This is a genomic window from Candidatus Thioglobus sp. (assembly GCF_028599055.1).
Classification (GTDB): domain Bacteria; phylum Pseudomonadota; class Gammaproteobacteria; order PS1; family Pseudothioglobaceae; genus Thioglobus_A.
In genome coordinates this window covers 1-40,963 of record NZ_JAQRMS010000002.1, presented here as the reverse complement: position 1 = coordinate 40,963, position 40,963 = coordinate 1, and the positions used below count along the sequence as shown (strand labels likewise).

Annotated in this window: 41 protein-coding genes; 17 read left to right on the top strand and 24 right to left on the bottom strand. The window is 39.6% G+C overall.

The window, feature by feature from the left end; all coding sequences use genetic code 11:
* Positions 1 to 107 precede the first annotated feature (107 nt).
* The 8 genes from PSN35_RS00555 to PSN35_RS00520 form a co-directional block, all read right to left on the bottom strand.
* Positions 108 to 710, bottom strand: a complete 603-nt coding sequence (locus PSN35_RS00555; protein ID WP_300028239.1) for a tetratricopeptide repeat protein — start codon at positions 708 to 710, stop codon at positions 108 to 110.
* Positions 707 to 1,657 carry a VWA domain-containing protein gene (locus PSN35_RS00550; RefSeq protein WP_300028238.1) on the bottom strand — a complete coding sequence of 317 codons (951 nt, stop codon included), beginning with the start codon at positions 1,655 to 1,657 and terminating at the stop codon, positions 707 to 709. Before PSN35_RS00550 ends, PSN35_RS00555 begins: the two co-directional genes overlap by 4 nt.
* Positions 1,639 to 2,532, bottom strand: coding sequence for a VWA domain-containing protein (locus PSN35_RS00545; RefSeq protein WP_300028237.1), 894 nt, complete (start codon positions 2,530 to 2,532; stop codon positions 1,639 to 1,641). Before PSN35_RS00545 ends, PSN35_RS00550 begins: the two co-directional genes overlap by 19 nt.
* Positions 2,525 to 2,884, bottom strand: coding sequence for a hypothetical protein (locus PSN35_RS00540; RefSeq protein ID WP_300028235.1), 360 nt, complete (start codon positions 2,882 to 2,884; stop codon positions 2,525 to 2,527). Before PSN35_RS00540 ends, PSN35_RS00545 begins: the two co-directional genes overlap by 8 nt.
* Positions 2,884 to 3,696: a DUF58 domain-containing protein gene (locus tag PSN35_RS00535; RefSeq protein ID WP_300028233.1), complete on the bottom strand. Its 813-nt coding sequence runs from the start codon at positions 3,694 to 3,696 to the stop codon at positions 2,884 to 2,886. The genes PSN35_RS00540 and PSN35_RS00535 overlap by 1 nt, the downstream gene beginning before the upstream one ends.
* Before the next feature lie 9 nt (positions 3,697 to 3,705).
* Positions 3,706 to 4,653, bottom strand: a complete 948-nt coding sequence (locus PSN35_RS00530; RefSeq protein WP_300028231.1) for a MoxR family ATPase — start codon at positions 4,651 to 4,653, stop codon at positions 3,706 to 3,708.
* A gap of 6 nt (positions 4,654 to 4,659) precedes the next feature.
* A complete protein-coding gene (locus PSN35_RS00525) occupies positions 4,660 to 5,310 on the bottom strand; it encodes a dUTP diphosphatase (protein WP_300028230.1) in 651 nt (216 codons plus the stop codon).
* A gap of 61 nt (positions 5,311 to 5,371) precedes the next feature.
* The gene (locus PSN35_RS00520; RefSeq protein ID WP_300028229.1) at positions 5,372 to 6,289 is read right to left on the bottom strand and encodes a DUF808 domain-containing protein; all 918 of its coding nucleotides are present in this window, start codon (positions 6,287 to 6,289) and stop codon (positions 5,372 to 5,374) included.
* A gap of 40 nt (positions 6,290 to 6,329) precedes the next feature.
* On the opposite strand from PSN35_RS00520, the gene PSN35_RS00515 reads away from it, so the two are divergent.
* From PSN35_RS00515 to PSN35_RS00505, 3 genes are read left to right on the top strand one after another with little or no spacing between them, the layout of a single operon-like run.
* Entirely contained in the window at positions 6,330 to 7,004 is a 675-nt protein-coding gene (locus PSN35_RS00515) for a 5-oxoprolinase subunit PxpA (RefSeq protein ID WP_300028209.1), read from the top strand.
* Positions 6,997 to 7,680: a 5-oxoprolinase subunit PxpB gene (gene pxpB / locus PSN35_RS00510; RefSeq protein WP_300028207.1), complete on the top strand. Its 684-nt coding sequence runs from the start codon at positions 6,997 to 6,999 to the stop codon at positions 7,678 to 7,680. Before PSN35_RS00515 ends, pxpB begins: the two co-directional genes overlap by 8 nt.
* Positions 7,677 to 8,588: a biotin-dependent carboxyltransferase family protein gene (locus PSN35_RS00505; RefSeq protein WP_300028205.1), complete on the top strand. Its 912-nt coding sequence runs from the start codon at positions 7,677 to 7,679 to the stop codon at positions 8,586 to 8,588. The genes pxpB and PSN35_RS00505 overlap by 4 nt, the downstream gene beginning before the upstream one ends.
* On the opposite strand, the gene rnt is transcribed toward PSN35_RS00505, so the two are convergent.
* Together rnt and PSN35_RS00495 are read right to left on the bottom strand one after the other, a co-directional pair.
* Positions 8,570 to 9,166 (bottom strand): ribonuclease T, encoded by a 597-nt coding sequence (rnt, locus tag PSN35_RS00500; protein WP_300028203.1) that lies wholly within the window; start codon positions 9,164 to 9,166, stop codon positions 8,570 to 8,572. The two genes, PSN35_RS00505 and rnt, sit on opposite strands and share 19 nt — an antisense overlap.
* Entirely contained in the window at positions 9,166 to 9,606 is a 441-nt protein-coding gene (locus tag PSN35_RS00495) for a GNAT family N-acetyltransferase (RefSeq protein WP_300028201.1), read from the bottom strand. Before PSN35_RS00495 ends, rnt begins: the two co-directional genes overlap by 1 nt.
* 64 nt (positions 9,607 to 9,670) lie before the next feature.
* On the opposite strand from PSN35_RS00495, the gene ilvD reads away from it, so the two are divergent.
* Positions 9,671 to 11,365 carry a dihydroxy-acid dehydratase gene (gene ilvD / locus PSN35_RS00490; RefSeq protein WP_300028200.1) on the top strand — a complete coding sequence of 565 codons (1,695 nt, stop codon included), beginning with the start codon at positions 9,671 to 9,673 and terminating at the stop codon, positions 11,363 to 11,365.
* Positions 11,366 to 11,420: 55 nt separating this feature from the next.
* Here ilvD and nhaA read toward each other — a convergent pair whose 3' ends face one another.
* The 6 genes from nhaA to hflK are packed head-to-tail and all read right to left on the bottom strand — an operon-like array spanning position 11,421 to position 19,286.
* Positions 11,421 to 12,752: a Na+/H+ antiporter NhaA gene (nhaA, locus tag PSN35_RS00485; RefSeq protein ID WP_300028198.1), complete on the bottom strand. Its 1,332-nt coding sequence runs from the start codon at positions 12,750 to 12,752 to the stop codon at positions 11,421 to 11,423.
* On the bottom strand, positions 12,753 to 14,945 hold the full coding sequence (rnr, locus tag PSN35_RS00480; RefSeq protein ID WP_300028195.1) for a ribonuclease R: 2,193 nt from the start codon (positions 14,943 to 14,945) through the stop codon (positions 12,753 to 12,755).
* A 3-nt stretch (positions 14,946 to 14,948) separates the two neighbouring features.
* On the bottom strand, positions 14,949 to 16,268 hold the full coding sequence (locus PSN35_RS00475; protein WP_300028193.1) for an adenylosuccinate synthase: 1,320 nt from the start codon (positions 16,266 to 16,268) through the stop codon (positions 14,949 to 14,951).
* Between the two features lie 37 nt (positions 16,269 to 16,305).
* The gene (locus PSN35_RS00470; RefSeq protein WP_300028191.1) at positions 16,306 to 17,259 is read right to left on the bottom strand and encodes an ATP phosphoribosyltransferase regulatory subunit; all 954 of its coding nucleotides are present in this window, start codon (positions 17,257 to 17,259) and stop codon (positions 16,306 to 16,308) included.
* Between the two features lie 6 nt (positions 17,260 to 17,265).
* The gene (hflC, locus tag PSN35_RS00465; RefSeq protein WP_300028189.1) at positions 17,266 to 18,123 is read right to left on the bottom strand and encodes a protease modulator HflC; all 858 of its coding nucleotides are present in this window, start codon (positions 18,121 to 18,123) and stop codon (positions 17,266 to 17,268) included.
* Positions 18,123 to 19,286: an FtsH protease activity modulator HflK gene (gene hflK / locus PSN35_RS00460; RefSeq protein WP_300028187.1), complete on the bottom strand. Its 1,164-nt coding sequence runs from the start codon at positions 19,284 to 19,286 to the stop codon at positions 18,123 to 18,125. Before hflK ends, hflC begins: the two co-directional genes overlap by 1 nt.
* A 71-nt stretch (positions 19,287 to 19,357) precedes the next feature.
* On the opposite strand from hflK, the gene PSN35_RS00455 reads away from it, so the two are divergent.
* From PSN35_RS00455 to rlmB, 3 genes are read left to right on the top strand one after another with little or no spacing between them, the layout of a single operon-like run.
* On the top strand, positions 19,358 to 21,604 hold the full coding sequence (locus tag PSN35_RS00455) for an LPS assembly protein LptD (protein ID WP_300028185.1): 2,247 nt from the start codon (positions 19,358 to 19,360) through the stop codon (positions 21,602 to 21,604).
* A 1-nt stretch (position 21,605) separates the two neighbouring features.
* Positions 21,606 to 22,493 (top strand): peptidylprolyl isomerase, encoded by an 888-nt coding sequence (locus PSN35_RS00450; RefSeq protein WP_300028183.1) that lies wholly within the window; start codon positions 21,606 to 21,608, stop codon positions 22,491 to 22,493.
* A 2-nt stretch (positions 22,494 to 22,495) separates the two neighbouring features.
* Positions 22,496 to 23,239: a 23S rRNA (guanosine(2251)-2'-O)-methyltransferase RlmB gene (gene rlmB / locus PSN35_RS00445; RefSeq protein ID WP_300028182.1), complete on the top strand. Its 744-nt coding sequence runs from the start codon at positions 22,496 to 22,498 to the stop codon at positions 23,237 to 23,239.
* Here the strand turns inward: rlmB and PSN35_RS00440 are convergent.
* Genes PSN35_RS00440 through PSN35_RS00420 form a run of 5 tightly spaced genes read right to left on the bottom strand, consistent with a single transcriptional unit; the run spans position 23,231 to position 27,546 of the window.
* Positions 23,231 to 23,545, bottom strand: a complete 315-nt coding sequence (locus PSN35_RS00440) for a rhodanese-like domain-containing protein (protein ID WP_300028181.1) — start codon at positions 23,543 to 23,545, stop codon at positions 23,231 to 23,233. The two genes, rlmB and PSN35_RS00440, sit on opposite strands and share 9 nt — an antisense overlap.
* Before the next feature lie 2 nt (positions 23,546 to 23,547).
* The gene (locus PSN35_RS00435) at positions 23,548 to 24,891 is read right to left on the bottom strand and encodes a VWA-like domain-containing protein (RefSeq protein WP_300028179.1); all 1,344 of its coding nucleotides are present in this window, start codon (positions 24,889 to 24,891) and stop codon (positions 23,548 to 23,550) included.
* A complete protein-coding gene (locus PSN35_RS00430; protein ID WP_300028177.1) occupies positions 24,888 to 25,319 on the bottom strand; it encodes a hemerythrin domain-containing protein in 432 nt (143 codons plus the stop codon). Before PSN35_RS00430 ends, PSN35_RS00435 begins: the two co-directional genes overlap by 4 nt.
* Positions 25,319 to 26,500 carry an NnrS family protein gene (locus PSN35_RS00425; RefSeq protein ID WP_300028175.1) on the bottom strand — a complete coding sequence of 394 codons (1,182 nt, stop codon included), beginning with the start codon at positions 26,498 to 26,500 and terminating at the stop codon, positions 25,319 to 25,321. Before PSN35_RS00425 ends, PSN35_RS00430 begins: the two co-directional genes overlap by 1 nt.
* A 5-nt stretch (positions 26,501 to 26,505) precedes the next feature.
* The gene (locus tag PSN35_RS00420) at positions 26,506 to 27,546 is read right to left on the bottom strand and encodes a MoxR family ATPase (RefSeq protein ID WP_300028173.1); all 1,041 of its coding nucleotides are present in this window, start codon (positions 27,544 to 27,546) and stop codon (positions 26,506 to 26,508) included.
* 63 nt (positions 27,547 to 27,609) lie between these two features.
* On the opposite strand from PSN35_RS00420, the gene PSN35_RS00415 reads away from it, so the two are divergent.
* Genes PSN35_RS00415 through lipA form a run of 3 tightly spaced genes read left to right on the top strand, consistent with a single transcriptional unit; the run spans position 27,610 to position 29,461 of the window.
* A complete protein-coding gene (locus tag PSN35_RS00415; protein ID WP_300028171.1) occupies positions 27,610 to 27,888 on the top strand; it encodes a DUF493 domain-containing protein in 279 nt (92 codons plus the stop codon).
* A 6-nt stretch (positions 27,889 to 27,894) separates the two neighbouring features.
* The gene (gene lipB / locus PSN35_RS00410) at positions 27,895 to 28,509 is read left to right on the top strand and encodes a lipoyl(octanoyl) transferase LipB (RefSeq protein ID WP_300028169.1); all 615 of its coding nucleotides are present in this window, start codon (positions 27,895 to 27,897) and stop codon (positions 28,507 to 28,509) included.
* Entirely contained in the window at positions 28,499 to 29,461 is a 963-nt protein-coding gene (lipA, locus tag PSN35_RS00405) for a lipoyl synthase (RefSeq protein ID WP_300028167.1), read from the top strand. Before lipB ends, lipA begins: the two co-directional genes overlap by 11 nt.
* Positions 29,462 to 29,556: 95 nt before the next feature.
* Here lipA and PSN35_RS00400 read toward each other — a convergent pair whose 3' ends face one another.
* Both PSN35_RS00400 and PSN35_RS00395 read right to left on the bottom strand, forming a co-directional pair.
* The gene (locus tag PSN35_RS00400) at positions 29,557 to 33,006 is read right to left on the bottom strand and encodes an efflux RND transporter permease subunit (protein ID WP_300028165.1); all 3,450 of its coding nucleotides are present in this window, start codon (positions 33,004 to 33,006) and stop codon (positions 29,557 to 29,559) included.
* Positions 33,007 to 33,016: 10 nt separating this feature from the next.
* Entirely contained in the window at positions 33,017 to 34,165 is a 1,149-nt protein-coding gene (locus PSN35_RS00395) for an efflux RND transporter periplasmic adaptor subunit (RefSeq protein ID WP_300028163.1), read from the bottom strand.
* Between the two features lie 229 nt (positions 34,166 to 34,394).
* Here PSN35_RS00395 and pdxA point away from each other — a divergent pair, with 229 nt between their 5' ends.
* Genes pdxA through PSN35_RS00375 form a run of 4 tightly spaced genes read left to right on the top strand, consistent with a single transcriptional unit; the run spans position 34,395 to position 37,276 of the window.
* Positions 34,395 to 35,357, top strand: coding sequence for a 4-hydroxythreonine-4-phosphate dehydrogenase PdxA (pdxA, locus tag PSN35_RS00390; RefSeq protein ID WP_300028162.1), 963 nt, complete (start codon positions 34,395 to 34,397; stop codon positions 35,355 to 35,357).
* On the top strand, positions 35,357 to 36,124 hold the full coding sequence (rsmA, locus tag PSN35_RS00385) for a 16S rRNA (adenine(1518)-N(6)/adenine(1519)-N(6))-dimethyltransferase RsmA (protein WP_300028161.1): 768 nt from the start codon (positions 35,357 to 35,359) through the stop codon (positions 36,122 to 36,124). Before pdxA ends, rsmA begins: the two co-directional genes overlap by 1 nt.
* Positions 36,108 to 36,479, top strand: coding sequence for a Co2+/Mg2+ efflux protein ApaG (gene apaG, locus PSN35_RS00380; RefSeq protein WP_300028160.1), 372 nt, complete (start codon positions 36,108 to 36,110; stop codon positions 36,477 to 36,479). Before rsmA ends, apaG begins: the two co-directional genes overlap by 17 nt.
* Positions 36,479 to 37,276 carry a symmetrical bis(5'-nucleosyl)-tetraphosphatase gene (locus PSN35_RS00375; RefSeq protein WP_300028158.1) on the top strand — a complete coding sequence of 266 codons (798 nt, stop codon included), beginning with the start codon at positions 36,479 to 36,481 and terminating at the stop codon, positions 37,274 to 37,276. Before apaG ends, PSN35_RS00375 begins: the two co-directional genes overlap by 1 nt.
* Here the strand turns inward: PSN35_RS00375 and dapF are convergent.
* The gene (gene dapF, locus PSN35_RS00370) at positions 37,273 to 38,088 is read right to left on the bottom strand and encodes a diaminopimelate epimerase (protein WP_300028241.1); all 816 of its coding nucleotides are present in this window, start codon (positions 38,086 to 38,088) and stop codon (positions 37,273 to 37,275) included. The two genes, PSN35_RS00375 and dapF, sit on opposite strands and share 4 nt — an antisense overlap.
* A gap of 90 nt (positions 38,089 to 38,178) precedes the next feature.
* Between dapF and PSN35_RS00365 the strand changes: the two genes are divergently transcribed.
* The 3 genes from PSN35_RS00365 to PSN35_RS00355 all read left to right on the top strand — a co-directional run.
* Positions 38,179 to 38,532 (top strand): DUF971 domain-containing protein, encoded by a 354-nt coding sequence (locus tag PSN35_RS00365; RefSeq protein WP_300028156.1) that lies wholly within the window; start codon positions 38,179 to 38,181, stop codon positions 38,530 to 38,532.
* 6 nt (positions 38,533 to 38,538) lie between these two features.
* Positions 38,539 to 39,876: an RIP metalloprotease RseP gene (gene rseP, locus PSN35_RS00360; protein ID WP_300028154.1), complete on the top strand. Its 1,338-nt coding sequence runs from the start codon at positions 38,539 to 38,541 to the stop codon at positions 39,874 to 39,876.
* A gap of 13 nt (positions 39,877 to 39,889) precedes the next feature.
* The coding region (locus PSN35_RS00355; protein ID WP_300028152.1) for a POTRA domain-containing protein at positions 39,890 to 40,963 on the top strand (1,074 nt) is incomplete at its 3' end.

The window sequence follows — 40,963 nt, the reverse complement described above, 5'->3', positions numbered from 1 at the left end:
CGTTAGCACTTAATGTCAAAACAACTTCATCGCCTGGGTAAAACCAAGATTGGTTGACACTGGATTTGCTAATGGCTAGTGCGGGAATGCTGAGTAATAGTAAACAACTACCAAGGATTTTGTTCATGATTGTCTGTTGGTTGGTTTAGTGGAATCATTAGTGTTCTTAGTTTTTTGTTTAGTGCTTTTTCCCATCGTTGCTGTTTGATGGTGCTTAGCTTTTGTTTTTGCTGTTGTTTATTGTTAGATTTACCTTTCTTTGGTTTTTTTTGAGGCGACTTTTCTTTCTTGTTATTTTTTTTGTCTTTACTTTTTTTTGATTTTTTTCTTTTTTGTTTTTTGAGTAATGCTAGATTAAATTCAGCATCTTTATCTTTGCGTATTTTTAATGCTGCCTCGTAACTTTCAATCGCCTCATTGATTTTGCCTGATTTAGCAAAAGCATTGCCTGAATTATACAAACGATCAAAATCTAATGACTTGTGTTTGATGAGCTGATACTTATCTAGGGATTGTTGATACAAGCCTTGTTTGTATAAGCTGTTAGCCTGATTGAGTCGCGCAAAATCATTGTCAACGGCGGCGAATTTTTCACCAGCAAGTTTAAAATCTTTTTGTTCGTAGGCTGTATTTGCTTGATAAATATTAAGAAAATCAAGCAAGCCAGCTTGAGCATTAATAGGCAATAGTAATAAAAAAATAAGCTTCATGATTTTTTCGGCAGCGAGAAAAATGCCATGAATAACAATAGCAGTGCCAATATCAGCGGATAGTAAAACAGCTGACGTTTTTGGATAATGGTAGTATTTTTTTGGCTTGAAAGGGTTTTAAATTTGTTGATGAAGTTTGACAAATCGTCATTATTCAATGAGAATTTTAAATATTTACCATTAGTCTTTTTGCTCAATTGTTTAATAGCTAGATTTTCTTTTACAATAACTAAATTGCCATTAATATCCTCCAAAATTCCAGTTTCAGTATGGATGCTACTACCCTGTTGAGTTGATACATCATAAATAAACACTTGAATATCATGCTCGTTGGCAAAGTCAATTTCATTGCTGAAATCCTCACCTTCACCCCCATCTGTTAATAATAGCAATTGCTTGGTTGAGTTTGCATCAAATAAGCCGTTGGCTGATTTTAAAATGCTACCAATGCTAGTGCCTGTTAGACTAATGCTATCTAGGCGTAGATTTTTAATGAGAAACTTTAAACTTGACAGATCATCTGTTAACGGTGAAATTAAGAATGACTGATTGGCAAAGCCTAAAATTGCAACGCGAGAATCAAGCACCTTGTCTAAATTGGTTAGTAGTTTATTTTTCGAAAATTCAAACCGATTAGGATAGATATCATTAGCCAACATGGACTTGGACATATCTATGGCCACAACAATATCACTCAAATGTTTATTAAGCTTGATTTCTCCCTCTTTAAGGGTGGGTTGGCTTAATGCCAATAATAGCAGCATTAAGCTTATTAGCAGCAGCTTAAGTCGTGTTTTGGTGGTGGTTTTATGACGATTTAAGCTAATTTTTTCTAGCACTTCAGCAGAAAAAAGATCTTCAATGTGGCTGCCTTTGCTATGGATAAAAAACCAAAGCAAGGCGGTTGGTATTAGCAGGTATAGCGGTATTATTTGTTCAAAATCCATGTGTTTTTCCGCCAGAAATAAATCAATAATAATAACAATGCTAAGCCAATTGGATATTGAAAGTAATAGGTTTTTTTCTCATATTTATTGAGATTAATATCACTTTTTTCAAGTTGGTTAATTTGTTGGTAGATTGCCTCAATAGCCTGTTTATTGTTTGCTGTAAAAAACTTTGCTTGTGTGCTTTGAGCAATGTAATTCAATACGTCGCCATTGTAATCTCTTGGGTCGCCAACGGCGACCGTATAAACCTTGATTTGATTTTCTTTGGCGCGTTCAATCGCCATTTCTAAAGGGACGCTGTCGGTATTGTCTCGCCCGTCGGTGAGTAAAACAGCAATCCGCTCTTTTGACTTGGATTTGTTGAACAATTTAACACTTAAAAATAGCGCCTCATATAAGGCGGTTTTGCGCTTACCAGCGACACCTATGTCGATATTGTTAAGCATTTTAATCACGCTTTTTTTGTCATAAGTGAGTGGTACAACGGTGTAGGCAAAATCAGCAAAAACGCTTAATGCTAATTTATCAGTAGTTCGCTTGGCAATAAAATCAGCAATAATTTCTTTAACAATGGTAAATTTGTTATGACTGGCCATTGAACCCGAGGCATCCAAGATAATGGATATTTCATGACCCTGGGTATTGTCTAATATAATTTGTTCGGTTTTAATTGGGCTAGCGAGACCAATGATGATTAAGCTAAGAATACAGAGTCTTAAGCTATTAAGCAGTATTTGCTTGGATCTGGCCAAGCTACTCACCAGAGCGACATTTGGAAAATAAATAGCGCGTTTTTTCTCTTTGCACAAAAACAGGCAGGCTGCACTAGGCAAGATAATCAACAATACATAAGGGTATTCAAAGCTAAACATGAATAAATGCCTTAATTTTTTGCACCAGGGCTGGGTCAAGTTCAGCCACCTGTGGTTTGTATTTATACTGGGCTAATTCGTGGTTAATTTGATTAAGCTGATTGGTGTTATCTGCATTAGATACAACGTGTGCATAACGCTTAAACGTATAAGCAGTTTCCTTGCTATTAGAAAAATCAAGGTTGTGTAATTTCTCTAAAGCTACTGCGATGCGCCTGTCTTGCGTTGATTTAAAAAACTTCCAATAGCTAAAGCCAATAATTAATAGCAATGCTAGTATTAAGCTGGCAGTAACAAACAGTGAGCCATCCTCAATATTAACTAACGGTTTAATGTCTTTTAAGCCTTTCATTAATGTAGCAACTGACTGAGCCTTATAAAGGCATCATCATGCGTATAAAGTTTGCCAATATTTATGCCATGTATCATGCACTGATTAATAAGCTGATCATCAAGTTGTTGTAGTTTTTGGTTAAATTTCAAGGCTAATTGTTTATTCATATTGGCCTCAATACTAACGTTATCTGAGGCGCTTACCAAATCTAACTCTGCTGCAAACCTAGGGCTTTCCTCAAGTTTGTCACGAACCATTAGCGCGTTAGCTTGATGTTTATGAGCGATGCGAGAAAAATCAAACTGCTGATAAAAATCGCCAATAATAAATACCATTGATTTCGCTTGCTGCAATAAGTAATCATCCAATGATTTAAAATTAGATTGAATGGTTAACAAATCCCAGGCAAGTATTTTTTCAATCATATTTAGCACATCGCCAGTGTGTTTAAGCTGGTATTCGTATTGTTGTTTTTGATTAAAAAACACTAATTTTGTTTGATTGTGCTGGCGTATAGAAGAGCAACTCAGCAAGGCAATTATTTCAGCAATCAGTTCGCTTTTTAAGCGCTGAGAGCCAAAATGCAAGCTACCGGAAAGCATGATGCAGATCACCACGTTAATTTGTTTGTTTTCGTTAAAAATATTGGTTTGCAGTTCGCCAGTTTTGCCACTGGCACTAAAGTTTATTTTGCGAATGTCATCGCCTGCTTCATAAGGTCGAATTTCACAGAAATCTAGGCCGTCACCGCGTATTTTGGATAACGCTCCTGCTGATTTATTGGTAAAAACACATTTTTTAGCACGCAGTAGAATCTCTTGAGCTAACATAATGGCAAGTTAAGGCGTTTTGATTGCCTTGAGTATTTTCTGGATAATTGATTGTGCATCAACCCCTTGAGCTTGCGCCTGATAGCTAAGCACAATTCGATGTTGTAATACTTCGATTACCACACTGGCAATATCAAGCGGGGTGACAAAATCATTGCCGCGTATAAGCGCCTTGGCGCAGCTGGCCTTAAATAAATCAATACTGGCTCTTGGACTGGCACCAAACTCAATCAGTTCTTTAATGTCAGATAAACCGTAATTTTCTGGATAGCGCGTTGCAAACACAATTTCAATAATGTATTGCTTAACCGCTTCATCCATATGCACTTGATTAAATGCTAAACGTAGCTCGTTGATATCTTCAATATTGGCCACTTGATTAACCGTTTCAAATCCGTTAACTGCCACTCGGTTAACAACCTCCAGCTCTTCTTCTGGTGTATTGTAGTCCAGAGTTGTTTTGAGCATAAAACGATCAAGCTGAGCTTCAGGCAACTGATAAGTGCCCTCTTGTTCAACAGGGTTTTGTGTAGCCATCACTAAAAACGGTTCATCAATTTTAAAGCTCTCATTGGCAATGGTCACTTGCTTTTCAGCCATAACTTCTAGCAGTGCCGATTGCACTTTAGCAGGCGAACGGTTAATTTCATCAGCCAGTAATAAGTTAGTAAAAATTGGCCCTTGCTTAATGCTAAATTCGCCACTTTTTGGATTGTATATTTGCGAACCCGTTAAATCACTAGGTAATAAATCAGGAGTAAACTGTATGCGCTTAAAGTCAATGCCCAGTGCTTTTGCCAGTGTGTTGATTGCTGTAGTTTTTGCCAGTCCTGGTACACTTTCTACCAAGATATGCCCACCAGAAATCAGCCCAATCAATAAATTATCAACTAAGCTTTCTTGACCGATAATAACTTTTTGAATCTCGGATTTTATGGCTTCGATCATGACGGACATCTGGGACTACTTAGCCGGATAGGCTGATTCTAGTTGTTCGTAAAGCTGTTCGGATGTGAATTCTGGATTATCATCCATGATATTAAAGGCAATTACGTTATCTTCAACCTCGCCCCACATCTTCACATAAGAGCCATCTTTATAGCCGTGATCTTGTCTGAATGTATTAAGCTGGTTTTTAACCAAATAGCGCCTGTAAAGCTCAGGTACATCCATTTCCATGTGTGCAATGGCCTGGAAAAACAAGGCAAATAATTGGTATAAAGAATTTTGTGATTGGTCAACATTAGCACTTGCTGCAGTGGCAATCATTTTTTCTAAAATTTCCACCAATTTTTCAGGATCAGTGTCACGCTCAGGCTGCATATCGTTATAAATTTCTGCAAAGCCCGCATCACCAAAATGAATGGCTTCAGACATCAGAAAATGCCAAATATCAACCAACTCTACTTTGGCATTATCAAGATCAGGTTTGGCTTCAATATCCTTCCAGTGCTTCCAGTTGAATGAGTCAATGGCTTCAGCGGCTTCCATATAAATACAACGTAACCATGAAATCTGACGCCCTTCTTTGGTAGCGCCTTCAGTCCAAATTGTGCCGTTCGTAGCATCGTTAAGTTGCTGTTGCAACTCAAACATTTGTTTAATGTAATTCATAAAATTAGTTGGTGTTTTAAATCAATCGTTGCTCATCATTATATAGTGACAGTCTTGCAATTTAAGCTTGAAATGGTGTGAGTTTTATAAAGCCTGTAATTAGTATTCCGATCAATAAAGCAATGCAAATTGGCACAATAATAAGTGTGATGGCTATTTGCGGTATTATTGTTAATTGGGCACCTAAATTAGCCAGAAAATGCAATTGCTCAACATTATGAATGATGATTGAGCCACCCACCATAAGCATTGCAATCATGCCAATCCAGCCTAGAGATTTCAATACTTTTGGCATGGCTTTAATCAGTAGGCTTCCCAGTGTTCTATACAGGTTGTTTTGTTTTTCTATTAGATAAAAACCCACGTCATCCATTTTGATAATCATGCCAACAATGCCGTATACGGCAAAAGTAGCGATTAGGCTAACAATAACTAATACACCTAGTTGTGTTGTAAGGGGTTCAGTTGCAACCGAGGCAATGGTTAAAGCGATAATTTCAATTGAAAGGATGGTGTCAGTTCTAACGGCTGAATTAACAGTTTGATCTTCAGCAGCACTTAGATCTTGCGTGTCGGGCATAGAGTGCTCATGAGTGAGTTTGTGGGCTTTGATTAATCCTAATTTTTCACCCAAAGATTCAGTGCCTTCGTAAGCTAAATAGGAACCGCCCAGTATCAATATTGGCGCCATAATCCAAGGTGCAAAGTAAGTGATCAATATAGCGATCGGAATCATTAGCGCCTTATTGCGTAATGATTTTTTGGTAATTTTCCAAATAACCGGTAGTTCACGCTTAGCTGCTGTATTGCTGACGTATTGAGGAATGGTGGCTGTATCGTCAATCAAAATACCAGCTGTTTTAGATAGTGATTTGGCAGTTTGGTTGGCAATGTCATCAATTGCACCTGCTGACACCTTAGTGGCAACCGCTGATAAGTCATCAGCAAGTGCACCAATATAGCTAATTAATCCGGGCATTTTTCCAATCTTGATTGCTTTATAATTTATCCATATGTTAATGATTAATTGCGATCTTGGGGAATGTTTGTCGCCCAATCCTGATGCAGATGTTATGCCACTGATTGGCATGGCTAATATTGCTTGTGGTGGGCATGTGGGTGATGATAAAAGTATGGTTAACACCATTCAACTTGCGAAACAGAATAATGTCAAAATTGGCGCTCATCCAAGCTATGCTGATAAGGAAAATTTTGGTCGAATTAGTCATGATTTAAGTGCTGAGGATTTGTACAATTTGATTCATGATCAGGTGGTTTATTTTCAAACGCTTTGTCATCAGCAAGGCGTTAAGCTTGAATATATTAAGCCACATGGTGCTTTGTATCATGATATGACGCATAATCAATTGGTGCTTGAGGTGATGTGCCGTGTAATTGCTGAGACTGATCCAAATTTGGCTTTGATAGTGCAAGCAGGCAATGAGGCGCATTTTAAAAATTTCGAAAATTTTAACAATGGCGGATTTTTGCACGAAGTATTTGCCGATCGGGGCTATAAAGGCATGTATATGATTGCCAGAGGTGAGCCAGGGGCGGTTTTGGATAATCCGCAAGCCATTATTGAGCAATATCAGCGATTTTCAGCCGATACAAATCTAAAAATTGATACAATTTGCTTTCATAGTGACAATCCAGCCTCTGTTGAGGCATTAAAGGTGCTTAAACATGGTTAAAGTTACACTAGCAGGTGAAAACTCAATCCTTATTTATTTTGGCGATAAGATTGATGCGCGCTTGCCTAAAAATATCGCAAATTTTGCAAATGCCTTAAAAATCGAGTTTTCTGAGTTAATTATTGATTTAACACCGGCCTATACTTCATTGCTGGTGAGTTACGATCTTGGCAAAACTAATTATCTTAAGTTTGCGGCTGATATTGAGCGCCTGTTGAGTGGGTTTGATTTTTCTAGTGCTGTTGAGCGCTCTGAGCTGATTCACATCCCGGTTTATTATGGATTTGAAACTGGGCTTGATTTGGAGCGACTACTGGCTGAAAAAGAGTTAACACTAGAAGCGTTTATTGACATTCACAGTTCGCAAGAATATTTAGTGCATGCGATTGGTTTTAGCCCGGTGTTTGCTTTTTTGGCCGAGGTTGATTCACGCATTCAGGCGCCACGTTTAGCTACACCGAGAATTAAGATACCTGCAGGTAGTGTTGGTATTGCTGATTCGCAGACCGCCATCTACCCGACTGATTCTTCAGGTGGCTGGAATATTATTGGGCGAACTTTGTTGGATTTGTCGCTTAATAATCCAGACAACTTAAACAAGTTTAAAACCGGTGATCGGGTTAAGTTCTACCCTATTACTCGTGACGAATATATTAAGTATGGTGGTGGGTTATGAGTTTTAAGGTTATTAAGCCAGGGTTTCTAACCACTGTTCAAGATTATGGGCGAACAACGCATGGTGCGCATGGCATGAGTCAATCAGGGGTGATGGACGAGCATGCTTTTTGCTGGGCCAATCATTTGCTTGAGAATGATTTTAATGATGCGGTTTTAGAGATAACCTTTGGTGGTGTTGAACTTGAGGCACTTGATGATGCGGTGATTAGTGTATGTGGCGCTGATCTTGATTTTAAAATTAATGACCAAGCTGCACTAATTTGGCATAGTGTAAAAGTTAATCAGGGTGATGTACTGAGCTGGGCGTTGCCAAAGCGTGGCATACGTACTTATTTAGCCGTTAAAGGTGGGTTCAAAACCCCTATTTTGTTTGATTCTAGATCGGTTAATCTACGTGAAAATATTGGCTCAAAGTTAGCAGAAAATGACATTTTAGACTGTGAAAGCTCTTCGCTTGAGTTGGATCATTTTGTTGCACCTCAATACATTCCGAATTACAACCAAGACATTGTATTAAGATTATTGCCTAGTTATCAGTATGCTGAGTTTAGTGAGGCTCAAAGGGCTTTGTTTTTTAATCAAAGCTATCAAATTACCAATGCTAATGATCGTACTGGGTGTCGACTAGATGGTGCGCCTATTGCGCTCGAGCAAGAGAAAATGATTTCTGAAGGGATGAGTTATGGCAGTGTGGAAATTGCCACGAACGGCTTGCCAATTATTTTATTAAAAGATGCGCCAACCATTGGTGGCTATCCTAAGATCGGCACGGTGTTTTCATTAGACTTAGCGAAGCTTGCACAAAAACAGCCACAGACAAAACTTAAGTTTGAGTTAATGGACATTCATCAAGCGCAGAAACAGCGCTTAAAGTTTAATCAATTTTTTCAGATTTCGCCAAACTGATAATTATTAAAAATTTGACAAAACAATTCAGCCGTTTTAACTGTGTCGTAAAGTGCTGAATGCGCTTGTGCATTATCAAACTCAATGCCAGCTTTAGCAATGGCTTTTGCCAGTACCGTTTCACCATAAGCCAGTGCTGATAAGCTAACCGTATCAATGGTTGAGAATTGATGAAAAGGGTTTTTAAGCTTGGATCTGTCACTGGCTGCGTATAAAAAGTTTAGATCAAAAAATGCGTTATGCCCGATTAGAATTGAGCGCGTGCAATCCTGCGTTTTCATTTCACTGCGAATGGTTTTAAACATATCGTTTAACGCGAGTTTTTCATCAATTGCGCCACGTAGTGGATTATTCACATCAATGCCGTTAAATTTTAATGCTGCCGGCTCTAGATTAGCACCCTTAAACGGGTTGATGTGAAAATGCTGCGGCTCTTTTGAATAGAATTTACCAGTGTCGTCAATACCAATAATTACTGCGCAGATTTCAAGCATGGCATCGGTTTGATGGTTAAAACCTGCGGTTTCAATATCAATTACAACCGGTAGATAGCCACGAATGCGCTCGTTAATTTGCATCAGTTAACCTCTTTGAAAAAAATAGAAGAATTGCGCTCATGATTGAAATATTGTTGACGTTTGCTTGGAAGATCGGCTATTTGCATTTGAGTAAAGCCATGTTTGATAAACCAATCTGTGCCAAACTTGGTGAGTGCGAAAATTTTTGAAAATTGACGCTGTTTGGCTTGAGCTAGTATCTTGGTTAGTAACTGACTAGAAAGCCCGGTATTTTGCAAATTCTGCGCCACAGCAAGTGAATAAATCTCACCCATAGCGCCCTCTTGACAATCTTTAAGGCCAGCGCAAGCGATGAGCTGGTTGTTGTCAAAGAGCAAAACAAAGTCATCAATATGTTGCTCAATCTCATGCTTATCTCTGGGCAAAATCTTACCCTCGTCAACAAAGGGCTGGATTAATGTTAGAATTTGACTGGCCTTATCCACAATATGTGCATTCAAAACTTTAATGAGAGACGCCCATTTTAGTCTAAAATTTAAATTTTATTTATTCGAAAACAAGAAAATGAGAAGTGATACAGTAAAAAAAGGTTATGACAAAACGCCACACCGTTCATTGTTGCGTGCAACTGGGCTAAAAGACGAGGATTTTGATAAGCCTTTTATCGGTGTTGCCAACTCATTTATTGAAATTATTCCAGGGCATTATTTCTTAGATAAGGTGGCAGCTATCATTAAAGATGAGATTCGTGCTGCGGGTTGTGTGCCGTTTGAATTCAACACCATTGGTGTGGATGATGGTATCGCCATGGGCCATGACGGCATGTTGTTTTCATTGCCTTCACGAGAGTTGATTGCTAACTCAATTGAAACTGTGATGAATGCGCATAAGTTAGACGCCATGATCGCCATCCCAAATTGTGACAAAATCGTTCCCGGCATGATTATGGGTGCGCAACGTGTTAACGTGCCAACCGTATTTGTATCAGGTGGACCGATGAAAAAAGGCTTTACCAAAGATGGCACTGCCATTGATTTGGCCACTGCTTTTGAGGCGGTTGGCAAGCACGAAACTGGAAAAATTTCCGACGAAGAATTAAAAGATATTGAGTGTAACGCTTGCCCTAGTGGCGGTAGCTGCTCAGGTATGTTTACTGCTAATTCAATGAACACACTAATGGAGGCAATGGGTATTGCTCTGCCGGGTAATGGCACAATTTTGGCACTAACGCCTGAGCGTGAGGTGTTGTATCGTCAAGCAGCGCGCCGTGTTTGTGAAATTGCCTTAATGGAAAACAAAGCAGATCGCGATCAATTCAACATGCAAAACATCTTAAATGATAATGCAGTTCGAAATGCTTTTGCGGTGGATATGGCGATGGGTGGCAGCTCTAATACAGTGCTACATATGTTGGCGATTGCACAAGAGGCTAACTCTGACTTCCAGCTGAGTGATATTAACAAAATTAGCAAAAAAGTCTCACACATTGCTAAGATCTCGCCATCACTTTCAACCGTGCACATGGAAGATATTAATACTGCAGGTGGTGTGAATGCGGTGATGCATGAAATGAACAAACGTGGTGAGGTGTTGATTGACAACCCAACCATTAGTGGTGAAACCTTATATGAAAAAATATCTGGTGCTGAAATTAAAGACACTAATATTATTCATACCATTGACAACCCGTATTCTAAAGTGGGTGGTTTGGCGATTTTGTATGGTAATTTGGCAGAGCAAGGTGCGGTCATTAAAACAGCAGGTATTACAGGCGATCGAGTCTTTACCGGAACAGCTGTGTGTTTTGATTCTCAAGATGATGCGATTGACGGCATTAAATCTGGCAAGGTTGAGGCGGGCAATGTGGTGGTCATTCGCTATGAGGGCCCTAAAGGTGGTCCAGGCATGCAAGAAATGCTTGCCCCTACTTCACTGATTATGGGTATGGGTTTGGGTGATAAAGTTGCACTTATTACCGACGGACGCTTTTCAGGCGCGACGCGTGGTGCTTCAATTGGTCATGTGTCACCAGAAGCGGCTGAAGGCGGCATGATTGGCCTACTTAAAGATGGTGATGAAATTCATATTGATGTGGACGAATACATCTTGAGTGTTAACTTATCTGATGCAGAGATTGCCGAGCGTCAAGCTAACTTTAAACCAATTAAAAAAACTTTAAGCTCTAAATGGTTACAACAGTATCGACTCCTGGTTAGGAACGCTAGTAATGGCGCCATGCTTAGAACTGAGTTGGATTAAACATTAAAAAGGAGGCGAAATCCTCCTTTTTTTATGTCATTTATTAAGAGGATTTTTAATTCTTTTTAGCGACATATTTAAGCCATAGAAATCCAAAGATTCCCGCAAATAGCGAGGCTGATAAAATACCTATTTTTGCTTGAAAAATAAGCTCAGGCGTATTTAAAAATGCTAGATCTGCTATAAATATAGACATGGTAAAGCCAATGCCGCCCAAAAGTGCAACGCCAAAAATTTGACTCATACTGCTTTGATCGGGCAATTTGGCAATTTTTAACTTGATGGCCAGCCAAGAGACTCCAAATATTCCAATTACCTTTCCCAGGATGAGGCCGGCAATAATACCCATTGATATTGGCTCAATAATAACACCACCAATAGAATTAAAGTCTATTGCAATACCAGCATTAGCCAGTGCAAATAAAGGGATAACAATTAAAGCTACCGGCAGATGTAGGCCATGCTCTAATCGGGCAGCTGGAGAGCCTACGGCATTAATTCTATCTTGTATATTGGTTAAAATGGCTTTTTGATTTTCATGCAACATATGGCTTTCGCACATCGGGTATTTGTCGTAATCATCTAGTAGTTTTTTAGTGTCTTTAGAAAAATTTAAAGAGGTTTGTTTTGGCTTTAAGGGTATTGCCATAGCAGCAATAACACCAGCAATAGTGGCATGAACACCTGATTCAAGCACAAAGAACCACATAAATGCACCCACTATAAAGTAAGGCAAAATCATGTGTATGCCAAAACGATTAAATACAATTAAAATTAAAAAAGTAACACCGGATAAAACCAGTGGCAACATATGAATTTGATCAGTATAAAAAATGGCAATCACCAAAACAGCGCCAAGGTCATCAACAATAGCAAGCGCCACTAGAAAGGCTACCAGCGCGGTAGACACTCGCTTACCTAATAGCACCAATACACTAATTGCAAATGCAATGTCTGTTGCCATGGGTATCCCCCAGCCGCCAGCCCCTACTTCATTTGCATTAATACCTAAATATATTAATGCAGGAAAAACCATGCCGCCAATAGCGGCTAAAATAGGCAAAATAGCAACTTTTATGTTTGAAAGTTCACCCACCAAAATTTCTCTTTTTATTTCCAGTCCGATAATAAAAAAGAATAAAGTCATTAGCCCATCATTTATCCAATGATGGATGGTATGTGATAATTTCCATGAGCCGACATTAAAATCTACTTTTGTATGGAATAGATCTGCGTAATTTTCTGATAAGGGAGTATTGGCTAAAATTAATGCCAATATCGTCATAAACATTAAAATCTTGCCCGTTGTGGTTTGGGCATGAATAAAATGCTCAAAAGGTGTTGAAATCCTTTTAAAGGCTTTTTCCCATGGAGCGTATAACTTCATCTATTCAGCTTCTTTTGCATCTGGAGCGGGGATGAATACCATTTGTCTATCGTCCAAATTAACCGAGGCAATTTGGATTTTAATGGTGTCACCTAGGGTGAATACCTTGCCGGTACGATCGCCCTTGAGTTGATGATGAATATCATCAAAATTGTAATAATCGTCTTTTAGGTCACGAATGGAAATCATGCCTTCGACAAATACTTCAGTAAGCTCGATAAAGATACCGAAGCCGGCAACGCCCGAGATAACCCCGTTAAAAGTCTCACCGACTTTGTCACGCATGTATTCACATTTAAGCCACTGCTCAACATCGCGTGAAGCCTCGTCAGCACGACGCTCGGTCACTGATAAATTTGTGCCTAGCTCAATCATCTTCTTGGATGGTTTTTTCTCTTTTCCACCTAGGACTTTGTTAACTAGCTTGCCTACAAATGATGGCTTTTTCTTATTCAGCACACGATTAATGGCGCGATGAACAAGAAGGTCTGGGTATCTTCTAATTGGTGAAGTGAAGTGTGTGTAATCTTCAAATGCTAAACCAAAGTGGCCTTCGTTAGCTGGCGTATATACCGCTTGTTTCATGGTGCGAAGTACCACGGTCTTAATGATGTTTTCATCATCACGGCCTTTGGCATCTTCTAATACTTTAGCAAAGTGTTTGGAATCTGGCTGATCGCCACCCTCTAGAGTTAGGCCAACAGCAGTTAAGAACTGACGGGTTACCTCTACTTTTTCAGCCGTTGGTTTCGGGTGAATTCGGTACAAGAAGTCTTCCTTGTTTTCGCCTAAGAATTTAGCGGTTGCTTGGTTGGCCATTAGCATGCATTCTTCAATTAGCTTGTGTGCATCGTTTCTAGATCGGGCAATAATGTTGTCAATCTTGCCATTGTCATTAAATAGAATTTGCGACTCAATACGATCAAAATCCATTACGCCACGCTTGGTTCTAGCAGCTTTTAAGACTTTGTATAAATCGTATAAGTCGTTAAGGTTATCAAGTACTGGTGCATATTCTGCTTTTAAGGCTTGATCGTCATGTTCTAAAATTTGACTTACTTTGGTGTAAGTCAAGCGTGCATGTGAAAACATTACTGCTGGATAGAACGTGTAATCAAGCAAATTTCCCTCTTTATCGATGTTCATTTCACAGGTCATACATAGGCGCTCAACACCCGGATTAATCGAACATAGGCCATTTGACAAAGCCTCAGGCAGCATTGGCACCACACGGCGCGGGAAGTATACTGAATTGCCTCGTTCAATCGCATCATTATCCAGTGCAGTGCCTTCTGCAACATAGTGAGATACGTCAGCAATGGCCACTACTAATTTCCAACCGTTATCTGTAGACTCAGCAAATACTGCGTCATCAAAGTCTTTAGAATCTTCACCGTCAATAGTAACTAACTTCATGTCAGTAATATCTTTGCGACCTTGCTTGTCAGCAGTAGTAACTTCGGCAGGGATTTTGGCAGTTTGCGCCAACGCTTCTTCTGAAAAATCTACAGGAATGCCGTTGCGATAAAGTGCGGCATCAGTCTCAACACCTTCATCCATGTACGAGCCTAAGATTTGAATAATTCTACCTTCTGCTAATGATTTGAATGTTGGTGATTTGGTAATTTCAACAATAACAATTTGTTCGTTAGTGTTTTCATTGGTAATTTTTGGGATGTTAATGTTGTTGCGAATGCGTTTGTCATCAACAACAGCGTAAGCGCTGCTATCTTCATTAATATGTAGACGTGCCACCACGGTTTTAACGCTTTCTAGCACTTCAACAATTTTGGCATCACCACGCTTGCTAATTAAGCGAGCCTTGACTTTATCACCGTGAAATACCAGCTGCATTTGGCGTGAATTTAAGCGCAAATCGCGACCGCCCTCTTCCAGTTTTAAAAAGCCAAAACCCTTAGGATTGGCAACAACTGTACCAATTTTAATGCCCGCATTTGGATCAAAAATTACAAAATCACCGTCTTTGTTATAATCTAGTTGTTCGTCACGCACCATTGCCTTAAGGCGATGTGTTAGTGGTTTTTTCTGCTTACCTTCAACTTCTAGAAGATCAAATAAATCATATTTTGATAATGATTTATTTTTTTTGAAAAAAGAGAGGATGTGCTCTCTTGATGGAATGGGATTGTCGTACTTTTTAGCTTCTCTTTTTTGGTGCGGGTCGCGACTCATAAATTACTCTTCAAATGGATTGTTTAGGATCAGAGTTTCGTTTCGATCTGGTCCGGTTGATAAAATATCGATTGGCAAGCCTGAGAGTTCTTCAATTTTGCGAATGTAGTTTTGTGCTTCAATTGGTAGTGAATCAAAAGAATCGGTACCAATGGTTGATGTGTTCCAACCTGGCATTTCAGTATAAATTGGCTGCGCATCGGCGTAACCTTGTGCATCATATGGTGGTGTTGTGGTTAGCTTGCCATTTAGGGTATAGCCAGTACAAATTTTAATGCTATCTAATGAATCAAGCACGTCTAGCTTGGTTAGACAAATACCTGTTACTGCATTTAGTTTTAATGAGCGATTAAGGGTAACCATATCTAACCAGCCACAACGACGCTGACGACCAGTGGTTGCACCAAACTCATGACCTACCGTGCCTAACACCTTGCCAATGGCGTCACCTTCGTCAATGGCAACATCATAAACCAACTCTGTTGGGAATGGGCCGCCACCAACACGAGTGGTGTAGGCTTTAACAATACCGCATACATAGTCGATGTCTGTGACACCCACACCTGAGCCTGTGACTGCGCCACCTGACGTGGTGTTTGATGAGGTTACGAATGGATAAGTACCTTGGTCAATATCTAATAACGCACCTTGTGCGCCTTCAAATAAAATATTTTCATTGTTAGCGATGTGTTGATGGATTTGTTCAGTGACATCAGTAATCATTGGAATAACAGTTTTGGCTTGTTCTAAGGCTTCAGCTAACACTGCGTCAAATTCTAGTGCTGGTGCATTGTAGTAGTTAGTGAGTGCAAAGTTATGATATTCCATCACATCTTTTAACTTGTCAGCAAAAGTCTCAAGATCAAGTAAGTCACCCACGCGTAGCCCGCGTCGTGCAACTTTATCTTCGTAGGCTGGCCCAATACCGTTACCAGTTGTGCCAATAGCAGCCTTGCCACGCTTAGCTTCACGAGCATTGTCAAGCGCTACGTGATACGGCATAATTAGTGGACAGCCTGGGGCGATTTTTAAGCGTGACTGTGCGTCAACGCTTGCTTCATCCAGTTCGCCTAATTCTTTAATTAAGGCCGACATAGATAGCACAACACCATGTCCAATTAAACACTCAACATTATCACGCAAGATGCCTGATGGAATTAAATGTAGTACTGTTTTTTGACCATCGATTACCAAGGTGTGGCCTGCGTTATGTCCGCCTTGAAAGCGTACAACGCTAGATACTTTGTCGGTAATTAAATCAACAATTTTTCCTTTTCCTTCATCGCCCCATTGTGTACCGATGATTACTACATTTTTTGACATACTAATTCCTAACTATTTAATGTGTTTTTAATAATGGTTATTTTGATTGAGATAAAAATTTCAAATCAAATGAAAATCCTGTGGCTGCTCTTGATTGGCCGAATGATTCACCAATGCCGTTATAACGACCACCTTGAGCGAGTGCCTTAGAGTAGTTCTCGTTATAAGCTGAGAATACCACGCCTGTATGATATTCATAGGTTTGTAGTTCAGCTAAATCATAATGAAGCTGAACGCCTTGATCTTGAAGTTGTTGATCAATGGCTTGCAAGTCTTTAATCGCTGCTTGTGCTGCTGGAAAAGCGTTAAACAAATCCATTGCTTGATTAAGTACATTAGCATCACCCTCAAGCGCCATAAGCGCTTTGAATAAATCGGCGTTAACCAAGGTTGTGTTAGCAACAAAGACGTCCAAATCAGGCGTTGAACGATGTGCAAAAATCTGTCGCAACTCGTTAGCCTGAGCCTCTGTCATATTTTCACTTTCAATTAAAGCGTCAAAAATAGCAACATTGCCCAGGCTAATCACAACTTGATCAATTGACAATAACTTTAAACTTTCAAGCATTAAGCTAATCACTTCAACATCAGCGCTAATATCGTGCGAGCCGTACAACTCTGCACCCGCCTGAATGGGCGAGCGAGAATCGTAAAAATCCGTTGCACTGGTTTGCAAAATGGCATTGATGTAGCAATATTTCTCAATATTGTTACTGGCACGCTTTGCGTCAATTCGGGCAATTTGCGGGGTAATATCCGCATGAACACCCAACATTTTGCCACTGGCCGGATCTAAAAATTTAAAGGTTTTTTCATTAACCGCATCACTGGTTAATAGTAACGAATCAACATGCTCCACCATTGGTGGAATAACTAGTCCATAGCCTTTATCAGTATATAGATCGATCAATGAGCGACGCAATAGTTCAAACGTTAATGCTTGATCATGCGTTAGTTCATCAATGCCTTCAGGTAGCTGCCAGGTGTTCATAATGCTTTATTTAACGGCTGGATTGAAGTGACGGAAAAACTCCGTATTTGGGTTTAACACCATAATGTCATTTTGATTAGAAAATGATTTTTTGTACGATTCTAATGAACGGTGGAATGAATAAAAATCAGCATTTTTACTATACGCTTTAGCGTAATTGCTTGCTGATATTGCATCACCTTCACCTCGAATAATCTCTGAATCACGGTAAGCATCCGCTAGAATAATGGTTCTTTCTTTGTCAGCTGCTGCGCGAATAACTTCGGCCTCTTCTGCACCTTTTGATCTAAACTCTTTAGCCACACGCTGTCGTTCTGCTTGCATACGACGATAAACAGAGTTTGATACTTCTTGAGACAAGTCAATACGCTTAATACGCACATCAACAATTTCAATACCAAATTCACTAATGTCTTTTTTGGCTAGTGTGGCAATGTTGCTCATGATTTCGCTACGCTCACCGGAGACAACGTCAGCAATGGTGCGTTTTGAAAACTCACTCTTAAGGCCGGTTTTAATGATCTGAGCTAGACGATTGTTAGTACGGGCTAAATTACCACCGGTTGACTTATAAAACTGCTCTGCATCAACAATGCGCCATTTGACATACGAGTCAACAATAACGTTTTTCTTTTCGCCGGTTAAAAAACGCTCTGAAGGCGCATCTAATGTTTGTACACGATCATCAAACTTAACCACGTTATTAACAAATGGCATTTTAAATTTAAGACCCGGTTCTTTTTCAACACTAACAATTTCACCTAGGCGTAATTTGATGGCTGTTTGAGTTTCGTCTACGGTATAAAGCGCTGAACTTAAAACAAAGAACGCTGCTGCAACAATAATTAATCCTAATTTTTGCATTATCTTACTCCTCTGTTACGGAAAACATTTCTAACATTATTCGGGTTTTCTGCCTGTCCGGCTGATTCTTGAATAGTAATTTGAGTGTTAGATTGTTTGGCGCTAATTAATTTATCAATGGGTAAATACATCATTGAATTGGCGCTTGAATCAACTACTACTTTACTGGTAGCAGCTAATACACCCTCCATGGTTTCACGATATAGACGCTCTCTAGTAACTTCTGGCGCTTTTTCATATTCTGCTAAGATTTGATTAAATCGAGCTGATTCACCTTCAGATTTTGACACAACTTCTGATTTGTAAGCTCTAGATTCTTCTAATAGTCTTGCTGCCAAACCACGAGATTTTGGCAAAATATCGTTGGCATAAGTTTGCGCTTCGTTAATTAAACGTTGCTTATCTTCACGCGCTTTAACTGCATCAGAAAATGCTGCTTGCACCTGTTCAGGTGGTTGTGCATCTTGCATATTAACGGTGGTAATAAATAAACCAGTTTTGTATAAATCAAGCAATTCTTGAGAGCGCTCTTTAATGCTATCAGCAATATTAACACGACCTTCAGTTAGAATGTAATCCATGGTATTTTTACCAACAACCTGGCGAATCGCACTTTCAGCCACCTGGCGAAGTGTTGTGTCTGGATTGGCCACATTAAATAAATAGGCTTGTGCATCATTGACTTTATATTGAACTGCAAACTTTGCATCAATCATGTTTTCGTCTTTGGTTAGCATGATTGATTCCGAAGAAACATTACCACCCATACGACGACTGCCTTTAACTACATTACGATAGCCAATTTCTGCGGTTCTAATTTGCTCTACGTTAATGCGATTAACGGTTTCAATCGGAAACGGCAGGTGCCAATGAGGACCTTGACCAGTTTCTTCTTGAAAGGCACCAAAGCGCAATACAATACCTTTTTCGGCTGGATCGATAATATAGATGCCTGATAACATCCAAACCAGCACGGCAACCATTACAATAAATTTAACACTTCCCTTGGGTGCTTGCGGGGTGGTGTTATCGCCAGATTTCTTTGAGCCGAATGCACCGTTAAATTTATTTTTAAATTCTTTAATCACCTCGTCCAATTCAGGTGGTGTTTGGTTATCGCCACCCCAAGGATTTTGATTGTTACTATTGTCGTTCCAAGCCATTTATATGCTTCCATTATTATTAAAACCTGAGTTATTTTACCCAAATAAACACAGCGCTATGTAACTAATATATGCTGGCTATTTATTCACTGGTTGGTGTTAAAATAAATGAATTTGAAAAACCGATTGCTCGTATGAAAAAGCCACTTGCCCTGTGTTCATTGATTTTGTTTTCTGCCGGTGTTAGTGCTCAAGACTATGGGGTTAACTGCCAAGACTCCCGCCTACTCTTTCCTAAACAAGTTTTAAGTAATTCTGATGCATTAGACGTCTTGGCTGAGCGCAGCGAGATCACTAAAAGCGATACTTACTTATTGACAGGCAATGTATCGCTTAATTCGCGTGATTATTATTTAGCAGCCGATGAAGTGGTAATTAAAAAATCTGATAAAACTTCTACAGCCAAAGGTCAGGTGAGCTATCAAGATCATGAGTTAATGTTTGTGGGTGATCGTGCAGTCGTTAAAAAGCAAGGTGACAGAACTTACACAACTTTAGAGCAGGTTAAATTCCACTACCCCGAGAGTAAAATAAACGGCCAGGCCGGACAAGTTAGTAATGATGGTACAGAGCAAGTGTTTGATTCTGTTGCGTATTCTTTATGCCCACTAGGCAATACTGATTGGCAAATGAAGGCGGATCAAATTACGCTTAACTCTGATACCAATCGCGGTGTTGCTAGCGATGTGGTGGTTGAATTTTTAGGCGTTCCAGTGTTTTATGCGCCACACCATGAATGGGTACTTGAAGGTCGTGGATCTGGCTTTTTAGCACCTGGATTTGGTAGCTATGATGAGTCAGTTGCTGGCAATGATAATAACTACCAAGTTAGAATTCCTTATTATTTTAATATCGCCCCAGATCGTGATTTCTTGTTAACGCTTAATCAGTTGTCTAGTCGCGGTAGTGTTGTAGAGGGTAAGTATCGTCAACTAATCGCTGCTAATCAATATACCGATGAGGGTCGTTTTGAAATTGAAGGTCACTACTTAAATGAGGATGATATTACTAATAATAAGCGCTGGTTGTTAAATTCACAAGTAGATCTTGCATTAAACGCCAATACTGACTTAAGTATTAGCACTAAGCGTGTCTCTGATCAAAATTATTTTAAAGATATTGCACATACTAATACATCTGCATCAGCACTTAACTCACACATTGATTTAACTTACAGTGACGATGAAAATAATTTGAACGCTGCTGTATTTGCCGAGAGTGAGCAATTGATTAATGGTGGTAGCGCGAAGTACACCAGAGCACCTGAGTTATCAATTTCAAAAGGCTTTGCAGGGCTAGACGGTCGCCAAATGGATTTATCATTGGCAAGTACCAAGTTTAAGCATAAAGACGGCAACACATCTGACAAAAAAACAGGCGTTAGAACTCATGCACAGGCTGACTTTAGCCGATCTATTGCCACCAACGCTTACTCGCTAACACCAAAGTTAAGTGTATCAACAACGGATTATGCACTTGATAATGCTGCTGATGAGTCACGTTCAATTTATAGCGCCGGTCTTGATTCTAAATTATTCTTAGAGCGAGAGATTAATTTATTTGGTACAGATTTGATTCAAACTCTAACCCCAAGATTGGCTTACAATTACACACCAAGTAAAGCTGATCCAAGTGTTAATTTTGACTCCGAAAGTAAAAGTAATTCGTATGAGGGCTTGTTCTCAGGCAAGAAATATACTGGTATTGATCGAATTGGAAAAGCCAACGATTTAACCGCCGGTTTGGAATCAGACTTCATTGATGAAGAAACCGGTGAAACTTACTTAAGCTTAAAGTCTGCACAAACTTTTTATGGTGATGCTATAACCACTAATGGTGGTACGAGAAAATATTCAGATATAGCCCTATCGGCCAATGCAAGCTTTGATAACTTTAGCTTTAATAATTCTTTAGAGTACGATCCAGAAACCAACAAAATTGACAAGCGTGACAGCTCAATGAGCTATATTCTTAATCCAAGAAAATTCTTAACTTTGGCGCATCATTACGACGGAACCAATAAAACGGCCGAAATATATGGTGCATACCCTGTTACGCAAAATATCCATGTATTTGCAGGTGTTAACAGGTCTGTCACTGATTCAATCACTAATAAAGAAACCACCGGTATTGCTTATGAATCTTGCTGCTGGGCACTGCGTTTAGCGCACTTTAAGAAGTACATGGGCAATAATGACTATGATTACGTCACTAACTTTGAGTTAGTGCTTAAAGGCTTGGCAACCACATCACCGAGTTTAGCCAGACGTCTTGAAGATGAAGTGCCAAATTATTTAGCAGATTTAGACAATTTATAATATGAAAAAACTTCCTTTATTGGCATTAGTCATTTCTTTAAATGTTGTGGCGGCGCCCAATAGTATTGTTGCGATTGTGAATGATGAATTGATCACTTATGATGCGATTACTGTAAAAGCTAATTCTAAAGCGGCAAAATTAGCAGCGGTTAACCATCAAATAGATACAGTGCTGCAAATGGATAAAGTAACGCAACTGGGCATTAAGCCAAACCCTTTGGCTATTAACAATATGTTAAAGCGTGTTGCCCAGCAAAATTCATTAAGCCTTAAACAGCTTCAGGCTAGTTCAGCCTTTGGCCGCGTGATGAAAGATATTAAGCAAAAGCTGTCGCTAAACGCCCTGAAAGAATTGATTAACAGCAAGGCAAAGTTATCACTCACTCAAGTGGAAATTGATCAAGCGTTAACGGATAATCCAGCTAGTGAAAATGACTTAGTTAAGCAAATTCGCATTGCGCAAATTGCCATTAGCAGTATTGATAAAACTGACTCTTTGTTACAATCTGAAGATGAATTGATAAAAGATTTTTTAACTGATTTGGCCAATAAAATTGAGCAAGGTGAGTCATTCTCTGCGATGGCTAAGCTACATTCTCAGGATGAATCTTACAAAAATGGGGGTGAGTCAGGCTGGCTGGTCAGCAGTCGCCTTCCCAAAGAATTTACCAATGTTATTGACAGTTTGGCGCTTAATGAGGCCTCTAAGCCGTTTAAGGTTGGCAATGGCTGGCGTTTGATTAAGGTTATTGAAAGCCGTGAAGTGGATCAGCATTTACGCAATATCAAGGCGGCACTCATGCGTCAAAAAGAAAATGTTTATTTTAAGAGTTGGATTAATAAACTCAGACAAGATGCCTATATTGAAATCTTTGACCATAAGCTTTAATCATGTCTAAAACCATTACTATTTTTGGCTTTCATGCCATACAAGCTCAGCTTGAGGCGGCGCCCGAAGGTTTTGTTAAAGTATTTACCTTGGATAATCGTAATGATAAGCGCATTGGACAAATTAACGCACAGTTAAGCCAACTGGGCATTCGAGTAGAGAAATCCAACAAGCAACAGCTTGATAAATTAACTAAAAACCAAACTCACCAGGGTGTGGCGGCAGAAATACTACTACCCACCCTGCCCAATCAAGATGAGCTGATTACCTATGTTTCCAAACTGGATCATGCAGGGCTTATTTTGATTTTAGATTCTATTCAAGACCCTAGAAACCTGGGCGCTTGTTTGCGCAGTGCTAATGCTGCTGGTGTTGATTGTGTGGTGATTAATAAAGATGGCTCAGCACCGATTAACGCCTTAGTGCACAAAACCTCAGCAGGCGCACTAAATCAGTTAAAAATCTTCCAGGTAACTAACTTAGCTAGAACCATTAAAGCCTTACAGCAAGAAGATATCTGGGTGGTTGGTTTGGATGGCTCCACCCAAACCTCAATTTATCAAATTGATCTAACCACACCTACTGCACTGATTATGGGCACTGAAGGCAAGGGTTTACGTAAGTTAACCAAGCAATCTTGTGATCAATTGGCACTGATTCCCATGCAAGGTAATGTGGAAAGTTTAAATGTATCAGTTGCCACAGGTATTAGCTTATTTGAGGCTAGTCGTCAGCGGTTAGTATAAGCTCATTGAATCGTCAATCGTTTTAGCCCAAGCGTCAATACCACCTTTTAAATTAATCACCTTTTCAAACCCTAGCATTTCAAAATAACGCGCCACTTGCATAGAGCGAATGCCGTGGTGGCAAAAAACTACTACTTCTGCTGTTTTATCAAGACTATCAACATTTGCCATAATTTGCCCCATGGGTAATAATCGCGCTGTATCAAAATGGCATTTATCCCATTCCCACTGTTCTCTTACATCCAATAATAGAGGAGAATGATTTTTTAGATGGGCCTGAAGCGCTATTGGGGTTAAATCTTGCATGATTAATTTAACTGGATTCTTGAGCCCCAAGGAATGGGTTCTTTGCCTTTAACCAGCCACATAACTGGGTAACTAGGCTCAAACTCAGGGAACTTGCCTTTGGCATCGGTAAAGTAGATAAGTACACTAGAGTTAGAGTCTTGCTGCTCTAGGTAATCAAACACCGGGTTAAAGTTAGTGCCTTTGCCGCCACCTAAAGACGCTGGAAATGTTAACTCGTCCCAAGCCTCAAATCGCCAAATTAACTCAGGGCTGATCTTTTCATCACAAGCGATTAAAGTAATTGAGGCGCGCATGTTGCTTTTAATGGCATTAATTTCTGAAACAAACTCATCGATCTCCTCTTGAGAAATAGAGCCTGAAGTGTCAATAGCCACAGTGATGTCAATTTGGCTTGACCTGAGCGAGGGTAGAATTGCCGTACCACTTCTTCTAGAGGGTCTAGCATAAGAGAAATCGTCTCGCGCTAAGCTTGACATGTATTGCGCTAATAATGATTGCCAAGACAGCTGAGGCTGTAAGAAAAAATCAATTAATTTGGCAAACTCTCCGTCTAATTTTCCTGCTTGTTGAGCTAATTGCGCTGATGAAGCGAGATTTTTTTGCCACTCTGCACTTAAATTCTGCATTTCATCCGGCGTTAATGGCGACGGTTGTTGTGCCAAATCACCGGAGTTGGTGTTGCCTTGAGTGGGGTTATTTTTGCCACTAGCGGATTCTGACTGATCTTCTCGACCCTCTAAAGAATCTTCACGCATACCACCATCTGATTTATCAGCGTCGTCTTTAGGGTTGTCATCATACAGGTGCTGATCCATCGGCTCAGTGTCGATACTATCATCAATCATTGGATAGATTTCTTCCGCAATCATGCTGTCGTATTTATTAAAAATTGGCACATCCAGTGGCGGCCTAAAACCTTCTTTGACTAATAATGGATTAATGGCAAAATCACAGGCCAAATCCCACTTGTGCTTATCACGAGTGCCGCGCCGAGCAAAGTGTGTGAGTGCACAGTGCAATGCCTCATGAATTAAAACAAATTTAGTTTGGTGATTGTCTAGTTTTTCAATAAAGCTGGGGTTGTAATAAAAGCTTTTAGCGTCAGTCGCACTGGTCTGGCACCATGATCCTGCCGCTTTTAAGGGTAGTCTTAAAACTAAATTGCCCAAAAAAGGCTTGTCCAAAATAAGCTGCGTTCGTGCTTTGGTTAATTTGGCTTCAACCGCTTCTAAATCAACATCATCTTCATTATTATCAATAATAACGTCTTCGCCAATCACCTCGATTTTTGCCTCAGGTGTTAGAGAAGACTCTTGCCAATAAGGATAGTCAGAATCGCTCATGACGAATGCTTAAGGCTAGATTCTAAAATGCACTGTCGTTCAGCGGCTGACAGTAGATCAATATTGGGAAATAATTGTCGATTTTCCAATCTAGCGTGTGATTTTAATAATTTGCCAAATTTTTCTAAGGTTTGCGGATTTTTGACTAAATCATTAGCCAAATCGTACAATTGTTGATGTTCTTGGGTTAATTGGGCGCATAACTGGTCTAAATCAGCTGATTTTTCACTCAAAAAGGCAAAGATTGTCGATTCTTCAGTCTCAAAATGCTGATGAAAGTCCATTTTGAAATTTTGTGAAATTTTTAAGCATAATTCGCTAATCAAATTAGTATCTTGAGCTTTGAGCGCATTCACACATTTGTTACCCAAAGATAATGCTGTGTGATGTTCTCGGGTTAAAGTGAGTAATTCATCTGCTATTTTCATTAGCCAAATTGCCCATCAACTCTTGCTTTAAAAAACATCGGTGTATAAATTACCACAAACCAACTAAAGGCTGAAATCCACAATAGTTGTGAAATGAAAATCAAGTTAGCATAGTGTTGAGGGAAAGCTGAAACTAGCAACACTCGACTAACAAATGCAAGCGTTAATAAGCCGAACATAACATGCAGTTGTTTAGGCGGTTGGAACACATTACGCCCTGTGTGTCCAAGTGACACACGTGCCATCATACTAAGGGTCATCAGCGCCATACCAAAAGCAAAACTATGGGTTGCGATGTTAGGCATCATGTTGAAAAAATATGAAATTACATGCAGCGCAAAACCCAAGGTTAATAACCCATATGCCAGGTAGATACTCCACAATAGTGATTTTGTCCAAATTTTTGGGTGATACCAATTCACCATTCTGATTGCATGAATAACAAACAATAATCCGGCAAGTGTAGTTGAGACAAGACTTTGAAAAAACACCTCAACAATCATAAAGGCTAAAAATAAAAATAAAGACGCCAAATCAAGTAATTTAGAATTTTTAAGTTCGGTTTGCAAGCCTAATCCACGCTCAATAAAAAAAGGCAATAAACGTCTAGACATCATAAATAGCAGGCTGATGATTAGATAAAAGCCTAGATAAATACCAATATAGACCCCTTTTGAAATCATCCCTAACAAGCCTAAATAAAATACAACATGAGCTGCAGCGAGTAGTAATAATTTAGCGACAATACTAACATTGTTCCAGTTTTTGGCTTTGATAATTGGCCAAGCAACAGCAAGGGTTGATAGAATTAAAAAACTGGTATCAACGATTGCCTGATAAATTAAATACTCATTGGCAATAAAAGGCAGAAAGCGCCCTGCAATCCACACCGTTAACAAGGCTAACAACGGCTTGTTGTAGATGGTTTGTACGCCAGTCCAGTTTTTACTGGCTGTGAGTAAAAACCCAATACTAACTGCTGAGGCGTAGGCAAAGATCATCTCATGTGCATGCCAATCAATCGGATTAGCATTGTTAATTAAAATTAATGAGGGATAAAATACCATCCACATTAGCATGGCTAACACGGCAATTACGCCTGAGGCAAAGAAAAAAGGCCTAAAGCCCAATCTTAATATGGGCTTGGTTGTGTATTCAGTATTTTGGTTTAAATTTATCATAATTGTTAGTCAAACAAGGTATCGGCAATTTTCCCTGCCCAATCGCTAAATTCAGGAATGCTGAATAACTCACCACCAATGGCTCTTTGCATGTCTGATACCAGCATTACACCCAATTCTTTTTGCGGGAAATCTTTGGCAAAATTTAAAATATTCCCCCAGACTTGGTGTGCGTTATCACTATCTTTGGCAGCAATTGCACGCCCTGCTAAAGCGGCGCAAATGGCATACTGAAGATCTAGTGCTTTAGGGATGCTAACATTTTCACCTTTAATAATTGCGTCCAAATCAGGCAGATCAGCCATGTGCTCAACAAACGTGGTGATTTCTACCCCTGCTACTTCACCCACACAAGCATTGGCAGCTTGTCTAAATAAGGCTAGATTATCGTCGAACTTATTTAAAGCGCGATGCACAAATTCCCAAGTTCTTGGCGATGGGAACGCCACAGGGTTGTGCGCGGGATCAAATTCAAATAAATGCTCGGGACGATAACGCAAGAAACCAATAATACGTTCATCGATGTTATTTTTATAAGCCCAGGCCACCCAATCATCTAAATTAACGTCCAATTCATAATGTGAAAATCGATTAGCGAGTGGCGCTGGCATAGAGTAAGTTACGCCTCGATCGCCCTGACGGTTACCAGCGGCAAAAATAACCCAACCATCAGGTACTTTATAATCACCCAGACGTCTATCTAGGATTAACTGATAAGCAGCAGCAGAAACGGTTGGTGGTGCTGAGGTGATTTCATCTAAAAACAAAACCCCCTGTTTGCCATGGCGCTTTTCATCGGGTAATAATGATGGAATAGACCAGTCAACCAATTCGCCATTTTTAAAAGGGATGCCTCGAAGATCACTCGGCTCCATTTGCGACAAGCGAATATCAATCATTTCAACCTGGTGTGCTTTAGCCACTTGAGCAATGATTTGAGACTTGCCAATTCCGGGCGCACCCCATAACATAACAGGCGTGTGATGACCTTCAAATACCGATTCAAACTCTTGAGTAAGGATTTTACTAACTTGTTCTGGGCGCATAATAACTTGAAAAAATGAAAACTGGCCATATTCTACCGTAATAGAAGATAAAATCCCCTGACTATGACTACCAATATTACCTCTACTGATGAACTATGGAATTTTCCTTGTGATTATTCCGTTAAAGTGTTTGGCAAGACTTGTGATGAATTGCACACAACGGTTTGCACGATTGTTGAACAGCACACCGATAAAATTCACCCGGATAGTATTACCATTAAGCAAAGCTCAAAAGGTGGCTACGTGTCCATTACCCTTAAAATTATTGCTACTAGCAGAGTGCAATTAGACTGTATTAATCAAGATTTACAAGATTGTAAACTGGTTGCCTACGTTTTATAATTTTTTATGAACATTGTTAAGCTGGGTCTAAAAGACTACTCTGACACCTGGCAAGCAATGAAAGATTTTACTGATGCCCGGACCTCTACCACTGAAGACGAGTTGTGGATTGTAGAGCACCCCAGTGTCTTTACCCAAGGCATTGCCGGCAAGGCTGAACACGAGCTTAATGTTAAGCAAATCCCCGTTGTAAAGACTGATCGTGGCGGGCAAATTACTTATCATGGACCGGGACAATTAGTGATTTATTGCTTGGTTGATTTAAGACGTCTAGGCTTGGGTGTTAAGCAAATGGTCAGCGCTATAGAGCAGTCAGTCATTGAATTGTTAAATCATTATGGTGTTAATGCACATCTTCAGCAAGGTGCACCTGGTGTGTATGTAGAGCATGCAAAAATCGCTGCACTTGGGCTAAAAGTTAAGCATGGAAAAACTTATCACGGCTTAAGTGTTAATATTGACATGGACTTAACCCCTTTTGAGCAAATTAACCCTTGTGGTTACCAAGGATTGGCGGTCACACAATTAAGCAACTTAGCGGATAATACACCCTCTACGGACAAAATTGCAATGCAATTGGTAGCGTTATTAATCAACACAATTGAGCACGATGAGCAATAAAATAAACACTCAAGACATTGAAATTAAGGCACTTAAGGGTGAGTCAAAGGTGTCTCGGCTTAAAATCAAACCTGATGCTGAGCGCCCTATGCTGCGTAAGCCCAGCTGGATACGTATCAAACATCCAGGTGGCTCAAAAGTTGACCAACTTAAAGATACCTTAAGAGATCAAAAGCTGTTTACTGTTTGTGAAGAGGCGCAATGTCCTAATTTGGGCGAATGCTTTAATCATGGCACTGCCACGTTTATGATCATGGGTCAAATTTGCACTCGCCGTTGCCCATTTTGTGATGTGGCGCACGGTAAGCCAAAACCTTTGGATGTTAATGAGCCAAATCATTTGGCTGATACCATTGAAAAAATGCAACTTAAGTATGTTGTTATTACTTCGGTTGATCGTGATGATTTGCGTGATGGTGGTGCACTGCATTTTAAGCAGTGCATTGATCAAATTAACAAGACTACGCCTCAGGTAAAAATAGAAATATTAACACCTGACTTTAGAGGTAGAATCGATCAGGCACTTGAGGTGTTTAAATCTTGCCCACCTGATGTGTTTAACCATAATCTTGAAACAGTGCCAAGCTTATATCCAAAAGTACGTCCAGGCGCAAGTTATGAGCATTCTCTTAAATTGTTACAAGCTTTTAAACAACAACACCCGAATGTTACTACTAAGTCGGGATTGATGCTGGGTGTTGGTGAAAGTGAAAAGCAAGTTATTGATGTTTTGAAAGATTTACGCGCCCATCAGGTGGACATGCTAACTTTGGGCCAATACCTCCAACCTAGCAAGCATCACTTGGCGGTTGAGGCCTACATTCACCCCGATCAGTTTGAACGATACAAAACGATTGCCACTGAGCTGGGTTTTACGCAAGTAGCCAGTGGACCTATGGTCAGGTCTTCTTACCATGCAGATCTTCAGGCTGCTGGAGAATCCATTAGTTAATACCATTTTCAAGAATAAAATGGTATAAATTAAATAATTCAGACAAAAAAATACCGAACACTTAAGGTTCGGTATTTTTTTGTCTCAAGAATCAACTATAGATCATTTTTATCTTCCTTTTTTAACAATCCATTAGTATCAATCTTCTCTACTGAATCATCTTGATTATCAGCATTTGCCTTATTCTTTTTAGACAATGCTGATTTAATCCAATTTTTCGGATCAGTGGTTTTTTTGTCCGCTGTAGGCTTAGGCTCTTTTTGCACGTTGTACTTGGCATCTGCATCCGCATCACCTGGCAATAAGCCCATGTTAACAGCGATATTACGACAAGACTCTTCACCGGCTGATAGCGTTCCTAAAGGGATTACAATCAAGGTTAATACGGTTGAAACCAGTACACCAAATAGTAGTGAAATAGCCATACCCTGGAAAATTGGATCTAACAAGATAACACTTGCACCACCCACCAAAGCAAAAGCAGTAATCATAATTGGACGTGTACGTGATGCACATGAATTAATTACAGCGTCAAAGAACGGCACCCCCTTGGCATACTCTTGCACAGTGAAATCAACTAATAGAATTGAGTTTCGAACAATAATACCTGCTAATGCAATCCAGCCAATCATAGAAGTTGCGGTAAATTCTGCGCCCAGCAACCAATGACCAGGCACAATACCGAGTAAGGTTAATGGGATTGGTGCCATGATTACCGCAGGAATGATAAAGTTACCAAACTGCCAGACAACCAGCATATAAATAACAACAAGTGCTACACCAAAGGCCATACCCATATCACGGAAAGTTTCATAGGTAACGGTCCACTCACCACCCCATTCAAACCCTGGAATATTCTGATTTTCAGGTGGCCCTAGGTATTCACCTTGTAGTTGAGAGCCGTCTAATGTTTGGTAGCTGAGTAATAAATCATCCACAGCAAACATAGCGTAGATTGGCGCACTCAAGCGACCAATTGGCTCACCTAGAACGTATTCTACATCTGCTAAATCTTTGTGATAAATAAGATCGTCTTGCTTTTTATAGCTAAACGAACCCAATTCTGAAATAGGAATCATACCGCCATGTTGTGACGGTACTGGCAATTGAGTAAGGTAAGACAATTGTGAACGCTTAGTCAACGGCACCTGTAAGCAAATGCGTGATGGCTCAAGGGCATTTTTCAGTCTAATGGTACCTACGTTAAAACTACTCATTGCCATGGCTAGTGTTTCTTTAACCGTCATTACGCTTACGCCAAATCTTGATGCTTTTGCCGTGTCAACCTGGAAATCAATCACAGGATATTCATCACGCATTAGGTTATCGATATCAGCCATTGTTCCAGATTCAATAAACAGCTCGGTTAAATCATTGGCTAACTTGCGACGAGTTTGTTTATCTGGGCCGTACACTTCTGCAACGACCGGTCTTAACACTGGCGGACCTGGTGGCATCTCTACAACGGCGTAATCAGCACCCGCTTCTTCAGCAATACTTTTAACTAACTCTCGAGCCTCTAGAGCGATTTCATGGCTAGAACGAGAACGATCTGCTTTTGCAGCTAATTGAATTTGTAGCTCACCAACAGATGATGATTGACGTAAGTAAGAATGTCTTACCAAGCCGTTAAAATCAAATGGTTTTGCCGTGCCAGAGTAGGCTTGAATATCAATAACTTCAGGCACTTGTCGTAATACTTGAGCCATTAAATGTAGTGTTGAAGCGGTGTCTGATAATGAAGTGCCATCAGGCATATCAAGCACCACACCAAACTCTGATTTATTATCGAGTGGCAACATTTTAACCGGTACTGCCGTTGTATAAAACATTGACATTGCCATAAAGAATACTACAACAAGGCCGATCAAAAAGCCCCAGCCATAAGTTGCTTTATTAAACAAGGCAGAAATGGTCGAGTGATAAAAGGCAAACATTACCTTGGATTCTTTTTCTTCTTTTTCATGCATTTTATGCAACACATTAAGTGGTGGCACAAACTTCATAATAAAGTATGGGGTGAAGACAAAAGCTGCAAACAATGAGAACATCATAGCAACTGAACCTAAGACTGGAATTGGTGCCATGTAAGGACCCATCATGCCACTTACTGCTGCCATTGGTACTAGTGCAGCTACAACAGTAAAGGTTGCTAGAATGGTTGGATTACCCACTTCTCGAACTGCATCAATCGCGGTGCCGATGGTAATTTTATTGTCAATCAGCCAGCGTCGATAAATATTTTCAGTGACAACAATGGCGTCATCTACTAGAATACCAATAGAGAAAATGAGCGCAAATAGACTGACTCGGTCAATAGTCATACCCAGGATCCAAGCTGAGAATATAGTCATCAGCAATACCACTGGAATAACCAGGGTTACTACGATTGCGGGGCGAACACCTAAAGCAAACCATACCAAAAGTGTTACCGCACCTGTTGCGATAAACAATTTCTTAATTAAAGCATTAACCTTATCTTTGGCAGATTTTCCGTAATTACGGGTTACAGCCACTTCGACGTTATCTGGAATAATCCGGCCTTTTAACTCTTCCACTTTGGCAAGAATATTTTCAGCTACGGCAACACCATTGGTACCGAACTTCTTTGCAATAGCAATAGTTACCGCTTGCTCTGCTGTGGCTTTTTTACCTGATTTATTTGCCTTACCCGTGTAGTAACTGACCATATGTTCAGCTTCTTCTGGCGCATAATAAACATCGGCCACATCACGAACGTAGACAGGCTTGCCATCATTGACCGCCACCACTAAGTTTTCAATATCTTCAACTTTAGTAAAGAAGTCGCCTGAATAGACCTCCATTTTAAAACCGTTAAGCTCGATATTGCCCGTGTGTTCACGAACGTTAGCGTTGCCAATGGTGCCGGCAATTTGCTGAATAGAGACGCCGTAACCTGCTAATCTGCCCGGGTAAGCATCAACATGAAATATTTCTTTTCGACCGCCAACAATAAAGCCGTTATTGGTGTCTTTAACTTTTTCTAGTTGTTGGATTAGCTCCAAACCCAGTGAGCGTAACTGACCATCGTCAAGTGATTTTGACCAGAGTGTTAAGTTGATAATTGGTACATCATCAATTTCTTTCGACTTGATTAGCGGCTGCCTGGCACCTGGCGGCATAAATTCCAGATTAGCCAGCATTTTGTCACGCACTTTAATGATAGATGCGTTCATATCTTGACCCACATCAAACTCAACCGTGATAATGCCTTGACCTTTATCACTGACTGAGTAAACGTGCTTCACACCTAGGATTTCCGACATTAAGCGCTCTAATGGTTTAACAACAATATTGGAGACCTCTTCAGAAGAGGCGCCCGGATACTCAACAAATAAATCAATCAGTGGTACTGAAATTTGCGGATCTTCTTGTCTAGGGGTGGAAATCAGTCCGATGATTCCAGCGCCCAACATGGCGAAGAAGATAATAATCGAAAGCGGTGAAGTGATAAAGGCTTTGGTTAGCTTTCCAGCTATGCCTAAATCAACGTCGTCGTTTGATGTAGTGTTGTTATTTGACATAATCAATCAATTAGATACTCATTCCTGAAATCATTAAGATATTTGGATTGGCGACAATTTTTTCGCCAATTTTTAACCCCGATAAAACACTCTTTTTGTTTTTGCCCACCTGCTCCCCTAGGCGCACAAAGCGTAGTTCAGTTTTGTTCGTTAATGGGTTAATAACAAATACACTTGGTAGTGATGAGCGCCACATAATGGCAGACTCTGGCACAATTGGTGTTAGTACACCTGAATCAGTTTCAAAAATTTCAACCTCTGCATAAGCACCTGGTAATACTGGCACATTGGCCGGTAAGTCAAACTTCACTTTAACACTGTGTTTCGCATTATCAGCAATCGGATAGATTTGAGATAGCTTAGCTTCCACTACAATATTGGCAATATCAAGCTTAATACGATAATCAGTATTAAGCTTCAAGCTTCTTACCAATCTTGATGGAATGTTCACTTCAACCTGAAGATCTTTAATGTTGGCAAATTTTAGTAGTGTTTGCCCTGGCTGAACAATGTCACCTTCATTAATTTCTTTGCCAACAATAACACCGTCAAATGGCGCAGTAATGTTTGCATCTTTTAAGCGCGATTCGATTTGTTTAAGGTTATTTTCAGCTTGTGTTAGCTTGTTTTTAGCTTGTTGATAGGCGGTATATCTTGAAGTTCTATTGGCAAACTTGTCAAATTCAGGATTACCTTGGCCGCTCATTTTCAGCATCGGGTCAGTAAACATTGAGAACATGCCCGGAACACCACCCAGCATACCGCCGCCATTTGGAGAGACAATTGATTGTGAATATTGAACACCAGCATTTCTAAGTGCTTCGTTGGCAGAGGCAATTTCAGCATAAGCCGAATCACGCTGCGCTTGAATGGAGTCTTGCTCTAAGGTAACTAGCACCGCGCCTGTTTTAAACATGTCGCCTTCTCTGCCGCCAACACTTAATACATCGCCTGACACTTGCGCAGATAAATTAACTTGAGATGAGGAGATTACTGAGCCGCCCAATAAAGCACGTTTATCAAGTGACATACCGCTGATGGTTTGAATATTATAAACCGACTCAAAGCTATTGGCATTTTGATTAAGTATTTGAGCCTGAGATGGCAGGGAAAATACGAGTAAAACGGATGCGACTAAAGGGGTAAGTGTAGAGCTCATAGTTAACCTGTTTTTAGATTTTAGAAATATATTATTAATCGGAATTTTATATGATTAATTTGACTTATGTTTATTATTTATTTTAAATAACAAACTATCTTTTTTATTGATTTATAACTTGTTGATTTTTAATTATAAATTTAATTATTATTTTTATTTAACTATATAAAAAATTTATTATATATTGGCACTATAATATATGATATTTTTACAAAACTTTTAACCCTTAATGACGATTGCATTTACCCCTGGAGAGCCTGCTGGAATTGGCCCTGATTTAGCCATTATTCATGCTCAAAAAAAATCAACGGATAATTTGCTGATTTTTGCTGATCCGGATATTTTATTAACGCGCGCAAAGCAATTAAATTTGCCTCTTAAAATTGTTGAATCTGATCAAGTGAATAATGTGCAACAATTGTGCGTTTATCCAATTAAGGCGCCAGGTAAAGTTAAGACAGGTGTATTGAATACTGAGAATGCACAGTATGTCTTAAACACCTTGGATGTTGCAACTGATTACTGCCTAAACCAACGCTGTGACGCTTTGGTTACTGGCCCAATTCATAAAGGCGTTATCAATCATGTTAATCCTGGTTTTACTGGGCACACTGAATATTTAGCCGCGCGTTCGCAAGTAGATAAAACAGTAATGATGCTGGCCACAAAAGGTCTTAGAGTTGCGCTAGCCACAACACATCTACCCCTGTCTCAAGTGGCTAGTAATATTACCCATCAATCACTTGAGCAAGTGATTCGCATTATTCATCAATCTCTTGAGATGTATGGGGTTAAGCATCCTAAGATTGTTGTTTGCGGGCTTAATCCGCACGCTGGGGAAGATGGCTGTTTGGGCATGGAAGAGATTGAAATTATTAACCCTTTGATTAAGCAATTAAATATTCAAGGGTTAAATCTAGTTGGCAGCGTGCCTGCTGATACCGCTTTCACGCCCGAGGCGCTTCAGGGTGTTGATTGCGTATTAAGTATGTATCACGATCAGGGTTTGCCAGTTTTAAAAACACTGGGCTTTAAAAAAGCGGTTAATATCACCCTGGGGCTGCCCTTTATTCGCACTTCGGTTGATCATGGAACTGCCCTGCCATTAGCTGGTTCTGGCAATATTAGTCTTGGTAGTTTAAATACTGCGTTAGAATATGCTCAACATTTCATTAATCAATCAGCTAATTAATGCCCACATCCACCCCTCATAAAGCGCGTAAACGCTTTGGCCAAAACTTTTTAACCGATGAAAAGATTATTGATCGAATTATTGCGACCATTACACCTAAGGTCGATGACAATTTATTAGAAATTGGCCCTGGTCAAGGGGCGATGACGCTGCCACTATTGGAAAAGGTTGGGCGCTTAAATGTAATTGAAATTGATCGAGATTTAATTCAAATTTTAGCCAACTATAACAAACCGAATCTAATTATCAATGAAGGTGATGCGCTTAATTTTGATTTAGATCAGTTTAATCCACCAATTCGCGTAGTTGGCAATCTGCCTTACAATATATCCTCACCTATTTTGTTTCACTTATTAGAGAATCGAGACAAAATTATTGACATGACTTTCATGTTGCAAAAAGAAGTGGTTGAAAGAATGGTGGCCAAACACAACTCTAAAATTTATGGTCGACTTAGTGTGATGATGCAGGCATTTTTTAACGTTGAAATGATCTTTATCGTTCCGCCAGAATCGTTTGATCCTGCGCCTAAAGTTGACTCAGCAATTGTTTATCTAACACCGCTTAAACAATGCAATGTTGGTAATATTGCTATTTTTGAAAAAGTAGTTAAAGCTGCTTTTGCCCACCGAAGAAAAACCCTTAGAAATTGTTTAAAATCATTATTAACTCAAGAGCAAACTCAAATTGATTTATCTCAACGTGCTGAAATGCTCGATGTAGATACCTTTATTACCCTTGCTAAAGATTATGAAAAACAACATTAATATCAAAGTCGATGTAAGATTTATTCAGGATCAATCTCATCCTGAGCATCGTCAGTTTACTTTTAGCTATACGATTACGATAACCAACAACGGCTCTGTTGGCGCTCAATTGTTAACCAGACGTTGGCTGATTCAAGACGAAACAGGCCATCTGGAAGAAGTGATTGGCGAAGGTGTTGTTGGCCAGCAGCCACACCTTCATCCTGGGGAATCTTACCAGTACACCTCTGGCTCTGTGATTAAAACTGCAACAGGCACTATGAAAGGCGCTTACGGCATGATTAATGATGATGGCGAACGTTTTGATGCTGAAATTGCTGAGTTTATTTTAAGCGAACCTTACACACTGCATTAATGGCTGATTATTTAATTGGGGATGTGCAAGGGTGTTACGACCCCTTGCAGCTACTATTAAAAAAAATTAACTTTTCACTAGATAAAGACCAGTTATTTTTTCTGGGTGATGTGGTTAATCGTGGTGATAAATCGCTTGATACACTACGATTTATTCATGAGCATACTGACAATACATCAATGGTATTAGGCAATCATGATTTTCATCTATTGGCCTGTGCGTTTGCTGATATTAATCCCAATAAAAAAGATACATTCACGGATATTCTGACGGCTAAAGACAGCTCTTCATTGCTCGAGTTTCTCATACAGCAGCCATTATTAATTAACCACAACGATGCATTGTTGGTACACGCAGGTATTCCACCAAATTGGGATTTGGACACGCTAACCACTCAAGCACAACAAGCGCATCAACAGCTTCAATCTGAAAATTTGGGAAATTTTTTAAACCAAATGTATCACAACCACCCCTACACTTGGCATGAAGCATTAAGCGAAATTGATCAGTGTCGCTATACAATTAACGCGTTAATGCGTATGCGCTTTTGCCAATCTGACGGCACATTGGAGTTTGAGCATAAGCTTGATGCTGAGTATCCTCCAACTGGATTTAAAGCTTGGTTTGAGCACAAAGATCGTGCATTAAAAGATACTGATATTTTCTTTGGGCATTGGTCAACTTTAAAAAATGTTCGTCACTCGCACATTTACCCAATGGATCACGGCTGTGTTTGGGGTGGTCAATTAAGTGCAATCAGACTATCAGATAAGCAAGTGTTTTCAGTGAGTTGCTAGCCTTTTACTTGACCTTCAAACACAAATTCAGCTGGGCCTGACAAAAATACCGAGCCACCTGATTGGTAGCTAATTAAAGCGTCACCGCCTGTTAGATGTGCGCTCACTGTAGAATCTAACAAGCCTTGTTCAATGCCGTGCACAACAGCAGCACACGCACCACTGCCACAAGCTAGTGTTTCACCTGCGCCACGCTCGTACACACGCAATTTAATCTCTGATCGATTAAGAATTTGCATAAAGCCAATATTAGCCTGATTGGGTAATAAATCACTTGCCTGTATGGTTAAAGCAATTGACTCAATCTCCATATTGGTTACATCATCAACAATCATGACACAATGCGGATTTCCCATGGATACAACACCCATTTCAAAGCCTTCAATTTGATAAGTTGCCTGCACTTCAGGTAATAATAAAGGGATGTTATTGGGGCTAAAATGTGGCGCACCCATATCAATTTTTACCGAGTTATCCGGATTAATGGTTAAGGTGATTAAGCCCGTGTGTGTTTCAACGACAATCGGGTTGTTTGTGCTTAAGCCTTTTTCTCGTACAAAGCGCGCAAAACAGCGTGCACCGTTACCACATTGCTCAACTTCTGAACCGTCAGCATTATAAATAATATAGCGAAAATCTACCTTAGCAGAATCGCTTGATTCAACCATAAGCAGTTGATCAAAACCAACACCAAAATGTCGATCCGACCAATTAACAATTTGCTCGGTAGTTAGTTGAATATCGCTACGAGTATTGTCAATCACCATAAAGTCATTGCCAAGCCCATGCATTTTTGTAAATTGAATCATCATGCGCTTCATTTTATCCACTTATAAAGCTAAAGGTTAATAAAAACCTTAGTTCTGATAAAATATGCAAACTTTTATACACAAAAATATCCCATGCAAACACCAAGCAATATCACTCTTAATAAAGACAAAAACGTATTAACGCTAACTTTTAACGGTATTGATTACCCACTACCTACTGAATTTTTAAGAGTCTACTCACCATCTGCTGAAGTGGTTGGACATGGGCCAGGTCAAGAAACCCTGCAACTCGATAAAGAAAACGTCAAAATTGATCGCATTGAGCCAACCGGTAATTATGCGATTATTTTATTTTTTAATGATGGTCACGATAGTGGTATTTACTCTTGGGAGCACTTATACAAACTAGCCATGAGCAAAGATGAGTTGTGGTCAAACTACCTAGCAAGACTTAAAGAGGCAGGACACACGCACTCACAGTTATAAAATAACATGGGTTTTTTAACTGCCCTACTGTCTTTTGCGCTCACTATTGGCGTTTTGGTCACCATTCATGAGTATGGTCACTATTGGGTCGCTAAACAATTCGACGTTAAAATTTTAAGATTTTCTGTTGGCTTCGGTAAGGTGATCAAATCATTCAAGCGAGGTGAAACGGAATTTACTCTGTGTGCAATTCCGTTGGGTGGTTTTGTTAAGATGCTGGATGAGCGTGAGGCGAGCGTTGACCAATCTGAGCGACATCGCGCCTTTAACCAAAAGTCTGTTTATCAACGTTTTGCTATCGTTGCCGCGGGCCCTATTGCTAATTTCTTACTTGCCATTTTACTCTACACGCTAATCTTTATTATGGGCGTAACTGGTGTAAGGCCAGTAGTTGGTAGTACAACACCGTTAGGTGTATTTGCTCAATCTGGTATTGAAGTGGGTGATGAATTATTATCTGTTAACAGGTCACCAACACCTAGTATTGCCGATTTTTCTATGCAGTTTGTCCAGGCTATTGATGAGCAGCCACTAACCATTCAAACACGCTCATTACAATCAAATTTAACAACACATGAGCTGCACTTATCTGATGATTTTTTAGCCAATCCTGAACAAGGTATTAATCATTACTTGGGTTTTGAGTTTGACACACCAAGCATTCCTGCTGTTATCGATCAAGTTTCACCGAATTCAGCCGCTCATAAGGCTGGTTTACAAACGGGAGATCTTATTGTTCAAGCCAATGCTAGCACTATAAATCATTGGCAAGATTTTGTAAAAATTATTCAGCACAAGCCTATTAAACCGATTGAACTAAAAGTTAATCGCAACGACCAACTACTCGTTTTAATTCTAACTCCTAGGTTAATTGGTGATACGCCAAAAGCTGGTGTGAGTGTGCGCTTGCCCGATCAATATTTAAAAGATTGGCAGGTGTTGATTCAAAAAAATCCGATAGATGCACTATTTGCTGCAACTGACAAGGTTTACCAATTAACACTACTCAACTTGAAAATGATTAAGAAAATGATTGTGGGTGAGGCGTCGATTGATCAAATCAGCGGGCCAGTCAGTATTGCCAATTATGCAGGCAAGAGTGCCGAGGTTGGTCTAACCCCGTTTTTGTCTTTTTTAGCCTTAATTAGTATCGGCTTAGGGTTGTTAAATTTGCTGCCAATCCCCCTATTAGATGGTGGACACCTATTCTTTTATTTAATTGAAATGATCAAAGGTTCTGCTGTCTCCGACACGGTACAGCAATTTTTTGCCAAATTTGGCCTGTTTGTTATTTTGTCATTAACGCTTGTTGCGCTGTATAATGACTTAATACGCTTATTGTAATCGAATGAATATTATGAAAAAAACCGCCCTTCAATTATTAGTTTCCGCCAGTCTTTTTGGCTCTTCAGTTGCTTTTGCTGATCCTATTAAAAGTATTGAAATCTTAGGCTTAGACTCCATTTCACGAGGCACAGTATTAAGCTACCTGCCAGTTGAAACTGGTGATGATTACAACAATCAAGTGTCTGGACAAATCATTCGCGACTTATACAAGACCAGTTTTTTTAAAGATATTGAGGTTTCACAAGATGATCAAATTTTAAAAATTGTTCTAACGGAAAACCCTCACATTAAATATGTTGATGTGCTTAATTATTCTGACAAAGTGATTGATGAAGAAGCATTAACTCAAATCCTTAAAAATATGGATTTGTCTCAAGGTAAGATTTTCAACAAAAGACAGCTTGATAAATTAATCACGCAACTTGAGGCTTCTTATATTTCTAAAGGTTATTACGGCATTAATATTAGTCAAAAAATCGAAGTAGATGCTCAAAATAGAGTGGGTATTGAACTTGATGTTCAAGAAGGTGAAGTGGCTAGAATTACTTCAATGAAAATCTCTGGTGGTAATATCCATGACGAAGATGACTTACTTGATTTGTTTGATATTGGTGAGGCTGATTTCTTTTTAATGAACTACTTTACTGAAAAAGATCATTTTTCTAAAGTGGCGCTTGATGCGGGTGTGGAGGCGATGAAATCTCTATACGTCAATTCAGGCTATTTAGATTTTAAAGTTAATAAGATCCAAACTGCCTTATCTGATGATAAGCAAAATATTGATATTGATATCCAGATTAGCGAAGGTGCGCAGTATAAAATTGGTGATATTAGCTTTACCGGTGAGTTGCTTAATCAATCCATAGAAACCTTGAATGAATTATTGACTATTAATTCAGGCGATACCTTTGAGCGTAAAAAGGTTATTGAAAGTATTCAGGTCATCACTGACGTGTTTGCTGATCAGGGTTATGCATTTGCCAAAATTAACCCGATAACCACTGAAAATAAAGAATCTCACGTGATCAGCTTAACCATTGATGTTGCACTCAATAAAAAAGTCTATATTAATCGTATTACCATT

Excerpts from the sequence above, each read along its gene's own strand:
- PSN35_RS00555 (WP_300028239.1), bottom strand. The coding sequence starts at position 710 with ATGAAGCTTATTTTTTTATTACTATTGCCTATTAATGCTCAAGCTGGC.
- PSN35_RS00550 (WP_300028238.1), bottom strand. The coding sequence starts at position 1,657 with ATGGATTTTGAACAAATAATACCGCTATACCTGCTAATACCAACCGCC.
- PSN35_RS00545 (WP_300028237.1), bottom strand. The coding sequence starts at position 2,532 with ATGTTTAGCTTTGAATACCCTTATGTATTGTTGATTATCTTGCCTAGT.
- PSN35_RS00540 (WP_300028235.1), bottom strand. The coding sequence starts at position 2,884 with ATGAAAGGCTTAAAAGACATTAAACCGTTAGTTAATATTGAGGATGGC.
- PSN35_RS00535 (WP_300028233.1), bottom strand. The coding sequence starts at position 3,696 with ATGTTAGCTCAAGAGATTCTACTGCGTGCTAAAAAATGTGTTTTTACC.
- PSN35_RS00530 (WP_300028231.1), bottom strand. The coding sequence starts at position 4,653 with ATGTCCGTCATGATCGAAGCCATAAAATCCGAGATTCAAAAAGTTATT.
- PSN35_RS00525 (WP_300028230.1), bottom strand. The coding sequence starts at position 5,310 with ATGAATTACATTAAACAAATGTTTGAGTTGCAACAGCAACTTAACGAT.
- PSN35_RS00520 (WP_300028229.1), bottom strand. The coding sequence starts at position 6,289 with ATGCCCGGATTAATTAGCTATATTGGTGCACTTGCTGATGACTTATCA.
- PSN35_RS00515 (WP_300028209.1), top strand. The coding sequence starts at position 6,330 with ATGATTAATTGCGATCTTGGGGAATGTTTGTCGCCCAATCCTGATGCA.
- pxpB (WP_300028207.1), top strand. The coding sequence starts at position 6,997 with ATGGTTAAAGTTACACTAGCAGGTGAAAACTCAATCCTTATTTATTTT.
- PSN35_RS00505 (WP_300028205.1), top strand. The coding sequence starts at position 7,677 with ATGAGTTTTAAGGTTATTAAGCCAGGGTTTCTAACCACTGTTCAAGAT.
- rnt (WP_300028203.1), bottom strand. The coding sequence starts at position 9,166 with ATGCAAATTAACGAGCGCATTCGTGGCTATCTACCGGTTGTAATTGAT.
- ilvD (WP_300028200.1), top strand. The coding sequence starts at position 9,671 with ATGAGAAGTGATACAGTAAAAAAAGGTTATGACAAAACGCCACACCGT.
- nhaA (WP_300028198.1), bottom strand. The coding sequence starts at position 12,752 with ATGAAGTTATACGCTCCATGGGAAAAAGCCTTTAAAAGGATTTCAACA.
- rnr (WP_300028195.1), bottom strand. The coding sequence starts at position 14,945 with ATGAGTCGCGACCCGCACCAAAAAAGAGAAGCTAAAAAGTACGACAAT.
- PSN35_RS00475 (WP_300028193.1), bottom strand. The coding sequence starts at position 16,268 with ATGTCAAAAAATGTAGTAATCATCGGTACACAATGGGGCGATGAAGGA.
- PSN35_RS00470 (WP_300028191.1), bottom strand. The coding sequence starts at position 17,259 with ATGAACACCTGGCAGCTACCTGAAGGCATTGATGAACTAACGCATGAT.
- hflC (WP_300028189.1), bottom strand. The coding sequence starts at position 18,123 with ATGCAAAAATTAGGATTAATTATTGTTGCAGCAGCGTTCTTTGTTTTA.
- hflK (WP_300028187.1), bottom strand. The coding sequence starts at position 19,286 with ATGGCTTGGAACGACAATAGTAACAATCAAAATCCTTGGGGTGGCGAT.
- PSN35_RS00455 (WP_300028185.1), top strand. The coding sequence starts at position 19,358 with ATGCTGGCTATTTATTCACTGGTTGGTGTTAAAATAAATGAATTTGAA.
- PSN35_RS00450 (WP_300028183.1), top strand. The coding sequence starts at position 21,606 with ATGAAAAAACTTCCTTTATTGGCATTAGTCATTTCTTTAAATGTTGTG.
- rlmB (WP_300028182.1), top strand. The coding sequence starts at position 22,496 with ATGTCTAAAACCATTACTATTTTTGGCTTTCATGCCATACAAGCTCAG.
- PSN35_RS00440 (WP_300028181.1), bottom strand. The coding sequence starts at position 23,545 with ATGCAAGATTTAACCCCAATAGCGCTTCAGGCCCATCTAAAAAATCAT.
- PSN35_RS00435 (WP_300028179.1), bottom strand. The coding sequence starts at position 24,891 with ATGAGCGATTCTGACTATCCTTATTGGCAAGAGTCTTCTCTAACACCT.
- PSN35_RS00430 (WP_300028177.1), bottom strand. The coding sequence starts at position 25,319 with ATGAAAATAGCAGATGAATTACTCACTTTAACCCGAGAACATCACACA.
- PSN35_RS00425 (WP_300028175.1), bottom strand. The coding sequence starts at position 26,500 with ATGATAAATTTAAACCAAAATACTGAATACACAACCAAGCCCATATTA.
- PSN35_RS00420 (WP_300028173.1), bottom strand. The coding sequence starts at position 27,546 with ATGCGCCCAGAACAAGTTAGTAAAATCCTTACTCAAGAGTTTGAATCG.
- PSN35_RS00415 (WP_300028171.1), top strand. The coding sequence starts at position 27,610 with ATGACTACCAATATTACCTCTACTGATGAACTATGGAATTTTCCTTGT.
- lipB (WP_300028169.1), top strand. The coding sequence starts at position 27,895 with ATGAACATTGTTAAGCTGGGTCTAAAAGACTACTCTGACACCTGGCAA.
- lipA (WP_300028167.1), top strand. The coding sequence starts at position 28,499 with ATGAGCAATAAAATAAACACTCAAGACATTGAAATTAAGGCACTTAAG.
- PSN35_RS00400 (WP_300028165.1), bottom strand. The coding sequence starts at position 33,006 with ATGTCAAATAACAACACTACATCAAACGACGACGTTGATTTAGGCATA.
- PSN35_RS00395 (WP_300028163.1), bottom strand. The coding sequence starts at position 34,165 with ATGAGCTCTACACTTACCCCTTTAGTCGCATCCGTTTTACTCGTATTT.
- pdxA (WP_300028162.1), top strand. The coding sequence starts at position 34,395 with ATGACGATTGCATTTACCCCTGGAGAGCCTGCTGGAATTGGCCCTGAT.
- rsmA (WP_300028161.1), top strand. The coding sequence starts at position 35,357 with ATGCCCACATCCACCCCTCATAAAGCGCGTAAACGCTTTGGCCAAAAC.
- apaG (WP_300028160.1), top strand. The coding sequence starts at position 36,108 with ATGAAAAACAACATTAATATCAAAGTCGATGTAAGATTTATTCAGGAT.
- PSN35_RS00375 (WP_300028158.1), top strand. The coding sequence starts at position 36,479 with ATGGCTGATTATTTAATTGGGGATGTGCAAGGGTGTTACGACCCCTTG.
- dapF (WP_300028241.1), bottom strand. The coding sequence starts at position 38,088 with ATGATGATTCAATTTACAAAAATGCATGGGCTTGGCAATGACTTTATG.
- PSN35_RS00365 (WP_300028156.1), top strand. The coding sequence starts at position 38,179 with ATGCAAACACCAAGCAATATCACTCTTAATAAAGACAAAAACGTATTA.
- rseP (WP_300028154.1), top strand. The coding sequence starts at position 38,539 with ATGGGTTTTTTAACTGCCCTACTGTCTTTTGCGCTCACTATTGGCGTT.